Source organism: Streptomyces sp. NBC_00554 (genome assembly GCF_041431135.1).
Lineage (GTDB): Bacteria > Actinomycetota > Actinomycetes > Streptomycetales > Streptomycetaceae > Streptomyces.
Genome location: NZ_CP107799.1, coordinates 8431242 through 8487939, shown reverse-complemented (window position 1 = coordinate 8487939; position 56698 = coordinate 8431242). Strand labels below are relative to the sequence as shown.

54 protein-coding genes and 1 riboswitch (2 of these 55 only partly in view) are annotated in these 56698 nt (G+C 70.4%); of the genes, 8 read left to right on the top strand and 46 right to left on the bottom strand.

The features are described from left to right. A protein-coding gene (locus tag OG266_RS37520; RefSeq protein ID WP_266467758.1) for an AAA family ATPase crosses the window boundary here: on the top strand, positions 1 to 27 show its final stretch. The gene continues 1836 nt to the left of window position 1, outside the view; 27 of the gene's 1863 nt are visible here — the last part of the coding sequence; its start codon lies beyond the left edge, outside the window; it ends in the stop codon at positions 25 to 27. A gap of 232 nt (positions 28 to 259) precedes the next feature. Here the strand turns inward: OG266_RS37520 and OG266_RS37515 are convergent, their stop codons facing one another. The 10 genes from OG266_RS37515 to OG266_RS37470 all read right to left on the bottom strand — a co-directional run bounded on the left by OG266_RS37515 (position 260) and on the right by OG266_RS37470 (position 9463). Beyond that, positions 260 to 1357: a hemolysin family protein gene (locus OG266_RS37515; RefSeq protein ID WP_266467755.1), complete on the bottom strand. Its 1098-nt coding sequence runs from the start codon at positions 1355 to 1357 to the stop codon at positions 260 to 262. Continuing rightward, a complete protein-coding gene (locus tag OG266_RS37510) occupies positions 1354 to 2679 on the bottom strand; it encodes a hemolysin family protein (RefSeq protein ID WP_371551159.1) in 1326 nt (441 codons plus the stop codon). Before OG266_RS37510 ends, OG266_RS37515 begins: the two co-directional genes overlap by 4 nt. Positions 2680 to 2878: 199 nt before the next feature. Next, positions 2879 to 3334, bottom strand: coding sequence for a PH domain-containing protein (locus tag OG266_RS37505; RefSeq protein WP_371551158.1), 456 nt, complete (start codon positions 3332 to 3334; stop codon positions 2879 to 2881). Positions 3335 to 3348: 14 nt separating this feature from the next. Continuing rightward, entirely contained in the window at positions 3349 to 4206 is an 858-nt protein-coding gene (gene hisG, locus OG266_RS37500) for an ATP phosphoribosyltransferase (RefSeq protein WP_266824669.1), read from the bottom strand. Positions 4207 to 4257: 51 nt separating this feature from the next. Further along, a complete protein-coding gene (locus OG266_RS37495) occupies positions 4258 to 4530 on the bottom strand; it encodes a phosphoribosyl-ATP diphosphatase (protein WP_018534786.1) in 273 nt (90 codons plus the stop codon). Between the two features lie 34 nt (positions 4531 to 4564). Next, positions 4565 to 5050 (bottom strand): 6,7-dimethyl-8-ribityllumazine synthase, encoded by a 486-nt coding sequence (gene ribH, locus OG266_RS37490; RefSeq protein ID WP_266467742.1) that lies wholly within the window; start codon positions 5048 to 5050, stop codon positions 4565 to 4567. A gap of 51 nt (positions 5051 to 5101) precedes the next feature. Continuing rightward, positions 5102 to 6400, bottom strand: coding sequence for a bifunctional 3,4-dihydroxy-2-butanone-4-phosphate synthase/GTP cyclohydrolase II (locus tag OG266_RS37485; RefSeq protein ID WP_266467735.1), 1299 nt, complete (start codon positions 6398 to 6400; stop codon positions 5102 to 5104). Further along, the gene (locus OG266_RS37480; protein WP_266467732.1) at positions 6397 to 7041 is read right to left on the bottom strand and encodes a nicotinamide mononucleotide transporter family protein; all 645 of its coding nucleotides are present in this window, start codon (positions 7039 to 7041) and stop codon (positions 6397 to 6399) included. The genes OG266_RS37485 and OG266_RS37480 overlap by 4 nt, the downstream gene beginning before the upstream one ends. Beyond that, the gene (locus OG266_RS37475) at positions 7038 to 7640 is read right to left on the bottom strand and encodes a riboflavin synthase (RefSeq protein WP_371551155.1); all 603 of its coding nucleotides are present in this window, start codon (positions 7638 to 7640) and stop codon (positions 7038 to 7040) included. Before OG266_RS37475 ends, OG266_RS37480 begins: the two co-directional genes overlap by 4 nt. Before the next feature lie 152 nt (positions 7641 to 7792). Then, a riboswitch (FMN riboswitch) is annotated at positions 7793 to 7923 on the bottom strand. Between the two features lie 349 nt (positions 7924 to 8272). Next, on the bottom strand, positions 8273 to 9463 hold the full coding sequence (locus tag OG266_RS37470; protein ID WP_371551153.1) for an ROK family transcriptional regulator: 1191 nt from the start codon (positions 9461 to 9463) through the stop codon (positions 8273 to 8275). A gap of 139 nt (positions 9464 to 9602) precedes the next feature. On the opposite strand from OG266_RS37470, the gene OG266_RS37465 reads away from it, so the two are divergent. Then, positions 9603 to 10817, top strand: a complete 1215-nt coding sequence (locus OG266_RS37465) for an MFS transporter (protein ID WP_266467723.1) — start codon at positions 9603 to 9605, stop codon at positions 10815 to 10817. Here the strand turns inward: OG266_RS37465 and OG266_RS37460 are convergent. Both OG266_RS37460 and OG266_RS37455 read right to left on the bottom strand, forming a co-directional pair. Continuing rightward, positions 10777 to 11238 carry a thioesterase family protein gene (locus OG266_RS37460; protein ID WP_266467720.1) on the bottom strand — a complete coding sequence of 154 codons (462 nt, stop codon included), beginning with the start codon at positions 11236 to 11238 and terminating at the stop codon, positions 10777 to 10779. The genes OG266_RS37465 and OG266_RS37460 overlap by 41 nt on opposite strands. Positions 11239 to 11355: 117 nt before the next feature. After that, positions 11356 to 12621, bottom strand: coding sequence for an alginate lyase family protein (locus OG266_RS37455; RefSeq protein ID WP_371551150.1), 1266 nt, complete (start codon positions 12619 to 12621; stop codon positions 11356 to 11358). 121 nt (positions 12622 to 12742) lie between these two features. On the opposite strand from OG266_RS37455, the gene OG266_RS37450 reads away from it, so the two are divergent. Further along, positions 12743 to 14170 carry a uracil-xanthine permease family protein gene (locus tag OG266_RS37450; protein WP_371551148.1) on the top strand — a complete coding sequence of 476 codons (1428 nt, stop codon included), beginning with the start codon at positions 12743 to 12745 and terminating at the stop codon, positions 14168 to 14170. On the opposite strand, the gene OG266_RS37445 is transcribed toward OG266_RS37450, so the two are convergent. Next, positions 14152 to 15276 carry a glycoside hydrolase family 6 protein gene (locus OG266_RS37445; RefSeq protein ID WP_371553095.1) on the bottom strand — a complete coding sequence of 375 codons (1125 nt, stop codon included), beginning with the start codon at positions 15274 to 15276 and terminating at the stop codon, positions 14152 to 14154. The two genes, OG266_RS37450 and OG266_RS37445, sit on opposite strands and share 19 nt — an antisense overlap. Positions 15277 to 15449: 173 nt before the next feature. Here OG266_RS37445 and OG266_RS37440 point away from each other — a divergent pair, with 173 nt between their 5' ends. Continuing rightward, positions 15450 to 16124 carry a DUF5995 family protein gene (locus OG266_RS37440; protein ID WP_266467713.1) on the top strand — a complete coding sequence of 225 codons (675 nt, stop codon included), beginning with the start codon at positions 15450 to 15452 and terminating at the stop codon, positions 16122 to 16124. 45 nt (positions 16125 to 16169) lie between these two features. Here OG266_RS37440 and OG266_RS37435 read toward each other — a convergent pair whose 3' ends face one another. The 7 genes from OG266_RS37435 to OG266_RS37405 all read right to left on the bottom strand — a co-directional run bounded on the left by OG266_RS37435 (position 16170) and on the right by OG266_RS37405 (position 24602). After that, positions 16170 to 17864 (bottom strand): flavin monoamine oxidase family protein, encoded by a 1695-nt coding sequence (locus OG266_RS37435; protein ID WP_371551146.1) that lies wholly within the window; start codon positions 17862 to 17864, stop codon positions 16170 to 16172. Positions 17865 to 17914: 50 nt separating this feature from the next. Continuing rightward, positions 17915 to 18703 (bottom strand): carbon-nitrogen hydrolase family protein, encoded by a 789-nt coding sequence (locus OG266_RS37430; protein ID WP_371551144.1) that lies wholly within the window; start codon positions 18701 to 18703, stop codon positions 17915 to 17917. Between the two features lie 416 nt (positions 18704 to 19119). Further along, entirely contained in the window at positions 19120 to 20595 is a 1476-nt protein-coding gene (locus tag OG266_RS37425) for an HAD-IA family hydrolase (protein WP_371551142.1), read from the bottom strand. 51 nt (positions 20596 to 20646) lie between these two features. After that, on the bottom strand, positions 20647 to 21738 hold the full coding sequence (locus OG266_RS37420; protein WP_266467701.1) for an ABC transporter ATP-binding protein: 1092 nt from the start codon (positions 21736 to 21738) through the stop codon (positions 20647 to 20649). A 4-nt stretch (positions 21739 to 21742) separates the two neighbouring features. Further along, the gene (locus tag OG266_RS37415) at positions 21743 to 22567 is read right to left on the bottom strand and encodes an ABC transporter permease (RefSeq protein ID WP_266467698.1); all 825 of its coding nucleotides are present in this window, start codon (positions 22565 to 22567) and stop codon (positions 21743 to 21745) included. Then, entirely contained in the window at positions 22555 to 23451 is an 897-nt protein-coding gene (locus tag OG266_RS37410; protein ID WP_371551139.1) for an ABC transporter permease, read from the bottom strand. Before OG266_RS37410 ends, OG266_RS37415 begins: the two co-directional genes overlap by 13 nt. Next, positions 23448 to 24602, bottom strand: coding sequence for an ABC transporter substrate-binding protein (locus tag OG266_RS37405; RefSeq protein WP_266467692.1), 1155 nt, complete (start codon positions 24600 to 24602; stop codon positions 23448 to 23450). The genes OG266_RS37410 and OG266_RS37405 overlap by 4 nt, the downstream gene beginning before the upstream one ends. Positions 24603 to 24813: 211 nt before the next feature. On the opposite strand from OG266_RS37405, the gene OG266_RS37400 reads away from it, so the two are divergent. Further along, complete coding sequence (locus OG266_RS37400; protein ID WP_371551137.1) at positions 24814 to 25554, top strand: GntR family transcriptional regulator; 741 nt, start codon at positions 24814 to 24816, stop codon at positions 25552 to 25554. Positions 25555 to 25620: 66 nt separating this feature from the next. Here the strand turns inward: OG266_RS37400 and OG266_RS37395 are convergent, their stop codons facing one another. From OG266_RS37395 to rpe, 8 genes are all read right to left on the bottom strand, one after another. Next, complete coding sequence (locus OG266_RS37395; RefSeq protein ID WP_266467686.1) at positions 25621 to 26073, bottom strand: Lrp/AsnC family transcriptional regulator; 453 nt, start codon at positions 26071 to 26073, stop codon at positions 25621 to 25623. Between the two features lie 10 nt (positions 26074 to 26083). Further along, positions 26084 to 27550, bottom strand: coding sequence for an amino acid permease (locus OG266_RS37390; protein ID WP_329548781.1), 1467 nt, complete (start codon positions 27548 to 27550; stop codon positions 26084 to 26086). Positions 27551 to 27868: 318 nt separating this feature from the next. After that, positions 27869 to 28264 carry a hypothetical protein gene (locus OG266_RS37385; RefSeq protein ID WP_371551134.1) on the bottom strand — a complete coding sequence of 132 codons (396 nt, stop codon included), beginning with the start codon at positions 28262 to 28264 and terminating at the stop codon, positions 27869 to 27871. Between the two features lie 120 nt (positions 28265 to 28384). Further along, positions 28385 to 29827, bottom strand: a complete 1443-nt coding sequence (locus OG266_RS37380; protein ID WP_266467672.1) for a GuaB1 family IMP dehydrogenase-related protein — start codon at positions 29825 to 29827, stop codon at positions 28385 to 28387. Positions 29828 to 29997: 170 nt separating this feature from the next. Then, positions 29998 to 30423 (bottom strand): barstar family protein, encoded by a 426-nt coding sequence (locus OG266_RS37375; protein ID WP_266467669.1) that lies wholly within the window; start codon positions 30421 to 30423, stop codon positions 29998 to 30000. Next, positions 30420 to 30848 (bottom strand): ribonuclease domain-containing protein, encoded by a 429-nt coding sequence (locus OG266_RS37370; RefSeq protein ID WP_371551132.1) that lies wholly within the window; start codon positions 30846 to 30848, stop codon positions 30420 to 30422. Before OG266_RS37370 ends, OG266_RS37375 begins: the two co-directional genes overlap by 4 nt. A gap of 83 nt (positions 30849 to 30931) precedes the next feature. Further along, positions 30932 to 31975 (bottom strand): sugar-binding transcriptional regulator, encoded by a 1044-nt coding sequence (locus OG266_RS37365; protein WP_266467664.1) that lies wholly within the window; start codon positions 31973 to 31975, stop codon positions 30932 to 30934. Positions 31976 to 32053: 78 nt separating this feature from the next. Continuing rightward, positions 32054 to 32740, bottom strand: coding sequence for a ribulose-phosphate 3-epimerase (gene rpe, locus OG266_RS37360; protein WP_266824719.1), 687 nt, complete (start codon positions 32738 to 32740; stop codon positions 32054 to 32056). 134 nt (positions 32741 to 32874) lie between these two features. On the opposite strand from rpe, the gene OG266_RS37355 reads away from it, so the two are divergent. After that, positions 32875 to 35046 (top strand): MMPL family transporter, encoded by a 2172-nt coding sequence (locus tag OG266_RS37355; RefSeq protein ID WP_371551129.1) that lies wholly within the window; start codon positions 32875 to 32877, stop codon positions 35044 to 35046. Between the two features lie 7 nt (positions 35047 to 35053). Here the strand turns inward: OG266_RS37355 and OG266_RS37350 are convergent, their stop codons facing one another. Continuing rightward, positions 35054 to 36478, bottom strand: a complete 1425-nt coding sequence (locus OG266_RS37350) for an RsmB/NOP family class I SAM-dependent RNA methyltransferase (RefSeq protein ID WP_266467656.1) — start codon at positions 36476 to 36478, stop codon at positions 35054 to 35056. Between the two features lie 158 nt (positions 36479 to 36636). Next, positions 36637 to 37569, bottom strand: coding sequence for a methionyl-tRNA formyltransferase (fmt, locus tag OG266_RS37345; protein WP_266467653.1), 933 nt, complete (start codon positions 37567 to 37569; stop codon positions 36637 to 36639). 315 nt (positions 37570 to 37884) lie between these two features. Here fmt and OG266_RS37340 point away from each other — a divergent pair, with 315 nt between their 5' ends. After that, positions 37885 to 38433, top strand: coding sequence for a hypothetical protein (locus tag OG266_RS37340; protein WP_266467650.1), 549 nt, complete (start codon positions 37885 to 37887; stop codon positions 38431 to 38433). A 70-nt stretch (positions 38434 to 38503) separates the two neighbouring features. On the opposite strand, the gene OG266_RS37335 is transcribed toward OG266_RS37340, so the two are convergent. The 14 genes from OG266_RS37335 to pyrR all read right to left on the bottom strand — a co-directional run bounded on the left by OG266_RS37335 (position 38504) and on the right by pyrR (position 55069). After that, complete coding sequence (locus tag OG266_RS37335; RefSeq protein WP_371551127.1) at positions 38504 to 40651, bottom strand: primosomal protein N'; 2148 nt, start codon at positions 40649 to 40651, stop codon at positions 38504 to 38506. A 110-nt stretch (positions 40652 to 40761) separates the two neighbouring features. Further along, positions 40762 to 41970: a methionine adenosyltransferase gene (gene metK, locus OG266_RS37330; protein ID WP_266467645.1), complete on the bottom strand. Its 1209-nt coding sequence runs from the start codon at positions 41968 to 41970 to the stop codon at positions 40762 to 40764. Between the two features lie 290 nt (positions 41971 to 42260). After that, positions 42261 to 43463, bottom strand: a complete 1203-nt coding sequence (gene coaBC / locus OG266_RS37325) for a bifunctional phosphopantothenoylcysteine decarboxylase/phosphopantothenate--cysteine ligase CoaBC (protein ID WP_371551124.1) — start codon at positions 43461 to 43463, stop codon at positions 42261 to 42263. Positions 43464 to 43556: 93 nt separating this feature from the next. Further along, positions 43557 to 43829, bottom strand: coding sequence for a DNA-directed RNA polymerase subunit omega (gene rpoZ, locus OG266_RS37320; protein WP_003982715.1), 273 nt, complete (start codon positions 43827 to 43829; stop codon positions 43557 to 43559). Between the two features lie 36 nt (positions 43830 to 43865). After that, complete coding sequence (gmk, locus tag OG266_RS37315) at positions 43866 to 44423, bottom strand: guanylate kinase (RefSeq protein WP_266467640.1); 558 nt, start codon at positions 44421 to 44423, stop codon at positions 43866 to 43868. Positions 44424 to 44460: 37 nt separating this feature from the next. Next, entirely contained in the window at positions 44461 to 44784 is a 324-nt protein-coding gene (locus OG266_RS37310; protein WP_266467637.1) for an integration host factor, read from the bottom strand. 322 nt (positions 44785 to 45106) lie between these two features. Then, positions 45107 to 45949, bottom strand: coding sequence for an orotidine-5'-phosphate decarboxylase (pyrF, locus tag OG266_RS37305; protein ID WP_371551117.1), 843 nt, complete (start codon positions 45947 to 45949; stop codon positions 45107 to 45109). Continuing rightward, positions 45946 to 47052 (bottom strand): quinone-dependent dihydroorotate dehydrogenase, encoded by a 1107-nt coding sequence (locus OG266_RS37300; protein WP_266467631.1) that lies wholly within the window; start codon positions 47050 to 47052, stop codon positions 45946 to 45948. Before OG266_RS37300 ends, pyrF begins: the two co-directional genes overlap by 4 nt. A gap of 67 nt (positions 47053 to 47119) precedes the next feature. Further along, the gene (gene carB / locus OG266_RS37295) at positions 47120 to 50428 is read right to left on the bottom strand and encodes a carbamoyl-phosphate synthase large subunit (protein ID WP_371551115.1); all 3309 of its coding nucleotides are present in this window, start codon (positions 50426 to 50428) and stop codon (positions 47120 to 47122) included. Continuing rightward, positions 50421 to 51563: a glutamine-hydrolyzing carbamoyl-phosphate synthase small subunit gene (carA, locus tag OG266_RS37290; RefSeq protein WP_329548770.1), complete on the bottom strand. Its 1143-nt coding sequence runs from the start codon at positions 51561 to 51563 to the stop codon at positions 50421 to 50423. The genes carB and carA overlap by 8 nt, the downstream gene beginning before the upstream one ends. Then, a complete protein-coding gene (locus OG266_RS37285; RefSeq protein WP_371553093.1) occupies positions 51560 to 52114 on the bottom strand; it encodes a hypothetical protein in 555 nt (184 codons plus the stop codon). Before OG266_RS37285 ends, carA begins: the two co-directional genes overlap by 4 nt. A gap of 8 nt (positions 52115 to 52122) precedes the next feature. Further along, a complete protein-coding gene (locus OG266_RS37280; protein WP_371551112.1) occupies positions 52123 to 53409 on the bottom strand; it encodes a dihydroorotase in 1287 nt (428 codons plus the stop codon). A 5-nt stretch (positions 53410 to 53414) separates the two neighbouring features. Then, a complete protein-coding gene (locus OG266_RS37275; protein ID WP_266467618.1) occupies positions 53415 to 54392 on the bottom strand; it encodes an aspartate carbamoyltransferase catalytic subunit in 978 nt (325 codons plus the stop codon). 86 nt (positions 54393 to 54478) lie between these two features. Continuing rightward, entirely contained in the window at positions 54479 to 55069 is a 591-nt protein-coding gene (pyrR, locus tag OG266_RS37270) for a bifunctional pyr operon transcriptional regulator/uracil phosphoribosyltransferase PyrR (RefSeq protein ID WP_266467615.1), read from the bottom strand. A gap of 245 nt (positions 55070 to 55314) precedes the next feature. Between pyrR and bldD the strand changes: the two genes are divergently transcribed. After that, positions 55315 to 55815: a transcriptional regulator BldD gene (gene bldD / locus OG266_RS37265; protein WP_067366005.1), complete on the top strand. Its 501-nt coding sequence runs from the start codon at positions 55315 to 55317 to the stop codon at positions 55813 to 55815. Positions 55816 to 56010: 195 nt separating this feature from the next. On the opposite strand, the gene nusB is transcribed toward bldD, so the two are convergent. Together nusB and efp are read right to left on the bottom strand one after the other, a co-directional pair. After that, positions 56011 to 56445 (bottom strand): transcription antitermination factor NusB, encoded by a 435-nt coding sequence (gene nusB / locus OG266_RS37260; RefSeq protein ID WP_266467610.1) that lies wholly within the window; start codon positions 56443 to 56445, stop codon positions 56011 to 56013. A gap of 2 nt (positions 56446 to 56447) precedes the next feature. After that, positions 56448 to 56698, bottom strand: the final stretch of a protein-coding gene (gene efp / locus OG266_RS37255; protein ID WP_266467608.1) for an elongation factor P. The gene runs 316 nt beyond the window's last position; only the last 251 of its 567 coding nucleotides appear in the window; its start codon lies beyond the right edge, outside the window; its stop codon occupies positions 56448 to 56450.

The window sequence follows — 56698 nt, the reverse complement described above, 5'->3', positions numbered from 1 at the left end:
GGACCACAGGATCCTTCGGCCCTGTGAGCGGGGACTGCAGTTTTTCGCCCCCGCCGCCCCTACCCGTCCCATCCTTCTGGGGCTGCGCCCCAGACCCCCCCTGGGTTGTAGGTTTGCTGCGGGGCCGTGGGGGCTTGTCGCGCAGTTCCCCGCGCCCCTTCAGGGGCGCGGGGAACTGCGCGATCTTTTAGGGGGTCTGGGGGCGGAGCCCCAGAAGGATGGGAAGGGTAGGGGCGGCGGGGGCGAAGAAACCCGGTGCTCAGCTCGCCAGTGCCTGTGCCTCCTCCGGGGCCTCGCTCGCTCGTGGTTCCGAGACACGTACCGGCGCTGCCGGAACCTCCCGGTGTGCCGGGTCGCGTACCTCGCCGACCAGGAGTTCCAGTACGTCCTCCAGCGCGACGAGGCCCACGACCTTGCCGGACGCGTCGGCGACCTGGGCGAGGTGCGTCGCGGCGCGGCGCATCACGGTGAGGGCGTCGTCCAGAGGGAGTTCGGCCCGCAGGGTCGTCATGGCGTGCCAGTTCTGCTGGGGTACCGCCCGGTCCGATTCCTCCAGGTCCAGTACGTCCTTCACGTGCAGATAGCCCATGAAGGCGCCGTTCTCGGCGACCACCGGGAAACGGGAGTACCCGGTGCGGGCGGTGAGCGCGACGACCTGGCCGGGGGTGACCGAGGGGCCCACGGTCACCAGGGAGCCGGAGTCGAGGAGGACGTCCGTGACCGGGCGGGAGCCCAGTTCCAGGGCGTCCTCGAGGCGCTCCTGCTCCTCGGGGTCGAGAAGGCCGGCCTGGCCGGAGTCCTCGACGAGGCGGTTGAGCTGCTCACTTGTGAAGACCGCCTCGACCTCGTCCCTGGGCTCCACGCGGAACAGCTTGAGGATCATCCGCGCGCAGGCCCCGAGGCCCACGGTGACCGGCCGGCACAGCCGCGCGAACGCGACCAGGCCCGGGCTGAGCCACAGCGCCGTCTTCTCGGGCGCGGCCATCGCCAGGTTCTTCGGCACCATCTCGCCGATGACCAGGTGGAAGAAGACGACCGAGGCGAGCGCGATGACGTACCCGAGGGGGTGGATCATCCCGTGCGGCATGTGGACCGCCTCGAAGAGCGGCTCAAGGAGCTGCGCGACGGTCGGCTCGGCGACCGCGCCGAGCGTCAACGAGCAGACGGTGATGCCGAACTGGGCCGCGGCCATCATCTGGGGCAGTCGCTCCAGGCCGTACAGCACCTGTCGCGCCCGCGCGGTCCCCAGCGGTTCGATCTGACTGCGCCGCACGGAGACGAGCGCGAACTCGGCGCCGACGAAGAAGCCGTTGGCGAGCACCAGCAGGGCGGCGAAGAGGAGTTGGAGCACGCTCATCGGACGGCCTCCGCGACAGGCGCGGTCCGCACGAGCCGTACGCGTTCGGCGCGGTAGTGCCCGACCTGGCGCACCAGCAGCCGCCAGCCCGGGAGTTCCGCCTTGTCACCGGCGGCCGGGATACGGCCGAGCAGATCGGCGACGAGGCCCGCCACGGTCTCGTACGGGCCCTCGGGCACGTCGAGGCCTATGCGCTTCAGGACGTCGACCCGGCAACTGCCGTCGGCCTCCCACGCGGGCTTCCCGTCCTCGGGCGGCGCCGCCGCGAGTTCGGGCAGATCCTGGCCGTCGTGCTCGTCGCGGACCTCGCCGACGAGCTCCTCGACGATGTCCTCCAGGGTGACGACGCCCGCCGTGCCGCCGTACTCGTCGACGACGACGGCGATCGGCTGATCGCTGCGCAGCTGCTCCAGAAGCGGCCGCACGGGCAGCGTCTCCGGAACGAGCAGCGGCGCCTGGGCGATCCGGCCGACGGGGGTACGCAGCCGGTCGCGTGAGGGCACCGCGAGGGCGTCCTTGAGGTGGACCATGCCGACGATCTCGTCGATCCGCTCCCGGTAGACGGGGAAGCGGGACAGGCCGGTGGCCCGGGTGAGGTTGACGACGTCCTCGGCGGTCGCCGAGGACTGCAGGGCGCTGACCTTCACGCGCGGCGTCATGACGTGCTGCGCGGTCAGATCGGCCAGCGACATGGTGCGTACGAAGAGATCCGCGGTGTCCTGCTCCAGGGCGCCGGCCTGCGCCGAGTGCCGGGCCAGGGAGATGAGTTCGCCGGGGGTGCGGGCGGAGGCCAGCTCCTCGGCGGGCTCGACGCCCAGGGCCCGGACGAGCCGGTTGGCCACCGCGTTGAGCGCGGCGATCACCGGCCGGAACGTGCGGGAGAACATGTGCTGCGGGCCCGCGACGAAGCGGGCGACCTGGAGGGGCTTGGACACGGCCCAGTTCTTGGGCACGAGTTCGCCGATGACCATCTGCACGGCCGCGGCCAGCAGCATGCCGACGACCACGGCGACGCCGGGCACGGCGCCCTCGGGCAGACCGGTCGCGGTGAACGGTCCGTGCAGCAGTTCGGCGAGCGCCGGTTCGGCGAGCATGCCGACGACGAGTGAGGTGATGGTGATGCCGAGCTGGGTGCCGGAGAGCTGGAAGGACAGCTCCTTGAGCGAGTTGACGACTGTCGCAGCCCGTCGGTCGCCCTCGGCGGCCGCCTTCTCGGCGTCGGGCTTCTCGACCGTGACCAGGCCGAACTCCGCCGCGACGAAGAATCCGTTGGCGAGAATGAGCAGGAATGCCGCCCCAAGGAGCAGCAAGGGGATGATCATGCCGCCGCCTCGATATGTCGGAAGGGGGCGGCGCAGGTACTACAGGACGATCCGTCCATCGCTGGAGGGAGTCACTCCTCGGGTAGCTGGGGGCCTCTGAATACCGGGTGGCACATCAGTGGCGGAGGCGCGATGAAAACGCCTCCGCCAACAGATTAATCAAGACATGGGCCCGAGCGGCAGGGTGGAAGGCTGAGAGTCAGGCCTGATGTTCCTCGGGGTGACCCGTGGAGCGGGCTTCGGCGAGGGCTCGAAGGGCGCGGGCGTCCTCGATCGCGCGCTGTTTGGCGATGCCCGGCTGGATGCCGAGCGCGGGCAGGCTGGTGCCGTCACTGAGGTTGAGGAACACCCAGGGGTCGCCCGGGCGCAGGTTGACCTGGAGGATCTCCGCCCAGGCCAGGCGCCTGCTGCTGGCGATGTTGACGACGGTGACGCCACTCTCGTCGGCGACGACCTTGGGCCGGGCCAGCATCAGGAGCACCCCGAAGATCAGGGCCCCCGTGAGGATGAAGCTGAGTCTCTCGCCCGGGCCGAGCTGCTCCAGGAGCATCACGACCGTGGTGAGAACCACAAGGATCGCCACACCGGTACTGACCAGGACGGCCCGGGTTCGGGACGGCCGGAAAGTAACGGGCAGGGCGGGAAGTTCGGACATGGTCTCGAGGTCCCTCAGAGCCGGCAGGCGTGGATGGCCGTGGTCAGGATGGCCCGCGCGCCGAGCTCGTACAGATCGTCCATGATCCGCTGCGCCTCCTTGGACGGGACCATCGCGCGGACGGCGACCCAGCCCTCGTTGTGCAGCGGCGAGATGGTCGGCGACTCCAGGCCGGGGGTGAGCGCGACGGCCTTCTCCAGGTGCTCGGCGCGGCAGTCGTAGTCCATCATCACGTACGTCCGTGCCACCAGGACGCCTTGGAGTCGGCGCAGGAACTGCTGCACCTTGGGCTCGGCGTCCTCGGTGGCGTCGGCTCCGACGCGGCGGATGACGACGGCCTCGGACTTCATGATCGGGTCGCCGAACACCTCGAGCCCCGCGTTGCGCAGCGAGGTGCCGGTCTCGACGACGTCCGCGATGACCTCGGCGACACCCAGCTCGATGGCGGTCTCGACGGCGCCGTCGAGGTGCACGACGGAGGCGTCGACGCCGTGGTCGGCGAGGTGCTTGGCGACGATGCCCTCGTAGGAGGTGGCCACGGTCTTGCCGGCCAGGTCCGCGATACCGGCCGCCGTGCCGGGCTTGCCGGCGAAGCGGAAGGTGGAGCGGGCGAAGCCGAGCGGGAGGATCGGCTCGGCGTTGGCGCCCGAGTCGATCAGCAGGTCGCGGCCGGTGATGCCGATGTCGAGGCGGCCGGAGGAGACGTAGATCGCGATGTCGCGGGGGCGGAGGTAGAAGAACTCGACCTCGTTCTCCGGGTCGACGATCCGCAACTCCTTGGACTCCCGGCGCTGCTGGTAGCCGGCCTCATGCAGCATCTCCGCCGCAGGTCCTGACAGGGAACCCTTGTTGGGGACGGCGATGCGCAGCATGAGGTCGGCTTCCTTTGTTAGTTCGTACGTGCGGGGGTGCGGGGCTACGGCTCAGAGGTGGGCGTACACGTCGTCGAGGGAGATCCCACGCGCGACCATCATCACCTGAACGTGGTAGAGCAGCTGCGAGATCTCCTCGGCGGCGGCTTCCTTGCCCTCGTACTCGGCGGCCATCCATACTTCGGCGGCCTCTTCGACGACCTTCTTGCCGATGGCATGGACGCCCTTGCCGACCAGCTCGGCGGTGCGCGAAGTGGCGGGATCGCCGGTGGCGGCCTTCTGCTGGAGCTCGGTGAAGAGCTCCTCGAACGTCTTATTGGACATGGTGGTCCTCACCCTACGCGCTTACCCACATCCCTCAGCGCCAGGGTTCAGATACTGAGCGGAGGGTGGCCGCGGTCGCCACGGCGGCCGTCACCGCCTCGTGTCCCTTGTCCTCGTTGGAGCCCTCGATGCCCGCGCGGTCGAGGGCCTGCTCCTCGGTGTCGCAGGTCAGCACGCCGAAGCCGATGGGGACACCGGTGTCGATGGAGACCTGGGTGAGGCCCTGGGTGACGCCCTGGCACACGTACTCGAAGTGGGGTGTGCCGCCGCGGATGACGACGCCGAGCGCGACGATGGCGTCGTATCCGCGGCCCGCGAGGACCTTCGCGACGACCGGGAGCTCGAAGCTGCCGGGCACCCGAAGGAGGGTCGGCTCGTCGATTCCCAGCTCGTGCAGGGCGCGCAGCGCGCCGTCGACGAGGCCGTCCATCACCTTTTCGTGCCACTGTGCCGCGATGACCGCGACGCGCAGGTCGCCGCAGTTGCGTACGGACAGTTCAGGTGCACCCTTGCCGCTCACGTCTCTCCTCATTGCTGCTGTGCTGTGCTGTGCTGTGCGAAATTACGGTTGTTACTGGTTGCCGCAGGCCGACACGGTGGTCGTGTCGAGCCAGGGCAGGTCGTGTCCCATCCGGTCCCGCTTGGTGCGCAGGTAGCGGAGGTTGTGCTCGCCCGCCTGTACGGGCATCGGCTCCCGGCTCGTGACCTTGAGGCCGTGCCGGACGAGCGCGTCGGTCTTGTCGGGGTTGTTGGTCATCAGGCGGACGCTCGCCACCCCGAGATCGTCGAGGATCTGCGCGCTCGCGCCGTAGTCCCGGGCATCCGCGGGCAGGCCCAGCTCCAGGTTGGCGTCGAGGGTGTCCCGGCCGCGCTCCTGAAGCTCGTACGCGCGCAGCTTGGACAGCAGACCGATGCCGCGCCCCTCATGACCGCGGAGGTAGACCACGATGCCCCGGCCCTCGGCCTGGATGCGCTCCATGGAGGTCTGGAGCTGGGGGCCGCAGTCGCAGCGCAGCGAGTGGAAGACGTCGCCGGTGAGGCACTCGGAGTGGACGCGGACGAGGACGTCCTCGCCGTCGCCGATCTCGCCGTGGACCAGGGCGACGTGCTCGACTCCGTCGGCGGTGGAGCGGTAGCCGTACGCCGTGAACTCGCCGAAGGAGGTGGGCAGTTGTGTCTTGGCCTCGCGGCGGACCGTGGGCTCGGCGGTGCGGCGGTAGGCGATCAGGTCCTCGATGGAGATGATCGTCAGGCCGTGCTTGCGGGCGAAGGGGATCAGCTCGGGGAGGCGGAGCATGCGGCCGTCCTCCCCCGCGATCTCGACGATCGCGCCGGCCGGGCGGAGGCCGGCGAGGCGGGCCAGGTCGACTGCGGCCTCGGTGTGGCCGTTGCGGACCAGGACGCCGCCGGGCCTGGCCCGCAGCGGGAAGATGTGGCCGGGGCGGACGAAGTCGTCCGCCCGGGCGCTGCCGTCCGCGAGGAGCTGCAGCGTGGTGGCACGGTCGGATGCCGAGATGCCGGTGGTCACACCGTGAGCGGCCGACGCGTCCACGGACACGGTGAACGCGGTCTTCATCGACTCGGTGTTGTCGTCGACCATCTGCGGGAGCCGGAGCCGATCCAGTTCCTCGCCCTCCATGGGGGCGCAGATCAGTCCGCGGCACTCGCTCATCATGAAGGCGACGATCTCGGGGGTCGCCTTCTCGGCGGCGATGACGAGGTCGCCCTCGTTCTCCCGGTCCTCGTCGTCGACGACCACGACCGGGCGGCCCGCGGCGATGTCCGCGATGGCCTTCTCGACCGGATCGAGCGCGAAATCCGAGGCGTCTTGATCGTGGCCCGTGCTGTACCAAACCGGCGCTGTAGTCATGCCGGGGCTCCTTCCAGGACGGGCTGCCCGGCCTTGCGGGAGCGCAGCCACCAGTCGCGCATGCCCCACAGGACGAGCGCGCCGTAGACGACGTAGACGAAACCGGAGAAGGCGAAGCCGTTGGCGAAGTTGAGCGGGACGCCCACCAGGTCGACCAGCAGCCAGGCGAACCAGAACTCGACCATGCCGCGCGCCTGCGCGTACATGGCGACGATGGTGCCGACGAAGATGTAGGCGTCCGGCCAAGGGTCCCAGGAGAGGGTCGGGTATGCCTTGAACAGGAGGCCGACCGCGAGGGTGCCCACTGCGGCCGCGCCGAGCAGCGCGCCGCGTTCGCGCCAGGTGGCGAACCGTACGGCGATGGAGCCGTCCTGCGCCTGCCCCTTGCCGCGGTTCCACTGCCACCAGCCCCACGCGGCGACGACCATGACGACGACCTGCTTGCCGGCGCTGCCGGACAGGTGGGCCGTGGCGAAGGCCGCGAGGAGGATGACACCGGACAGGAACTGGACGGGCCAGGTCCAGATCGAGCGCCGCCAGCCGAGCGCGAGGGCGACCAGCCCGATGGTGTTGCCGATCATGTCCGACCACTTGATGTGCTGGTCGAAGAGCGTGAAGGCCTCGGAGTTGAGCCAGTTCACCGCGCCGCCTCCTTGGTGCCGAGGAGGCGCTCGACGTACTTGGCGATGATGTCGACCTCGAGGTTGACCGGGTCGCCGGGCTGCTTGAGGCCGAGCGTGGTCAGCGCGAGGGTGGTGGGGATGAGGCTGACGGTGAAGTAGTCGGAGCCCGCCTCGACGACGGTCAGGCTGATGCCGTCGACGGTGATGGAGCCCTTCTCGACCACGTACCGGGAGAGGTCCGCCGGGAGGGAGACCTTCACGATCTCCCAGTTCTCGGACGGGGTGCGCGAGATGACCGCGCCCGTGCCGTCGACATGACCCTGCACGATGTGCCCGCCGAGACGTGCGCCCACCGCGGTGGGGCGCTCCAGGTTGACGCGGGAGCCAACGGCCAGGGCGCCGAGGCTGGAGCGGTCGAGGGTTTCCGCCATGACGTCGGCGGTGAACTCGTCGCCCTCGTGCTCGACGACCGTGAGACAGACTCCGTTCACGGCAATGGAGTCGCCGTGCTGCGCACCTTCGGTGACTACAGGGCCACGAAGTCGGAAGCGTGAGGCGTCGCCGAGGTTCTCGACGGCGGTGATCTCACCCAGCTCTTCGACGATTCCGGTGAACACTTCCCGGGTCCTCCTGCCTCATAGGGCACGGACTCCGGGGCCTGTCGATGACGACAGAATGAAACGGACTACGACACCGGGACGATGCCGAATGAGACTCGTCCCGTCAGGACAAGTCGAAACAAACGGCAGCGCGCACGAATGCCCGCCCGCCGCGCACTGCCTCCCATCCGGACTTTAACCGTCGGTCCAGGAATTTCACCTGGTCAACCGGCCGCTGGAAGCGACCGGGTCGCGGACTGTAACCGCCGGTTCGGACTTTCACCGACCCCGGAGTGCGCTGCTTCTGGTACATGGCCAGTGTGCCACGCCTGATCGACGCCCATGCGGGCGAATGTCTGTGGGCTGGCTCACAGGCCGGATGAGTGGACTTCTGCGGGGTCGCACCCCCGGTCAACTCCGGCGTCAGGGCGCCCGCTTGGGCCTCCGCGCCATCATCCGCGACCGATATTGGTCCATACCTATTGACCGCACTGGTCTAGTCCTCCTAGGGTCGCGATCATGGCTCCGCGAGCATCGGCGGGGCTGTCACGAATTGCCGCACCCGCCCCCCGATCGGCCCGGCGGCGGTGACGGAGGCCCTTGCCCCGCCGCCGGGCCTCCAGCCCGACCTCCGCGGGGCCTCCACGGGGTTACCGGACGGGCGGCGCGAACAGTTCGTCCTGTGCGCCGTCGCGCGCCGTGAGCAGCGCGCCGCGCAGCACCGCGCCCCCGCCCAGCACGCTCGCGCGCACCTCCACGGGCAACGGAGACATCCATACGAGCCGCTCCGCGACCAGCGCGGCGAGTACGTCCCCACCGGCCTGCCCGACCTCACCGCCCAGGACCACGCAGCCGGGGTCCAGCACGGCGACGACGGAGGCGGCACCGATGGCGAGGCGGTCGGCGAGGGCATCGAGGAAACGCCCGGCGGGCTCCTCCGCGTGCGCACCGACCGCCTTCCTCACCAGCGCCGCCGCGTAGGGCTCGTGCGGCACCTCCTCCGCCACGAGGTCGTACTGCGCAGCGAGTCCCGCGATCGCCGCCGCCCCGGCGAGCGAGTGGAAGCCGCCCTCGCAGTCCGTCGCCGACGGCAGGGTCGCGGTACCCGGCACCGGCAGGAAGCCGATCTCGCCGGTGCCACCGGAGGCACCGCGGCGCAGGGCGCCGTCGAGGACGACGGCCGCGCCGGTGCCGTGGCCGAGCCACAGCAGCACGAAGGTGTCGCGGTCGCCGGCGGCGCCGTCGCGCTGTTCGGCGAGGGCGGCGAGGTTCGTCTCGTTCTCGACCAGGACGCGGGCGGCGGGAAGGCGTTCCTGGAGAGCGGCGACCAGGCGGCGGTGCCACTCGGGGAGGCCGGAGGAGTCGCGGAGTTCGCCGGTGGAGGGGTCGATGAGGCCGGGGGCGCCGATGCCGACCGTGTGCAGCCGCTCGGCTCCGGCCTCCTTGGCCACGCGCTCCACCAGCGCCACCGCCTGCTCGACGGCCGGCCCGGTGCCCGCGTCGTCCGTGATGGGCACCGAAGCCCGCGCGAGTTCGGTGCCGAGCAGGTCGGAGACGACCACGGAGACGCCCTCGGTGCGGACGTCGAGGGCGGCCAGATGCGCCCGGTCGGCGACGATCCCGTACAACCGCGCGTTCGGACCGCGCCGCTGCGACCCCGACTCCCCCACCACCGCGATCAGCCCGGCGGCGGCGAGGCGCTCGACGAGGTCGGCGACGCTGGGCCGGGACAGTCCGGTGAGCTGCTTCAACTGCCCTGCCGTCAAAGGGCCCTCCTGCTGCATGAGGCGCAGGGCGAGGCGGTCGTTGATGGCCCGGGCGGTGCTCGGAGATGCGGGCATGCCGGGATCCTTCCAGATCAGTGGGGGCACGGAGCCCTCGGTCCGGTTCCCCGGCCGTAAATTCTCTATTTATCAGGCAGGGTGCCTGATAGTTTACGACGGCAGTGCGGGGAGGACGTCCAGGAGGGGCAGCGGCACGATGAGTGAAGTGGTCTACGACATGCGCGAGTTGAAGCGCGCACGGTACGCCGTGGCCGCCGTGTTCGCGGTGCACGGCGCGGTCACCGGGTCCTTCGCGACCCGCGTGCCGTGGATCCAGGACCATGCGGGGCTCAGCACCGGCCAGCTGGGGTTCGCGCTCGCCTTCACGGCGCTCGGCGCGTCCGTCTCGATGCCGCTGGCCGGCCGGATCAGCCACCGCTTCGGTTCCCGCGCTGCCCTGCGCGGCCTGATGGCACTGTGGACGCTTGCCCTGATTCTCCCGTCGCAGGCGCCGAACCTGCTCGGTCTGTGCCTGGCGATGTTCACCTTCGGCGCCACGGCCGGCATGGCCGATGTCGCCATGAACGCGCTGGGCGTCGAAATCGAGCGCGGGCTCGACAAGTCGATCATGTCCAGCCTGCACGGCATGTGGAGCGCGGGCGCCCTGATCGGCTCGGCGGGCGGCACACTCGCCGCCCACCTGGGCTCGGACGCGCGCGTGCACCACGCGCTGGCGGCGGCGACCCTCACCGTCCTCGGAGTGGTGGCCTGCCGCTGGGTGCTCGACCTGCAGCCCACCGAGGACGAGGAGGCACCGCCCCGGTTCGCGCTGCCGCCGCGGTCGGCGCTGCTGATCGGCGCGGTCGGGTTCTGCGCGGTCTTCGCCGAGGGCGCGAGCCTGGACTGGTCGGCGGTCTATCTGCAGGACGAACTGGGCAGCTCGGCCGGTCTGGCGGCGGCGTCGACGACCGGCTTCATGCTGACCATGGCGGTGGCCCGGCTCGTGGGAGACGCGGTGGTGAACCGCTTCGGCGCGGTACGCACCGTACGGGCGGGCGGCGTCCTGGCCGTACTGGGCGGGCTGCTGATCGTCGTCGCGGATCACCCGGCGGTCGCGATGAGCGGGTTCGCGCTCCTCGGCCTCGGCATCGCGGTCGTGGTCCCGCTCTGCTTCGCGGCGGCGGGCCGCAGCGGCCCCAACCCCAGCCAGGCCATCGCGGGCGTCGCCACCATCACGTACACCTCGGGTCTGGTCGCGCCGAGCGTGATCGGCTCGCTGGCGCAGGCGACGAGCCTGATGGTGTCGTTCGGTCTGGTGACGGTACTGGCCGCCGGGCTCGCCGCCTTCGCGGGTGTGCTGCGCGCCGGCGACCGGGACCGGCCGAAGGTGGTCAGCCCGCCGAGCGCAGCAGTTCCCGACCCACGGCCCTGAACGGGTCGCTCCAGGGCGCCGGGCGCAGCGTCCCGGCGTCCAGCCGGACAAGCACCCGCGTGCCGTGCGCGTACGTCAGCGCGCCATCGTCCGAGCAGAAGCGGAAGCCGTACGTCAGTCCGGTCGTCCCGAGCCGCTCCAGCCAGAGGTGGACAGCGTACGCGCCGGGACGGTTCACCGGGGCCTCGTAGCTGATCCGCAGCTCCTTGACCGCGTTGCAGAAGTCGCCCGCGGCCTCCCAGTCGCCCTCGTAGCCGCCGAAGCCCCGCTCGTTCCACAGCGCCGTCCAGGCGCGCTCGACCAGCACCGGGTAGCGGGCGTTGTGGAGCAGTCCGAGCGCGTCGAGGTCGTCGAAGTGGACGGTGACGGGTATGAGCCGCCCGTACGCAATGGCAGGGGCGATCGGGGCTTCGGCGGTCACGGGCGGGGCTCCTGAGGCGTACGGGACGGGAACGCATGGCTGAAAACAACATCCCCATCCTAAGCAAACGCTCAGAAGCCCCCGGAGCTGAGTGACCAGTTCCCCGGAGCCGAGTACTCAGCCCGCTATCGAGTCCAACTGCTCCGCGGCCGGCCGCAGCGCCCACAGGTCGCCGCCGGGGGGCGTTTCCAGCTTCGGAACAGCGGCCCGCGCCGCCTTGTCACCGGCGTCGGCCGCCGCGTGCACGACATCGCTGGCCGCGAGCCGGTAGAACTCCAGCTCCGGATACGGCCACGACTGGGCCCCGGTCGCGGCGGGCAGCAGATAGTCGACCGCCTTGAACAGGCTCTGGCCTTCCGGACCTTCGTAGGACCACAGATTCACACCGACGTGCCGTCCGATGGCCGCGAGCCGGGTGTAGGCGACCAGGTCGAAGGTCGAGTAGTGCCAGCTGCGGGTGCGCGCCAGCTCCTGGGGCTGACTGCCGTCGGCGGCGATCTGCGGGTCGATCCGCTTGGCGCGCGCGTCGAGGACGGTCCGCCGTGCGAGATCCCTGTCACCGGTCGCGTACGCCAGGCCGGCGAGCAGCATGTCGTAGAAGGTGCCGTGGTTGTTCTTGGCGGCGCCCTCCTCCTTGCCGAAGGCGCCGTCGGCCAGCCAGTCGCGGAAGTCGGTGTTCCAGGCGAGCATTTCGGAGCGGTCGGTCCTCGACCAGCCGGGGGCGCCCGTGTTCAGAATCGCTATGGCGTCCAGGACGCTCGTATAGGACTGCGAGAAGTCGATGATGCCGATGGCCCGGCCGTCGTACTTGCAGGGGATGAACTGCCCGTGGTTCAGGTTGGGGTTCATCCGGGTGCCGGGGTCGAGGAACCAGGTGCGCAGGACGGACGCGGCCTTCTCGGCGTACTTCTTCTTGCCCGTGTAGTACCAGGCGAGCGAGAGGTCGTACGTGGAGTCGAAGACCTTCTCGACGTCCTGGCGGTCGGTGCCGGTGTCGACCTCGGGATTGCGCTGGCCGTCGCGCTGGACATAGGGGCAACCCCAGGGATTGTCGGCGGTCTTGGGCTGGGAGGGCCACCAGTAGGGGGCCTGGCTGAGGTAGTCGTGGACGTCGCCACTGGGGGCGGGTCTCGGCTTGTCGACGACCGTCCAGGGGCCCTGGTCCAGCCACTTGTCGGCGCGGGCCGTCAAGTACCCGAGCGTGCGCTTGAGTTGCGGATCGCCGCGGTCGAGACGGACCTTGGTCTGCTGCAGCCGGGCGCCGTCGAGGACCGCGGTCTTCGGGACCTTCGGCGCGGCATGAGCCGCGGCGGAGGGGACGACGACGGCCGCCAGGGTGACCACGGCCGCGAGCACCACGCCCAGTCGAGGTCTTGCACTCATCAGACACTCCGATCATACATATGAACGTAGTTCACGAGTAGGACCGTGCGAGCGTAGGGCCGCTGGTTACCCCTGACAATGGTCCGGACCGATTCACGTACAGAGAAAGCGATCCCTCACCATGGACCTCGGCGTGCGTTGGAAACTGCACGGCGACGGGCGAACGCCCGCCCCCGGAGCGGTCGTCCGCCCCGATGAACGCCTCTCCTGGCCGCGCACCTTCGGGCTCGGCGCCCAGCATGTGGTGGCCATGTTCGGGGCGTCCTTCGTCGCACCCGTCCTGATGGGCCTGGACCCGAACCTCGCGATCATGATGTCCGGCGTCGCGACGGTCATCTTCCTGCTGGCCACCCGCGGCCGCGTGCCCAGTTACCTCGGCTGCTCGCTCTCCTTCGTCGGCGTCGCCGCGGTGATCCGCGCGCAGGGCGGCACCAGCGCGACGGTGACGGGCGCGGTCTTCGTCGTGGGCGTGGCGCTGTTCCTGGTGGGTCTCGCGGTGCAGCGGTTCGGGGCGCGCATCATCCACGCCGCGATGCCCCCGATCGTGACCGGCGCGGTCGTCATGCTGATCGGCTTCAACCTGGCGCCGGTGACCGCGTCCACGTACTGGCCGCAGGACCAGTGGACGGCGCTGCTCGTGATGGCGTTCACCGGTCTGGCCGTCGTCTGCCTGCGTGGTTTCTGGTCACGGATCGCGATCTTCCTGGGCCTGATCTTCGGGTACGGGATCTCCTGGGCCTTCGACCGGATCTTCGGCCGGATCCACTCGGTGGACGCGAGCGGCAAGCTCACCGACCACTGGCGCCTGGACCTCTCGGGCGTGGGCAAGGCGGACTGGATCGGCCTGCCCTCCTTCCACGGCCCGTCCTTCCAGTGGTCGGCGATCCTCGTCGCGCTGCCCGTCGTCATCGCCCTTGTCGCCGAGAACGCGGGCCATGTGAAGGCCGTCGGCGAGATGACCGGCGACCCGCTGGACGACAAGCTGGGCACCGCGATCTCCGCGGACGGCGTCGCATCGATGCTCTCCACGGCGGTCGGCGGCCCGCCCAACACCACGTACTCCGAGAACATCGGCGTGATGGCCGCGACCCGCGTCTACTCGACGGCCGCCTACTGGGCAGCCGCGGGCTTCGCCCTCCTCTTCGGCCTCTGCCCCAAGTTCGGCGCGATCGTCGCGGCGATCCCGGGCGGTGTCCTCGGCGGCATCACCGTCATCCTGTACGGCATGATCGGCCTGCTCGGTGCCCAGATCTGGCTCAACGCCCGGGTGGACCTGCGCAATCCGCTGAACCTGGTGCCGGCCGCCGCGGGCATCATCATCGGCGTCGGCAACGTGACCATGACGTTCACGGACACCTTCTCGCTGAGCGGGATCGCGCTCGGCACGGTCGTCGTGATCACCGGGTACCACGCGCTGCGGGCGATGGCTCCGGCCCACCTCAAGACGCAGGAGCCGCTGCTCGACGAGGGCACCTCGTCCTACGACAAGGACTCGGACAAGGATTCCAGCCAGGGCTCCGGCCAGGGTTCTCAGGTCGCCAAGTCGTAGGCGTACGAGGGCGAGAAGGTCCCCGGCGTGCCCTTGCAGCCGTCCGACTCGCCCGGCAACTTCACCCACAGGTAGGCGTCGATCCGGGCCTCTCCGGTGTTCAGGGTCGGCGCCTGTCCGATCCTCCGGCCCGACGGATCGCACCATTCTCCGTCGGCCGGGGCGCCGTTGCCGTTCCGGCTGGTGTCGATGACGGCGCCCAGACTCGCCGGGCCGCCGAGAGCGGACAACACCTCCCGGGCGTACGCGATCTCCGCGCTCGTACGGTGGAAATTGGAGACGTTGGTGAAGATGCCGTCGGAGGAGGCGGCCGAGGCGGCGCCCGCCTTTTTGAGGAGCGCGGCCTGGGTGGCGGCCGGGTTCCAGTCGGAGTGGCCGGCGTCGTAGTAGACGCGGGCCCGGGGGTTCGCGGCCTTGAGGACGCGGCCGGCGCGGGCCAAGGAGGCGGAGCGGTCGGCGCGTTGGCCGGCGGAGAGGCAGCTCGCCTGGGCGAGTGAGTCGGGCTCCAGGATGACGATGACCTCGCTGGAGCCGAGCCCCGCAGCGAACTTGTCGATCCAGCCGTCGTACGCGTCGAGGTCGGGGGCCCCGCCCTCCGACGCGCCGCCGCAGTCGCGCCCCGGGATCGCGTACGCCACGACGACCGGGACCCGGCCCTGCGCGGCGCCGCCCGAGGTGACCGCCCTGACCCGCGCGGTGATGGTGGACGGCGTGAAGTCGGCGAACCAGACCGCGGCCGGGCGGTCGGCTATCCGGGACTCGATGACCGAGCGCCGGGAGTCGCCGGGATGGTCCGCGACCCAGTCGAGGACCTGGGACTCAGGGTGGCGGTAGAGCCCGGCGGAGGCGGCCAGGGTCTCCGTCCTCTTCTTGGTTGCGGACGGCTTCGGGCTCGGTTTCGGTTTCGCCGAGGCGGCGGACTTCGACGGGGCCGGTGAGGCCGAGGTTGGGGTGGGTGACGGAGTCGGTACGGCGGGCAGCGGCAGGAGACTGGGAGCGCGGGTCACCAGGGGTTTGGCGTCGTCGGAGGGGCGCCCGTCGCCGAGCGCGGACATCATCCCTGTGACGCTGCCGACCGCGACCACGACCGAGGCCGCCGCCACCATGGCACCGCGCCGGGCGGCACGCCTGCGCTCGGCCCTTCGTACGGCCGCGCGCTGGGCACGTAAGCCTGACACGTACTGCTCCCCCCACTCCCGCCACGGACGTGTTCCCCCGTTCTGGGGAAGCGTCCGGCCCGGCGGCACTGCGGTCAGCCTAGGACTGGGACGCTGCCTCCATGGCGCTGTTGGAACACTTCACCACTCCCGTAGACGCGGTCGTCTCCCGTATGCGCACCCTGGACGCGACCCTCCCGGAGCGGGACGGGGTCGCGGTGTTCAACCGCGTCTACCTCGCCGTCACCGAGGAGCTCGACCGGCGTCTGGACGCCGGGGAGTTCCCGGATCCGGAGGCCGCGATCACGCTGGACGTCCGGTTCGCGGAGCGCTACCTGAGGGTGGCCGAGGAGGGGCGGGCGCCCGCGTGCTGGCGGCCGTTGCTGCAGTTCCGCCGGCATCCCGGGGTACGCCCGCTGCAGTTCGCGCTCGCGGGCATCAATGCGCACGTCGGGCACGATCTGGCGCTCGCGGTCGTGGACGCCTGTCGTACGCTCGGCTGCGAACCGGCCGAGCTGGAGGACGAGTTCGACCGCGTGGGCGATCTCCTCGTCTCGCTGGAGGAGCGCATCCGCGAAGAACTGATGCCGGGGCCCGATCTCCTTCAGATCGCCGATCCGCTGACCCACCTGCTCGGCTCGTGGAGCCTGGACCGGGCGCGCGACGCCACCTGGTCGGCCGCCCGGGCCCTGTGGGCGCTGCGCGGACTCCCCGAGCTCGCCGAGGAGTTCGGCGACCGCCTCGACGCCGCGGTGGGCTTCGCCGGGCGGATGCTGCTCACACCGATGCCGGACTGATCGCCCGGCGCCGGGCGCCCGACCTCTGGCATCAGTCCTCCGGCATCAGTCCTCCGGAAGCTCCACCGGCGCGATCTCGTCGTAGACGTCGCCAGGACCGGGGTTGGTCGGGTCGGTCCCGCCGCCCAGCTGGTGCATGACGCCCCAAACGGCGTTCAGGGCGGTCTGCACGGCACCCTCGGCCCAGCCGGCGGTCCAGGAGATGTCGTCACCGGCGAGGAAGATGCTCCGCTTGTCCTCGGGCAGCGAGTCCTGCATGAAGTGCGTGAACAGGCGCCGCTGGTAGCGGTAGTGGCCGGGCAGGTTCGCCTTGAACGCGCCCATGAAGTAGGGCTCGTTCTCCCAGGACACGGTCACCGGGTTGCCGATGACGTGCTTCCTGATGTCGACCTTCGGGTAGATCTCGCCGAGCGACTTCAGCATGACCTCCATCCGCTCGTTCGCGGACAGCGGCAGCCACTTCAGGCTGTCGTCGCACCAGGTGTACGAGAGGCAGATGACCGCGGGCTTGTCCGGACCGTCGTCCAGGAGGTAAGTCCCGCGCGTCATACGGTCGGTGAGGGTCATCGACATCACGTCGCGCCCGGTCTCCTCGTCCTTGTCCAGCCAGAACGGCCGGTCGACCGGCACGAAGAGCTTGCTCGACTCCATGTAGTGCGTGCGCTCCATCGCCGTCCAGTGGTCGATCGGGAAGAGCGAGTCGTCGCAGGCGATCTTCGAGAGCAGCAGCCAGGACTGGGCGGTGAAGATCGCCGCCCGGTAGGTGCGGATGTCGCCGTTCGCGTCCGTCACGGTGATCCGGTTGCCGGACGTGCGGTTCAGCCGGGTCACGGCCGGACGCGGGGCGCCGTCGTGCAGCGTGGCCAGCGACGTGCCGTACGCCCAGTGCACGATCTTCTCCGGCTCGCGCTCCCACAGCCGCAGCGGCAGCTGCTGGGAGCCGCCGACGATGCCGCGGTGGTGGTCGTCGGCCTCGGTGTAGACGACGCGCAGGATTTCGAGGATCGAGTTCGGGAAGTCGGTGTCCCAGCCGCCCGTGCCGAAGCCGACCTGGCCGAAGATCTCGCGGTGCCGGAAGGACTTGAAGGCGTCCGAGTCGCAGAGGAAGCCGTAGAAGGTCTGGTTGTCGAGCTTCTCGACCAGCTGGGACCAGATCTCGCGGATGCGCGGGACATCGCGCTCGCGCATGGCCTGGTTCATGTCGGAGAAGTCGGCGCCCTCTTCGAGGCAGGCGTTCCAGGCGGTCGCGACATCGCGGTAGACCTGCGGCAGGTCGTCCACCGTCTCGGCGTAGTGCGACTCGCCCTTGAGGTCGACGACCGTCGAAGGCGTGCACTCCGCGAGGGGGTTGGGGAACGGCCGGGTCTCCAGGCCCACCAGGTCGATGTAGTGCTGCAGGGCCGTGGAGGAGGGCGGGAAGCGCATGGCGCCCATCTCGGCGGTGAGCGAGGGGTCGCAGCCGTCGAAGCCAACCGTGCGCAGCCGTCCGCCGATCTGGTCGGCCTCGTAGACGACGGGCTTGAGCCCCATCTTCATCAGCTCATAGGCCGCCACGATGCCGGAGAGGCCGCCGCCGATGACCGCGACCTCGGTGCCGTGCTCGGTCGCGGGTATCTGGCCGAGGCCCGCGGGGTGCGCGAGGAAGTCGTCGTACGCGTACGGGAAGTCCGGGCCGAACATGGTGATCGGCGGCTGCTGCACGTCGGCGTGCTGGACGGCGGTGGGCACGGTGGACGTCATGGGGTACGGACTCCTTGCAGAAAAGCTTGGGGGAAGGCGAGCGGCAGACTTCAGACGAGGGACCCGTAGAGGCCGGGGCGGCGGTCCTTCAGATACGGGTTCGCCTCGCGCGAGGCCGCCAGGAAGGTGGGGTCGGCGTCCGCGAGGACCAGCTGCTCGCCACGGCCCGCCCGGGCTCGGGCGACCCCGTCGGGCCCGGCCAGTGTCGAGAGCCCGACGAAGTCGAACTCCCCTTCCTGGCCGGTGCGGTTGACGTACGCGACGTACATCTGGTTCTCGAAGGCGCGCACCGGCACGACCGACTCGGCGACGAACTGGAACGGGTGCATCTGCGCGGTCGGCACGAGCAGGAGGTCGGTGCCGGCGAGGGCGTGCGCCCGGACGTTCTCCGGGAACTCCACGTCGTAGCAGATCATGATCCCGACGCGCAGCCCGCCGAGCTCGGCCTGCACCACCGGCTGCTCGCCCGGGGTGAAGTGGTCCTGCTCGAAGCAGCCGAAAAGGTGGGTCTTGCGGTAGTTCGCGAGACGGGTGCCGTCGGCGGAGATCAACTGCGCGGAGTTGAAGACCGCGTCTCCGGCGCGCTCGGGGTAGCCGTAGGCCACGGCCACTCCGTGGCGGGTGGCGATCTCCGCGATCGCGTCCGCGGAGTCGCCGTCCGCGGGCTCCGCGAGGTGCGCGATGTCGTCGCCGATCGCGTACCCGGTCAGGAACATCTCCGGCGCCACCAGCAGCCCGGCACCCGCCGCCGCGGCACGGCCCGCGGCCTCATCGAGAACCCTGAGGTTCTCGACGACCGAGCCGGGGCGGCCGGAGCTCTGGAGCAGGGCTGTGCGCATGCGTGTTCCTTGCCGGTACGGAGGGGTTTGGGGGGCCTGTTAGACGGTACGGGCGCGGGGGGCGGGGGGACAAGGAGGAGCCGTTGCGCGTGCGCGGACGAATCGTTGCGTGGGGGGTGGGGGTGACGGCGATTCGTTGCGCGGGTCGGGTGAGAGGTGTTTTCGCCCCCTCCGCCCCTACCCGTCCCTTGTTCCTGGGGCTCCGCCCCAGACCCCGCTCCTCAAACGCCGGAGGGGCTGAATCTTCCCCCGGCCGGAGCTGCAATCTTTCGCACCGGCGGCAGATCTTTCTCCCCGGCCGGGGAGATCTTTCAGCCCGTCCGGCGTTTGAGGACGAGCGCGTCAGCGCGATGCGGGGGTCTGGGGGCGGCAGCCCCCAGGAACGGGACGGGCAGGGGCGGAGGGGGCGAAAACCCCTACCCCAGCCCGAACGTCGTGATCACCGCCGCATGGTCCGAAGGCCAGTCGTTGCCCGCGACGTCGGGCCACGCACTCGGGCTGCCGCAGACGAAGACACGGGAGTCGAGCACCCGCAGCCCCCGGTACAACACATAGTCGATCCGGTCCTGGGGCTCGGCCCGCCCACTGCCGTCCTCATGCTCGGCATGGACCGGAGACCACGTGTGACCAGGCTCACGCACCGGATCCGGGTGAACCTCGCGATACGAGTCCCGCAGCCCCGCCTCCTCCGCAGCCTTCGTGACGGGCCACTCGACATCGGGCCAGTCCAGGTGCGAGGGAGCGTTGAAGTCCCCCAGCAGCAGAACAGGCGTACCGGCATCCGAAGAGTCCGCAATCCCGCGCAGGATCTCCCGCATTTGGGCAAGCCGCACACCCTCATGAGCGATCAGATCCGCCGCCGGGAGCCCGTCGAAGCACGCCTCGTACGGCCCGTACGGCGTGTAGTCGAGATGGGCGCTCCAGACGGCAACCTGCTGCCCGCCGTCGAGCTGGATCCGCACCCCGGTCCCCCCGTAGAAGCCGACGTCCGGGTCCCCGAGACGAGAAATGATCGGGTACCGGCTGATGATGCCGAGGTTGTCGCCGCCCCGGTGGTGGTGCCAGCCGAGCGCACCGGCGAGTTCCTGCGCCGCCGTGCCGTACGTCTCCTGGAGTGCGACCACGTCCACCCCCGTCTCGGCGATGACCTTGAGCTGCTTCTCCCGGTGGTCGTCGACCTTCGTACCGCCGTACCAGAGGTTCCAGCTCATCACCCGCAGCTCACGGGGCGCGACCATGGCCCGCAGCCGCGCCGGGGTCACCTCCTCCAGGCTGGCGAGGACGGTGCGTCCGCGGGCGGGGGCGATCGGTGCGAGCGAGGGCACGGCGAGCACGGCGCAGCCCGCCGCCTCGGCTGAGCTGACGCCCGTCTGGGTGTCCTCGACGGCCACACACGCGGCGGGGTCGACACCGAGGGCTCGGCAGGCGGCGAGGTAGGGGTCGGGGTCGGGCTTCGTGCGCTCGGTGTCGTCGGCGGTGACGGAGACGGTGAGGCGTCCGGCGCCGAGGGCTTGAAGGACGGTGTCGGCGACGGCGCGCGGCGACGCGGTCACCAGGGCGGTGGGTACGCCCGCACGGGCCAGCGAGTCGAGCAGTTCGAGCGCGCCGGGCCGGGGCACGATGCCGGTGCGGACGCGGTCGGCGAACTCCCGGTGCAGTTCGGCGGCGATCCCCTCGACAGGGGCCCCCGTGATGCCGCCCAGCCACGCCGCGGTGTACTCGACCGGGCGCCCGAGGACCTCCGGCTGATCGGCCTTCGTCAGCCGGCGCCCGAGCCCGTCCGCCACCTGCTCCACCGCCTCCCACCACAGCCGCTCGGTGTCCACGAGCGTGCCGTCCATGTCGAACAGGACGGCCTGGAGGATGGGTTGGGGGGTGGTGCGGTGGGTCACGGAACTCTCTTTCACTCAACAGGGGCCCGAGTGGGCCCGACCGGGGGTGGTTCAGTTGGTGCGCGCGGCGACCAGTACCGGCCGCTCCGGCAGACTCACCGTCACCGCGGCACCCGATCCGAGCGACGCGGCTTCGTGCGTCGGCAGATCGGCCTTGACCTCGGTGGCGTCGGCGAGCCGCACGGTGACCCGGATGGCCGCCCCGAGGAAGGCGGTGGCGACAACCCGGGCGTCACCCGTGTCGTCGGCCCGTACCCGTACCGCCTCGGGCCGTACGAGCACATCCACCACATCCCCCTCCGCCACGGCAGGTGCCTCCCCGTCGACGGGCAGCCGCTGCCCGAGCACGTGGACCGCGCCTGCGTCCAGCCGTCCCGGAAGGCGGCTCATCGTGCCGACGAACTCGGCGACGAACGCGGTGGCGGGCCGACCGTACAACTCGGCAGGTGCGGCGCACTGTTCGAGCTGCCCGGCCCGCATCACGGCGACGCGGTCCGCCATGGACAACGCCTCTTCCTGATCGTGCGTCACGAACAGTGTGGTGATGCCGAGTTCCTGCTGAAGCCGGCGGATCTCGTCACGAAGGCTGAGCCGCACCTTGGCGTCGAGGGCGGAGAGCGGCTCGTCGAGCAGCAGTACGCGCGGGCGCAGGGCGAGTGCGCGGGCCAGTGCGATGCGCTGCTGCTGGCCTCCGGAGAGCTGGTGCGGGAAGCTCTCCCCCTTGTCGGCGAGTCCGACGAGGTCGAGCAACTCGGCGGCGCGGGCCCGCCGTTCGGCCGTACGGACCTTGCGCATCCGCAGTCCGAAGGCCACGTTGTCCAGGGCACTCAGGTGCGGGAAGAGGCTGTACGACTGGAAGACCATCCCGGCGTCGCGGCGATGCGCGGGGACGCGGGTGACGTCCTCGCCGTCGACCAGCACCTCGCCGGAGTCGGGGTGTTCGAACCCGGCGAGCATGCGCAGCGCGGTGGTCTTGCCGCAGCCGGACGGGCCGAGCAGGGCGAGGAGTTCACCGGGCTGCACGGTGAGGTCGAGCCCGTCGAGGGCCACGGTCGAGCCGAACTCGCGGCGCAGGCCCCGGAATTCGACGGTGGCGGCCTTCTCGGACTTCTCGGACGTTTTCTGAAGCGTGGTGACAGTCATGGGTTCATCCCCGGGAGGCCGAAGCGGATGCTTTGGAGGAGCGGCCGCCGAACACGGCGAGCGAGAGGAGCAGCGCCCACGTGACGAGCAGGCTGAGTACGGACACGGCGACGGACAGCTGCGCCTGCGAGCCGCCCACGCTGTAGATCCACACGGCGAAGGGCTGGAAGCCGAGCAGCTGCGCGACCGTGAACTCGCCGAGGACCAGCGCCAGTGTGAGGAAGGAGGCGTTGAGCAGCGCCCCGCGCAGATTGGGCAGCACGACCCGGACCAGCGCCTGCGGCCAGGGCGCGCCGCAGCTGCGGGCGGCCTCGACGAGGGTGCGTACGTCGACGGCGCGCAGCCCCGCGTCCAGCGCCCGGTACACGAACGGCAGCGCCATCACGACGTACGCGAGGACGAGCACGAACGGGAAACTCGGGTTCTGGATCGCCACGAAGGTCTGGAACAGCGGCGTACGGGAGAGGTGTTCGGGACCCCACTTGAGGACGGTGGAGATCCCGGCGACGAACGCGATCGGCGGGACGACCAGCGGCAGCGAGCACACCACCTCGACGACCGGCCGCAGCCGGGGCGCGCCGAGCCGCAGCGCGACCATCGCGGGCACCATCAGGAGCAGCACCACGGCGATGGTGGCGAGGGCCAGTTCCAGCGAGAGCAGCAGGCTGGAGGTGAAGCCCTCGGTGGAGACGATCTCGCTGTACGCGTCGAAGGTGATTCCCTGCCCAGGCACGTCCACGGTGAAGATCACGGACGCGCCCAGCGGCACCAGGAAGTACAGCGCGGCGAGGGCCAGGACGGCCCACCGCCAGAGGTTCAGGCGAGCCATCGCGCGCTCCGTCGTTGCAGGGGCAGGTACACGGCCATCACCACGCCCGCGATCAGGACCATGTCGAGGCTGAGCGCGAGCGCCACGTTCTCCTGGCCGACCAGGACGTTGCCGGAGATGGCGTCGGCGATCTGCAGGGTGACCAGCGGAACCGCGCTGCCCACCATCGCGGCGGCGGTGGCGTACGCGGCGAACGCGCTGCCGAAGAGGAGCACGAAGCCGCCGAGCAGCGAGGGCGCGAGGACGGGAAGGGCCACGTGCCGCCAGTACTGCGTGGAAGTGGCGCCGTTGTTCTGCGCGGCCTCGCGCCACTGGGAGCGCAGTCCGTCGAGGGCGGGCGTGATGGTGAGGACCATCAGCGGGATCAGGAAGTACAGGTAGACGATGACCAGACCCCAGAAGCTGTAGAGGTTCCAGCCCTTGTCGGTCAGGCCGAACTGCCGCGTCAGGACACCCGCGTTGCCGAGTGTGGCGACGAACGCGAAGGCCAGCGGGACGCCGCCGAAGTTGGCGAGGACGCCGGACGCGGTGAGCACGGCCTCGCGCAGCGCGCGGAAGCGGGAGGTCACCACGGCCTGGGCGAGCGGCAGTCCGAGGACGGTCGCGATGCCCGCGGAGACGGCGGACAGCTTGACGCTGCCGACCAGGGCGGTGAAGTAGGCGCCCTGCAGCGAGTCGGTCAGATTGGCCGTGCTGTACGAAGTGGCGCCGGTCGTCTGGTCCTTGACGGTGAAGGCGCCGTTCAGCATGGCGAGAGCGGGGATCCCGAAGGCGATCGCCACGACGACGAGCAGCGGGACGACGGGGAGCCAGCCGGCGACGCGGCGCCCGCGCTTTTGGGAAGCGGCGGGCACCACGTCGGCCTTGGCGAGAGTCGCGGTCATCCGGAGACGGCCTTGCCCCAGCCCTGGGCCAGGACTTCCTTGGCCTTGCTCTGCTGGTCCTCGGTCGGGAAGCTCGGCGTGCCGGAGACCTCGGGAAGCTTGGCGGCGGCGGTCTTGTCGAGCGTGCCGGCCTTCTCCATGGCGGTCATCAGGGCCGGGCGGGCGAACCCGGCGAGCCAGAGGTTCTGGCCCTCGGCGCTGTAGAGGTACTCCTGCCACAGCCGGGCGGCCGCCGGATGCGGGGCGTCCTTGTTGATGGCCTGGGAGTAGTACTGGGAGAACTTGCCGTCCTCCGGGACCGTGACCTTCCAGTCGACGCCCTTGGACGTGAACTCCTCGGCGTACCCGGCGTTCAGGTAGTCCCAGTCGATGCTGATCGGCGTCTCGCCCTTCTCGACGGTGGCCGGGGTCGACTCGACCGGCGTGTAGTTGCCGTTCTTCTTCAGCTCGGCGAAGAAGTCGAGGCCGGGCTGGATGTCGTCGAAGGAGCCGCCGTTGGCGAGGGCCGCCGCGTAGACGCCGCCGAAGGCCGAGCCGGACTTGGTGGGGTTGCCGTTGAGGGCGACCTGCCCCTTGTACTCCGGCTTCAGCAGGTCCTTGAAGGTGGTCGGGCAGGTCTTGACGCGCTTGGCGTCGCAGCCGATGGAGATGTAGCCGCCGTAGTCGTTGGTCCAGCGGCCCTGCGCGTCCTTCTGCCCCTCGGGGATGTCGGCGAAGGTCGCCACCTTGTAGGGCGCGAGCAGCCCCTGCTGGGCGGCGCTCAGCGCGAAGGAGCTGCCGAGGTCGAGGACGTCGGGGGCGCGGTCCTGGCCCTTGCGGGAGGTGACGGCGTTGATCTCGTCCTGGCTGGAGCCGTCGGGGTTCTCGACCTTGATCTTGATGCCGTACTTCTTCTCGAAGCCGTCTATCAGGGCACCGTAGTTGGCCCAGTCGCGGGGCAGGGCGATCGCCTGCAGCGTGCCCTCCTTCTTCGCCGCCGTCACCAGGGCGTCGAGACCGCCGAAGTCCGCGGCCGAGGTCGCGGTGGCCGCGCTCTTGCCGTCGGCGGTGGTGGACTCTTCGGGGGCCGCGCCACAGGCGCTCAGGGCCAGCGCGGCGGCGACGGCGAGGCCGCCGGTGAGGACGGCGGTCCTCGGCAGGAACACGGTCACGGTCTCTCCAGGAGTACGCACGAGGGTGTGATGGAGCCGGAAACTTGTCTGAACAAGTTGGCCTCAGTAGGCCCGCCCTCGATGTCGTGTTCGTAAACACTGGCGAAACCCTGACCCCTGATTCCCCGGACAATCCCTGCCCACACGTGTCACCTCCACGCCTCGACTAAGGTGATCACTCTGTGCACAGTCACCGAATCAGAGGGGAAGCATGCCGGCGCGACACGAGGAGATCGCCGAGGAGCTGCGGCGGGCGATCGACCGCGAGGAGTACACCGTCGGCAGCCTGCTCCCGGCGGAGACAGAACTCGCGGCGCAGTACGCCGTCTCGCGCGGCACGGTCCGCCAGGCCGTCGCGTCCCTGACCGCCGAGGGACTCATCGGCTCACGCCAGGGCGCCCGCCGCGTGGTCCTGGCCGGCCGCCGCAGCCAGAGCTTCGCCGAGCTGCGCAGCTTCGCCCAGTGGGCGCGCGCGATGGGGCGGGAGGCCACCGGCCATGTAGTGACACAGGAGCGCCGCCCGGCGACGGCGGAGGACGCTGTGCGACTCCAACTGCGCGAGAACACCACGGTGTTGCACGTGCTGCGCGTCCGCGGCCTGGACGGCGAGCCGGTCCTCCTGGAGCGCACCGTGTACGCCGACTGGATCTCGCCCGCCGTCGAGGCCATCGAGCCCGACTGCCCCTCCGTCACCCAACGCCTCTTCGAGGACACGGGCCTGGTCTTCGCCTACGGAGAGCACGTCATCGACGCGGTGGCGGCAGGTGCCCAGGACGCCGACCTCCTCGACGTCCGCCGCACCAGCCCTCTCCTACGAGTCCGCCGAGTCACCACAACCCGCGAAGGACGCCCGGTGGAATGGTCGGACGACCGCTACCGCTCGGACGCGGTGAGCTTCAGCGTCCACAACTCGATAGGAAACAACGCGCTGGCCCGCAAAACAGCAGAGTGAACAGGAGCGACCCAAAGGGGCGCGGGGAACTGCGCGACCAGCCCCCACCCGCCCGCAGCAGAGCGACTACGTGGGCGACCCCGAAGAAAACCGTCGCAGCAACGGCGAAAGCACCAGCACGGACTTCGTCCGCTCCACGAACGACTCCCCCGCAATCCGCTCCAGCACCCGCTCGAAGTGCCGCATGTCGGAGGCGAAAACCTGCACAACCGCATCCGCGTCCCCGGTGACGGTGGACGCGGCCACCACCTCCTGATACCGCTCCAGCCCCCGCTGAATGGTCTCCGGCGAGGTGTTCCGTCGGCAGTAGATCTCGACGAACCCCTCGGTCTCCCACCCGAGCGCCGCCGGATCCACCCGCACGGTGAACCCGGTGATGGCCCCACTGGACCGCAGCCGGTCCACGCGCCGCTTCACGGCGGGCGCGGACAGACCGACCTCTTGCCCGATGTCGGCATAGGAGCGCCGCGCATCCTCGGCGAGGGCGTGCACGATGCGTTCGTCGAGATCGTTCAGCACTGCGGGTGGTTCACTTCTCTACGGTGGCGATACGGGACCGGCGGTAGCCGTAACTGAAGTAGAACACGAGCCCCACGGCCATCCAGACCCCGAAGACCACCCAGGTGACGGTGTCGAGGCTGCCCATCATCCAGACGCAGAAGGCGAAGCCGAGGGCGGGCAGCACCGGCGACAGCGGCACCCGGAACGTTCGGGGCATCTCGGGACGGGTCCGGCGCAGCACCACGACCGCGATGTTGACCAGCGCGAAGGCGAAGAGCGTGCCGATGCTGGTGGCGTCGGCGAGCTGGCCGAGCGGGATCGCGGCGGCGAGCACTCCGCAGAAAACCGACACGATGAGGGTGTTGGCACGGGGCACACCGCTCTTCGGGTGAACGCGCGAGAACACCTTGGGCACGAGCCCGTCGCGGGACATGGCGAAGAGGATGCGGGTCTGGCCGTAGAGCACGGTCAGGACGACGCTGGCGATGGCGATGACGGCACCGGCGGCGAGCAGCGTGCCCCAGAAGGCGTCGCCCGTGACGTCCTCCATGATCCCGGAGAGCGCCGCCTCCGAGTCGGTGAACCGCTGCCAGGGCATCGCGCCGACAGCGACGGCCGCGACGAGGACGTACAGCGCCGTGACGATGATCAGCGAGAGCATGATGGCGCGCGGCAGGTCGCGCTGCGCGTTCGTCGCCTCCTCGCCGGCCGTGGAGGCGGCGTCGAAGCCGATGTACGAGAAGAAGAGCGTGGCCCCGGCGGCGCTGACGCCCGCCATGCCGAGCGGCATGAAGTTCTCGTAGTTGCCGGAGCGGAAGCCCTGGATGCCGATCGCGCAGAACAGCAGCAGCGCGGCGATCTTCACCACGACCATGATCGTGTTGGCGCGGGCCGACTCACGGGCGCCGCCGAGCAGGAACGCCATCGCGAGCAGGACCACGATCAGCGCGGGCAGGTTGAAGATGCCCCCGTCGCCGGGCGGCGCGGAGAGCGCGTCGGGGATGGTGACGCCGATGGTCCCGTCGAGCAGCTCGTTGAGGTACTCGCCCCAGCCGACGGCCACGGCGGCGACCGAGACGCCGTACTCCAGAACCAGACACCAGCCGCAGATCCAGGCGATCAGCTCGCCCATCGTTGCGTACGCGTACGAGTACGAGGACCCGGCGACCGGGATGGTGCCCGCCAGCTCGGCGTACGAGAGGGCGGAGAACAGCGCCGTGAGGCCGGCGATCACGAAGGAGAGGGTGACTGCGGGGCCGGCCTTCGGGACGGCCTCGCCGAGGACGACGAAGATGCCGGTGCCCAGGGTGGCGCCGATGCTGATCATCGTCAGCTGCCACAGTCCGAGGGAGCGCCGGAGCGAGCCTCCCTCGCCCTGGCCACCCTCGGCGACCAGGCGTTCCACGGGCTTGCGGCGCATGAGGCGCGCGCCGATGCCCGGGGACGGCGGGGCGGGCGAGGTGCGGGACTGCGGGGGTGCGCCTTGGTCGAGCACGCGGGTTGGCTCCTTCATCGCTGCCGGTCGGAAAAGGCGGAGACCGGCGGCACCCCTGACAGCAGGGACCCGCCGAGCGGAGTCCCCGCCACACTAAGTACAGCGATTGACCCTATGAGTCCGGGCTTCGCGGGCGTAATGCAGCAACCTTGCGCGCCTCCGCAAGATCGTTGCGTTCATCGCGGCTCGGCGCATGATCGTTGCGCGGGGCCTTTCGATGGTTGCGCGGGGCCTCTTTCAGGAGCCGTAGGCGGCCCCGCGAGCCGGTGGGCGAGAGCCGGGTCAGCCGTCCTCCGGCCCTCCTCCGACGCCTCGCGGTCAGCCCTCCTCCGGAGCCCCCGCGACGGCCCGCGCCCGCGCCACGTCGTCCTCGTCGAAGCCCATCTGCCCGGGCCGCCCGAACGCCTCCGCCTGCGCGTCGATCCAGCGGGTGTGCGCCTCCCAGGCGGCCTGCTTGCTGGTGCCGAGCGCCGCGCCGATCTGGGACCAGGAGGCGCCCGCCTCGCGGGCCGCACGGACGGTGAGCTGACGCCCGTATGCCGCCTTGCGGGCCACCACCTCGCTCAGCGCGAGGGCTTCGAGAAGCCCGGCCCGGTCGAGCGCCTCGGCGTCGCTCCCGGCCCCGGCGAGCGACTCCCGCACGCGCAGCTCGTCGAGGCGGGCCACGGCGGTCAGCAGGGTGTGCTGCGGCTCGATGCTCTGTGGTGTCGTCATGCCCTCAGCGTTGCGTCAAGCGAGCTTGACGTCAAGATGGCCTGACGAGCAGGGCAGCCGCACGCCGACGGCCCCCGTGGTCACACCACGGGGGCCGTACGAGAACGGGGAAAGCCGCCGTCAGCTCCAGCTGGCGTGCAGCGGCTTGCCCTCGGCGTAGCCGGCCGCGCTCTGGATGCCCACGATCGCCTTCTCGGCGAACTCCTCGAGCGAGTTGGCACCCGCGTAGGTGCAGGAGGAACGGACGCCCGCGATGATCGAGTCGATCAGGTCCTCGACGCCCGGACGGGACGGGTCGAGGAACATCCGCGAGGTGGAGATGCCCTCCTCGAACAGGGCCTTGCGGGCACGGTCGTACGCCGACTCCTCGCTCGTGCGGTTCTTGACCGCGCGGGCGGACGCCATACCGAACGACTCCTTGTACAGGCGCCCGTTCGCGTCCTGCTGAAGGTCGCCCGGGGACTCGTACGTACCCGCGAACCACGAGCCGATCATGACGTTGGACGCGCCCGCGGCCAGCGCCATCGCGACGTCGCGCGGGTGCCGTACACCACCGTCGGCCCACACGTGCTTGCCGTACTTCTTCGCCTCGGCGGCGCACTCCTTCACCGCCGAGAACTGCGGCCGGCCGACGCCGGTCATCATGCGGGTGGTGCACATGGCGCCGGGGCCGACACCGACCTTGATGATGTCCGCGCCCGCCTCGATCAGGTCGCGGACGCCTTCCGCGGCGACGATGTTGCCCGCCGCGATCGGCACCTGCGGGTCGAGCGCGCGCACCGTCCTGATGGCGCTGATCATCGACTCCTGGTGGCCGTGCGCCGTGTCGATGACCAGCGTGTCGACGCCCGCGTCGAGGAGCTGCTTGGCCTTGCCCGCGACATCGCCGTTGATGCCGACGGCGGCGGCGATGCGCAGCCGGCCGTTCGCGTCGGTGGCTGGCGTGTACAGGGTGGCGCGCAGGGCGCCCTTGCGGGTCAGGATGCCCGCGAGCCTGCCGTCCTTGTCGACGGCGGGGGCGTAGCGACGGTTGGCGTGGTCCAGCTTGTTGAAGGCCTCGCGCGGCTCGATGTCCGCGTCGAGGAGCAGCAGGTCCTTGGACATGACCTCGGACAGCTGCGTGAAGCGGTCTACGCCGGTGAGGTCGGCGTCGGTGACCACGCCGACGGGGCGGCCGTCCTCGTCCACGACGACGCCCGCGTTGTGCGCGCGCTTGGGCAGCAGCGCCAGCGCGTCGGCGACCGTCTGGTGGGGGGCGAGGATGATCGGGGTGTCGAGCACCAGGTGGCGCCCCTTGACCCAGGAGACGACCTCGGTGATGACCTCGATCGGGATGTCCTGCGGGATGACCACGAGCCCGCCGCGGCGGGCGACGGTCTCGGCCATCCGGCGGCCCGCGATCGCCGTCATGTTGGCGACGACCAGCGGGATCGTGGTGCCCGAGCCGTCGGGGGAAGCGAGGTCCACACCCTGACGCGAGCCGACCGCGGAGCGGCTGGGCACCATGAAGACGTCGTCGTACGTCAGGTCGTACGGGGGCTGGATGTCATTGAGGAAACGCACGTGCTGCACATCCCGGTCGATCAGAGGTGGCCCCCGGACAGGTCAGCCAGGGGGAAGAGCACGTACTTCATTGTCCCATGTCGCCGTGTATGCACTGCCCGGGCCGATCCTCCAGACAGGCGTGCTCACGGCTTGTGGCATCCTCCGACACCGCGCCTGATGACCGCCCGCTAGCGGGACTCGGCCAGTACCATCACCACGGCCAGCGGGGTGCCCGTGCCCCGCCAGTGCGCCGCCGCGTCGGCGAAGATCTCCTGAAGGAGGCGCCAGTCCGCGGGCGAGAGGGCCGCGTACTCCTGCCAGCCCTGTACGAGGATCAGCCGGCCTTGTTGGGCTGGCCACCACTCGAGGTCGCCGAGGCAGTCGGCGAGGGCGTCCCAGTTGGCGCCGAACCAGTCCGGCAGGCGCAGCGCGGTGGCGCACGCCGTCATGAGCCCGGCCTTGTCCGTGACGCCCGCGAGGTCCAGGACCGCGGTCTCCCAGCCCGCCTTGCGCGCGGCTTCGAGCGCGGACTCCACGGGCAGCTGGGCGGGCCAGGAGAGGACACCGGCGGACGCGCTTCCTTCGAGCACCGGCGCGAGCGGGTCGTGCGTCATCTCAGCACCGCCCTGAACGACTTGTAGTGATCATCGGTGTAGTAGATCTCGCCGCCCTGCCCGGTGACAATGCGACGGGCTCCCCGATCACTCTCGCCGGGGGTTTTGACCGTGTATTCGTGGTAGTAGCCGCGCTGGTGCTGCGGCAGCTCCCGCTCGAAGTTGCCGAAGACGGCGCCGTCCTTGGCGTACGGGAAGGGGCCGCCCGCGTCGATGAGCGCGAGGGTGGCGCGGGCCTCGGCGGGAAGCCGGGACGCGGCCACCGTGGGCAGGTCCCCGGCCCAGGACGGGGTCGGCACATCCGCGAGGACGGTACTGGTGACGGTGGGCGACGTACCGCTGTCGGTGGACGCGCAGCCCGTGAGCAGCACACCGAGGCAGAGAACCAGCCCGGCAAGCAGACGGGGGACGAACCGCGGCAACATGACGTCGATGCTGCCACGGCCGCCCCCACGCGGCGCGTCGTACGAACTCTCAGCAATCGTCGGGATCCGCCCGACTCGACCCCTCAGGGCCCGTCCGGATCCGCCCGGTTCAGCGCCGGACGCGGTGTCGTGCCCGCCGTCATCAGATAGTCCGCGGCGGAGGTGTCCGTCACCAGGCTGGTGACGAGCCCGGACCGCAGCACCGCGTCGATGGCGGCGCCCTTGCGCTGACCGCCCGCGATCGCGACGACCTCGGGGATGCGGCGCAGCCGGTCCGCCTCGACGGTGATGCAGCGCTCGCCCAGGTCACGTCCGACCCGGCGGCCCTCGGTGTCGAAGAGGTGCGCGGACATCTCCGCGGCGACACCGAGGGTGGCGTAGTGGGCGCGCTCCTCCTCGGTGAGCATGTCGTGCACCGTCGAGATGCCCGCTTCCCAGGAGCCGATGGACACGCAGGCGACCGTCACCTTGTCGAAGTACTCGAAGGCGCGGGCGATCCCGGTCTGGTTGCGCAGCGCGGCCGCGGTGGCCGCGTCGGGCAGCAGCATCGGCGCGTAGATCGGGTGGGCGTCGCCACCCGACACCTGGGCCGCACGCCGTACGGCCTCCACCGAACCGCGTTCGGCGGTCCCGGCGTCGTACACCCCCGTCAGCTGCACCACCGTGCACGGCGGGAGCCGGTCGAGCGCCGCCGCCATGTGGATGGTGGAGCGGCCCCAGGCGAGGCCGAGCACATCGCCCTCGTTGACCAGCTCACCGAGCAGGTCCGCGGCGACCTCGCCGAGGTTCTCGGGGTCCGGCGACTCCTGGGCCTCGGCCGGGGACTCCACCACGACCGCGTGCCTCAGTCCGTACCGGGCGCGCAGCGCGTCCGAGCGCTCCGCGTCCAGTTCTGCGGGGACGCGGATCTCGATCCTTACGAGATCCCGTTCGAGAGCGGTTTCCAGGACCCGGGCCACCTTGAAGCGGCTGACGCCGAACTCCTCGGCGATCTGGATCTTGGATTTGCCCTCGAGGTAGAAGCGGCGGGCCATGGCCGCCGCCTGCACCAGCTCTGCGGGTCCCATCCGCATGGCTGACCGGCCCGCCGACATACCCGACACGGCGATCTCCTCACTGCTGTTCACACTCTGGATTCGCCGTTCATCCTCGCAGATTCGGCGTACTTGATCAGCCCAGATGGGCGGCGTTCACGTTCCCTTCGGTCAGTGGTCGCACGCCCATGACGCCTGGGCCGTCGCGTCCTGAGCCTGCGTGCGCAATGCACGTACCGCCTGGGCCGGGTCGGATGCCCCGTACACCGCCGATCCGGCGACGAAAACGTCGGCTCCCGCCTCCGCGCACCGCTCGATCGTCGACGCCGAAACTCCGCCGTCGACCTGAAGCCAGAGTTCAAGACCGTGCTTGCTGATCAACTCGCGAGTGCGCCGGATCTTCGGGAGCATGATGTCGAGGAAGGCCTGGCCGCCGAATCCGGGCTCGACCGTCATGATCAGCAGCATGTCGAGCTCGGGAAGCAGATCCTCGTACGGCTCGATCGGGGTCGCGGGCTTGAGCGCCATGGAGGCACGGGCACCCTTGGCCCGGATTTCGCGGGCGAGCCGCACCGGCGCGGCGGCCGCCTCCACATGGAAGGTGACGGAACCAGCACCCGCTTCTACGTACTGGGGCGCCCACCGATCGGCGTCCTCGATCATCAGGTGGCAGTCCAGCGGCGTGTCCGTCGCACGGGCCAGGGACTCTACGACCGGCACACCAAGCGTGAGGTTCGGTACGAAATGGTTGTCCATGACGTCGACGTGGAGCCAGTCGGCCCCTTCCACCGCCTTTGCCTCCTCGGCAAGACGGGCGAAGTCGGCGGACAGGATGCTGGGGTTGATCTGCACGGCCATGCCCCAAGACTGCCATGCCCCAGGCCGGTTGCGATCCTCGGTCCAGACCTAGGCCGTTCTGCGGATGTTGTGCCACGGCGCAACATGCCATGCTGGGCGGCCCACCGGCTCCAAGAACGGCTACGGGGGTGGCCATGACGGACCCACAGGGGAAGCAACGGCGCGGTATCGCCTGGCTTGTCTGCGGTAAGCGCAGCAAGTGGGCGGTGGTGGGACTGTGGCTCGTGCTGCTGGTTCTCACGGCACCGTTCGCCCAGAAACTCACCGACGCCCAGGACAACGACGCGGCCTCCTGGCTGCCCGGCTCCGCCGAATCCACCCAAGTTCTCCAGATCTCCGAGGACTTCAGGCCGGAACAGATCCCCGCGGTCGTCGTGTACGCCCGCGACGGGGGCCTCACGGCACAGGACCGTAGTCAGATCACCGAGGATGCGGCCCAGATCAAGCAGCTGACCGCGCACGGCATCCGCGGTTCGGAGACCCGGGGACCGGTCTACGACCGGGCCACCGACCCGCGCGCCGCCCAGATCCTCGTCCCCATCACGATGGACGAGAAGGGCTGGGAGGAGATCTCGCCCGCCGTCGACTCGATCCGTGAGGTGACCGGCAAGGGCGGCGAGGGGCTCGCCGTGCACATCACGGGCCCGGGCGGTACGTCCGCGGACTTCTCCAAGGCCTTCGAGGGCATCGACTCCACACTGCTGCTCTCGGCGCTGGGCGTCGTCATCATCATGCTGCTGGTCACCTATCGCAGCCCCACCCTGATCATCGTCCCCCTGATCGGTGTGATCGCCGCGCTGCTCACCGCGCAGGCGCTGATCTACTTCCTCGCCGAGCACGCGGGCCTGACGGTCAACGGCCAGAGCGCGGGCATCCTCACAGTGCTCGTCTTCGGCGCGGGGACCGACTATGCCCTGCTCCTGGTCGCCCGCTACCGGGAGGAACTGCGCCGCCACGAGGACCGCCACGAGGCCATGGCGCTGGCCCTGCACCGCGCGGGCCCGGCGGTACTGGCCTCCGGCGCCACCGTCGTCCTGAGCATGCTGGTGCTGCTGGCCGCCGAGATGAACTCGACGCGCGGCCTCGGCCCGGTCGCGGCCATCGGCGTCGCGGTCGCGCTGGCCGCGATGATCACGCTGTTCCCGGCCCTCCTGGTGATCTTCGGCCGCTGGATCTTCTGGCCGGTGATCCCGCACTTCGGTTCCGCCGACCCGACCGAGCGCGGCCTCTGGGCACGCATGGGCGGCCGTATCGCCCGCCGCCCGCGGATGATCTGGGGCGTCACGGCGGCGGCGCTCGCGCTGCTCTCGCTGGGCCTGATCCAGCTGCGCGCCGAGGGCATCAGCAACGCCGACGCCTTCACCGGCAAACCCGACTCGATCGTCGGCCAGGAGGTGTCCGCGCGCTACTTCCCCGCGGGCAGCGGCGATCCGCTCGTCATCGTCAGCAACCGTGCCCAGGCCGAGGAGGTCGGCCAGGCGGTCGCGGCCACCTCCGGTGTCGTACCGGACTCGCTCGGCCTGCCACCCGGGACGAAACCCGAGTTCGAGGGCAAGGTCCTGTTCGAGGCGACCATGACGGCCCCCGCGGACAGCGAGGCCGCGAAACAGACGGTGGAGCGGGTCCGGGACGCCGTCCACGCGGTCCCCGACGCCGACGCCCAGGTGGGCGGCGGCACCGCGTCCCTGCTCGACATGGACAAGGCGACGACCCACGACAACATCCTGATCATCCCGCTGGTGCTGGTCGTGGTCCTGCTGATCCTGGGCGGGCTGCTGCGCGCCCTGATCGCGCCGCTGATACTCATCGGGACGGTGGTGCTGTCCTTCGCGGCAGCGCTCGGCATCAGCGCCCTGGCGTTCAGGTACGCCTTCGACTACGCGGGCGAGTCGACGGACTTCCCACTCTTCGTCTTCGTCTTCCTGGTCGCCCTGGGCATCGACTACAACATCTTCCTGACCACGCGCATCCGCGAGGAGGCGGGCCACCAGGGCACCCGCAAGGGCGTGGTGACAGGCCTGACCGCGACCGGCGCGGTCATCACCTCGGCCGGCCTGGTCCTCGCGGGCACCTTCGCCGCGCTGGCCACACTGCCGATGGTGGCCTTCGCGGAGCTCGGCTTCACGGTGGCGCTCGGCGTCCTGCTCGACACGTTCATCGTGCGTTCGGTGCTGGTCACAGCCCTGTTCCTGGATGTGGGACCGAAGATCTGGTGGCCGCACCGACTGGCACACGAGGACGGCGGAGAGCCGCCGCCCGCAGTGGCTCCGTCACAGGCTCCGGAACCGGCCTCGCGGCCGGACTAGCCCGAGGTCATCCGGTCCTGCGGATGAGCGCCAGATACATGGCGTCCGTCCCGTGCAGATGCGGCCACAGCTGTACGTCGGGGCCGTCGCCCAGGGCCGGTACGCCGGGCAGGAGGGGGCGGGCGTCGATGAGCTCGGCGGCGTGCTGCTTGACCACGTCGTCGACCACGGCGCGGGTCTCGGCGAGGTGCGGAGAGCAGGTCGCGTAGCCGACGACGCCGCCGACGCGCACGGAGTCGAGCGCCGTGCGCAGCAGCCCGCGCTGGAGCGGCGCGAAGCCCTCCAGGTCCTGGGGACGGCGCCGCCAGCGGGCCTCGGGACGGCGGCGCAGGGCGCCGAGCCCGGTGCAGGGCACGTCCATGAGCACACGGTCGAAGGTGCCGGACCGCCACGGCGGACGGGTCCCGTCGGCGGCGATGACCTGGTACGGCCCGGGGTTCCCGGCGAGCGCCTTCGCCACAAGACCGGCCCGGTGCGGCAGCTTCTCGGAGGCGAGCAGCAGAGCACCGCGCTCGGCGGCGAGCCCGGCCAGCATGGCGGCCTTGCCACCGGGACCGGCGCACCCGTCCAGCCATGCCTTGTCGGGCCCGTCGAGCGGCGCGTTCGCCAGAGCGATCGCGACAAGCTGGCTGCCCTCGTCCTGAACGCCGGCACGGCCTTCCCGTACGGCGTCGATGGCACCCGGTTCGCCGCCCTCGCTGAGCCGCACGGCGTACGGCGACCAGCGGCCCGGCAGCGCGGACTCCTCGCCGAGCACGTCGAGGAGTTCACCGGCGGTGGACCGGCCGGGCCGGGCTACGAGGGTCACCTCGGGCCGCTCGTTGTCGGCTTCGAGCAGATCCTCGATCCCTGCGCGGCCGCCGCCCAGCGCGTCCCAGAGCGCCGAGACGACCCAGCGCGGGTGCGAGTGCACGACGGCGAGATTCTCCTCGGGGTCGTCGTCGTACGGGGGCGCGACCTTCTCGATCCATGCCTCGAGATCGTGCTGCGAGACCTTCCGCAGTACGGCGTTGACGAACTTGGCCCGCCCGTCGCCGAGCACCACACGGGCGAGTTCGACGGATGCGGAGACCGCGGCGTGCGTCGGGATGCGGGTGCCGAGCAGCTGATGGACACCCAGGCTCAGCACATCGAGCACCGGCGGGTCGACCTCGCGCAGCGGCCGGTCGACACACGCGGCGATGACCGCGTCGTACGTCCCCTGCCTGCGCAGCGTCCCGTACACCAGCTCGGTCGCAAGGGCCGCGTCCCGTCCGTCGAAGTCGCCCTTCTCGCGCGCCTTCCGCAGCAGCGGGGGCAGCACGAGGTTCGCGTACGCGTCCCGCTCGTCCACGGCCCGCAGCGCCTCGAAGGCGAGCATGCGGACGGGGTCCTTCTGGGGGCGGCGGTAGGGCTTGCCGGGCTTGCTCGGCCGACGGGACTGCTCACTCACGAAAAAGGTGCTCCGGATCCGGGAAAAGGTGCGTCTATCAGCGTACGCCGCGGGGCCGACCTCGGGCTCGACAGTGGCGCGGGCCGTGTCCAGCCCGACTCGATGGTGCGGTCCGCCTCAATGGTGGGGCCAGACTCAATGGTGCGGCCCGAGCCGGGTCAGGCCCCGAGCCGCTCCCCGGAGGTGATGCGCACGCCGCGCGCCCAGTCCGCGGCGCGCATCGGCTTCTTGCCCTGGGCCTGGACCCACAGCAGCTCGACGGCGTGCGAACCGGTCCCCACGTGCACGTTGTTCTTGCCCACGCCCAGCTCGCCCGGGGTGAGGTCGGTGCGGTCGGTCGCCGGGGCGACGTGGATGAGCTTGAGCCGCTCGCCCCTGAAGACGGTCCAGGAACCGGGCGCCGGGGTGCACCCGCGCACCACCCGGTCGACGCGCAGCGCCGGGGCGGACCAGTCGACGTGGGCGTCCTCGACGGTGATCTTCGGGGCCAGGGTGACACCGTCGGCGGGCTGCGGCACGGCCTTCAGGCTGCCGTCCTCGATCCCGTCCATGGTCGCGGAGAGCAGCCCGGAACCGGCGAAGGCGAGCCGGGTGAGCAGGTCCCCACTGGTGTCGGTGGGGCGGATCTCCTCGGTGACGGTCCCGTAGACGGGTCCGGAGTCGAGCCCCTCCTCGATGAGGAAGGTGGAGGCGCCCGTGATCTCGTCCCCCGCCATGATCGAGTGCTGCACGGGCGCCGCTCCGCGCCAGGCGGGCAGCAGCGAGAAGTGCAGGTTGACCCACCCGTGGGCGGGGATGTCCAGCGCGACCCGGGGCAGCAGCGCGCCGTACGCGACCACAGGACAGCAGTCGGGCGCGATCTCCCGCAGCCGCGCCAGGAACTCCTCGTCCCGCGGCTTCACCGGCTTCAGCACCTCGATCCCGGCCTCCTCCGCCCGCTGCGCGACCGGGCTCGCGACGAGGTGTCGCCCCCGCCCGGCTGGCGCGTCGGGCCGCGTGACGACCGCGGCCACCTCGTGTCGCCCGGAGGCGATCAGGGCGTCCAGAGCGGGAACGGCGACCTCGGGGGTACCTGCGAAGACGAGCTTCATGGGTGGCGGTTGACCTCTCGGACGGGAGCGCTTCAGACCCCGCGCGCACGCCGGGAGCGGCGGGGTGCGGGGCAGCGCACCAGTCTATGCGGGGCGGGGGGTTGGGGGCGCGGGGGCGCCCCACGACGCAAAAACCCCCGCCTCGCGTCAACACTCCACCGGGGGCGTACGCCCCACGACGCGCCCCGTGCATATGCCCTTACGCCCCCGCAGCGTGACCACTCACCCTTAAACGCGTTGGTCAAGAAAGAGTTGACCACAACGGGCCGCAATCGCGGCCCGATCCTTTTCAACGCCGGTTCGAGAGGCTTGTTCATGGCCGACCACGCAACCCACGACGCCCAGGCTCGGGCCAGCCTGCACTTGCTGGTGCGGGACATCGAGCGGGTCCGCCGGCAGGTGGACGCACTGCGCACGCTCACCGCCCAGCTGGGCAACGTCTACCGCCCGCGCCGCTCGGGCCCCTCCGCGGGCTTCGTCGTCTACGGACGCGCCCCCGCCCCGACCGTCCGCCTCGCCCAGGAGCTGCGGGACAGCGTCGAGACCCTGGTCACGGCCGCCGTGGACTTCGACCGCTCACTGGGTTTCTCGTGGGACGCGGTGGGCTCCGCCCTCGGGGTCACCAAGCAGGCGGTGCACCGTCGTTACGGCGCCCGCCGCGCCACCGCCCAGGCCGCCGCGGAGGCGGAGCGCGCCACGGAGCCGGTGGGCAGCCAGACCGTCGCCGTCAACACCGGCATCCCCACGGTGCCGGTACCGACGGTCCCCGCCGCACGCTCCATGCCCACCCAGCCGACGGCGGGCAGCCCCACCCTCCGCGACGAGGTGAGGCCCACCGCATTCCCGGGGCCGCGCAACGGCTGACCTGACCCACCTCTGCCTCCCGGCGCCGCCAGTCCCGGGAGGCAGCTCCATGCTCACGCCCCAGCACGTCTCACCCGATGTCCGGCGGATCGATCCGAATCCGTACGGGCTCGCTGCCCCCACGAGCCATCCGCGCCGCCTGCGCGGCCTTCAACGCCGCCGCAAGGGCTGCCCCGCTCCCGGGAGGCACCCGGACGAGGGCCCGCTCCCAGTGCTCACCGGGAGGCGGCCCTCCGGTCCGTCGAGGACGCCCGGCCTCCGTGACATGCATCGGCACGGGCCCCAACACCTCGGCATCACGGGGCAGTTCGGCCGCGGCGAGGAACCCCGCCAGCGCCTCCGGCGTACCGGACACGGCCGCCATCCGCGACACCGGCGGAAACCCGAGCTCGGCGCGCTCGGTGAGTTCGCGTACGGCATGCCCGACGGGATCCCACCGTACGAGCGCCTGCACGGGCCGCAACGTCGGCTCGGCGACGACGACCACGGTCCCTCCGGCACCCTGCGGACGCACCAGCGAGGCCGCGCCGATCCAGCGCCGCAGCGCCTCCTCACCGGCCCGCAGATCGGGCCGGCCGAGCATGGCCCAGCCGTCGAGCAGCAGCGCGGCCGCGTACCCGCCGTCGGCGACGGGCTCGGCCCCCGGCGTGCTCACGACGAGCGCGGGCGCCCCCGGCACCGTGTCGAGCACCTGCTCCCGCCCCGACGTCCGCACGGGCACGGCGGGAAACGCCCGCCCCAGCTCCTCCGCGGTCCGCCGGGCCCCCACGATCTGTGCCCGCAGCCGGAACCCACCGCACTCGGGGCAGTGCCAGGCGGCCTCGTCCCGCCCGCACCACGTACACCGCAGCGCCCCCGCGTCCTGCGCCTCCAACGGCCCCGCACAGTGCCGACACCGCGCGGCCGCCCGGCACTGCGCACAGGCCATCCGCGGCACGTACCCCCGCCGAGGCACCTGCACCAGCACAGGACCGTGCCGCAACCCCTCCCTCACCACCTGCCAGGCAAGCGTCGGCAACCGCGCGGCCCGGGCAGCCTCGTCCCGCGCGAGGTCCCCGTCCCCCACGGTCCGCACCAAGGGCGCGACCCCCCGCACCTGCTCCCGCTCCGCGACCAACGGCAACGCCCAACCACTCTCGACGAGCTGCGCCGCCTCCACCGTGCAACCCCAACTCCCCAGCAGGAAGGCGCACTTGTCATGCGCGGCCCGCAGCAGGAGCACCTCCCGCGCATGCGGCTGAGGCGCGTGCGGCTCACTGTGGCTGCCGTCCCCGTCGTCCCAGATGACGACGAGCCCCAGATCCCGCACGGGTGCGAACATGGCGGCCCTGGTCCCCACGACGGCCCGTACGGACCCACGCCGCACGGCAAGCCACTCCCGATACCGCTTCTCCGGCCCGGCCTCCGCGGTGAGCACGGCATGCCGCCCCGCCCCCAGCAGCGAGGTCAGCGCGGCGTCCACGCGTGAGACGGCCCGCCCGTCGGGTACGACCACGAGCGCACCCCGCCCGGAGGCGAGCGTCGCCGCCACCGCCCGCGCCAACTCCTCGGCCCAGCCCGGCCCCGGCAAGGCGTTCCACACAGCTCTCGGCGCCCCACCCGCCGCGAGCGACTCCAGAAAGGCCGCCCCCCGCCCGTACCGCGCCCAGGACCCCACCTCAGGCACCGCAGGAACCGGAAGCGGCGCGGGCGAATCCTTGCCCTCCGCCCGGGCATTGCGCGGCGGAACGGCCAACTGCAGCACATCGGCGAGGCTGCCCGCGTACCGGTCGGCGACAGCGCGCGTGAGCCCCAGCAACTCCTCACTCAACACCGGCTCGGGCGAGACGACTTGAGCCAGCGCGGCCAACGGCCCGGAGTAGTCCGACTCGGGAAGCCGCTCGATGAGAAACCCGTCGATCAGCCCCCCGCCCTCACGGCGCCCCTCACGCACCCGATGCCGCCCGGCCCCGAACCTCACCCGCACCCGCACACCGGGCTGCGCCTGCGCATCGAGCTCCTCGGGCACGGCGTAGTCGAAGTACCGGTCGAGATGCAGCACACCCTTGTCGACCAGCACCCGCGCGACCGGCAACTCCTTCGCCAGCGCGGCCCCCCGCCATGTCCGTGGCTTCGCCTTGGGCGCCGCGGCCTTCCGCACACTCTCCCGAATCAGCGCAAGCTGCTCGGGCGGCGCACCCTCCGCACCACCCTCGCCGTCCCCATTCGCGCTGCTCACACCAACATTCCTACCAGACCCCACTGACAGCGCCGGGCGCCCGGGACCGGCGGTGAAACACCGAGGCCCGGCACCCCCAAAGGGCACCGGGCCTCGCCGTACAACCAGCTCTACAGGCCAACAGCCTTGCGCAGCGCCTCCACGCGGTCCGTCCGCTCCCACGTGAAGTCGGGCAGCTCGCGCCCGAAGTGACCGTACGCGGCGGTCTGGGAGTAGATCGGGCGGAGCAGGTCGAGGTCGCGGATGATGGCCGCCGGGCGGAGGTCGAAGACCTCGGTGATGGCGGTCTCGATCTTCTCGGCGTCGACCTTGGCGGTGCCGAAGGTCTCGACGAAGAGGCCGACGGGCTCGGCCTTGCCGATGGCGTAGGCGACCTGGACCTCGCAGCGGGTGGCGAGGCCCGCGGCGACGACGTTCTTCGCGACCCAGCGCATGGCGTACGCGGCGGAGCGGTCGACCTTGGACGGGTCCTTGCCCGAGAAGGCGCCGCCGCCGTGGCGGGCCATGCCGCCGTACGTGTCGATGATGATCTTGCGGCCGGTCAGGCCGGCGTCGCCCATCGGGCCGCCGATCTCGAAGCGGCCGGTCGGGTTCACCAGGAGGCGGTAGCCCTCGGTCTCCAGCTTGATGCCGTCGTCGAGGAGGGCCTTCAGCTCGGGCTCCACCACGAACTCGCGGATGTCGGGGGCCAGGAGCGAGTCCAGGTCGATGTCCGAGGCGTGCTGCGAGGAGACGACGACGGTGTCCAGGCGGACCGCCTTGTCGCCGTCGTACTCGATGGTGACCTGGGTCTTGCCGTCGGGGCGCAGGTACGGGATGGTCCCGTTCTTGCGGACCTCGGAGAGGCGGCGCGCGAGGCGGTGCGCGAGGTGGATCGGGAGCGGCATCAGCGCCGGCGTCTCGTCCGTGGCGTAGCCGAACATCAGGCCCTGGTCGCCCGCGCCCTGCTTGTCGAGCTCGTCCTCGTCGCCCTCGACACGCTTCTCGTACGCCGTGTCGACGCCCTGCGCGATGTCGGGCGACTGCGAGCCGATGGACACCGAAACGCCACAGGACGCGCCGTCGAAGCCCTTCTTCGAGGAGTCGTAACCGATCTCGAGGATCTTGTCACGCACAAGCTGCGCGATCGGCGCGTACGCCTTGGTGGTGACCTCTCCGGCCACGTGCACCAGGCCGGTCGTGATCAGCGTCTCCACGGCGACCCGGGAATGCGGGTCCTCGCGCAGAAGCGCGTCGAGAATGGTGTCGCTGATCTGGTCAGCGATCTTGTCGGGGTGACCCTCGGTCACAGACTCCGAGGTGAACAGACGACGGGACACAACGCTCCCTGAGGTTGCAGCGGCTGCTGGCTGATCATTGGCGGACGGTCGGGGGCTGCGCCCGGCATCGTCCGAGAACAGTTTATCGGTCGCACTCGCCTACAGGCCCACCTGTCTCGCTTCTCGGAAGCGCTGTGACCTGCGGCACGGGCATTCTCCGCTATGACGCTCGGTCTCCGCCAGGGTCGCCACGCCCGTTTTTGCGCGTCATGAGGGGCCTGTTGAGGCAATTGGGACGTTCCCCATTGGCTGAGATTTCACGTGACTGAGACTTTCAGCGGATACGACTTTCACCGGAGACGGGGCACCACCAGATCCCACACGGTGTCCGCCAGCGCCTCCTTCGGCCCGTAGGGCACCGGGGTCTCGCTGCCGTCGGCCCCGAGCACCACGGCCTCGTTCTCCTCGGCGCCGAAGGTCTTGCGCTCCCCCACCTCGTTCACCACGAGGAGGTCGCAGCCCTTGCGCTCGAGTTTCGTACGTCCGTTGGCCAGTACGTCGTCCGTCTCGGCGGCGAAACCGACCACCACCTGGCCGGGACGGGACCGCTCCGCCGAGATCTCGGCGAGGATGTCCGGGTTCCGGACGAGCACGATCGGCTCCGGCTCCTGGCCGTCCTTCTTCTTGATCTTTCCTGAGGCGTACGCCGCCGGGCGGAAGTCCGCCACGGCCGCCGCCATGACGACCGCGTCGGCGTCCGGGGCCGCCTTCAGTACCGCCTCGCGCAGCTGAAGTGCGGTTCCGACCTGTACGACGTCCACACCGGCCGGGTCCGGCAGTCCGGTGTTGGCGGCGATCAGCGTGACCCGGGCGCCCCGCGCGGCCGCCGTACGGGCAAGGGCGTACCCCTGCTTGCCGGAGGAGCGGTTGCCGAGGAAGCGGACGGGGTCGAGCGGCTCGCGCGTGCCGCCCGCGCTGACGACGACATGACGGCCGGCGAGATCCGGCTCGGCCACGCCACGCGCGAGCACCCGGCGGCACACCTCGTAGATCTCCGAGGGCTCGGGCAGCCGCCCCTTGCCGGTGTCGACGCCGGTCAGCCGCCCGACGGCGGGCTCGATGACGACGGCACCCCTGCGGCGCAGCGTCGCCACGTTCTCCTGCGTGGCCGGGTGCTCCCACATCTCGGTGTGCATGGCGGGCGCGAAGACGACCGGACAGCGGGCGGTGAGCAGGGTGTTCGTGAGGAGGTCGTCGGCGATGCCGTGGGCCGCCTTGGCGAGCATGTCGGCCGTCGCCGGGGCCACGACGACGAGGTCGGCGTGCTGCCCGATGCGGACGTGGGGCACCTCGTGGACGTCCGACCAGACCTCGGTGGAGACGGGGTGGCCGGAGAGCGCGGACCAGGTGGCGGCGCCGACGAAGTGCAGGGCCGACTCGGTCGGTACGACGCGTACGTCATGACCGGACTCGGTCAGCCGACGCAGCAGCTCACAGGCCTTGTACGCGGCGATGCCGCCACTGACCCCCAGTACGACCTTGGGCTTGTCCACCCGGCCTCCCCACTCTCGAAAACGTTCAACCCCATGACACACCACAGGCCCGACAGTCGCGCTGCCGGGCCTGTGGATGAAGAGAATCAGTGACTACTGAGCGGGGCCCTCAACGGCCTCGGACGTCAGCAGGCCCGCGTTGATCTCGCGCAGGGCGATAGAAAGCGGCTTCTCGTGGACGTGGGTGTCCACCAGGGGACCGACGTACTCAAGGAGACCCTCACCGAGCTGCGAGTAGTACGCGTTGATCTGACGGGCACGCTTGGCCGCGTAGATCACCAGGCTGTACTTCGAGTCGGTGGCCTCGAGGAGCTCGTCGATCGGAGGGTTGATGATGCCCTCGGGAGCGGTGATGGAAGAGGACACGCTCTGCCTTCCGAAAAGGGAAAAAGACCTGAAAGATCAAACAACTTCCATCAAGGCTAGCAGCTCACGTGCTACATCCTCGACGGAGGTGTTGACAAGGGTGACATCGAACTCGGTCTCGGCCGCCAGTTCGATCTTGGCGGCCTCCAGACGGCGCTCGATCACCTCGGGCGGCTCGGTGCCCCGGCCGGTGAGCCTGCGCACCAGCTCCTCCCAGGAGGGAGGGGCCAGGAACACGAGCAGGGCCTCCGGCATGGACTCGCGGACCTGCCGGGCGCCCTGGAGGTCGATCTCCAGGAGGACCGGCACACCTGCCTCCAGGTGCTCCAGGACGGCCGTACGCGGCGTCCCGTAGCGGTTGCCGGCGAATTCGGCCCACTCGAGCAGCTCGCCGTTGGCGATCAGCTTGTCCATCTCCTCGTCACTGACGAAGAAGTAGTGGACTCCATGCTTCTCACCGGGGCGCGGCCTGCGGGTCGTCGCCGACACCGAGAGCCAGACCTCGGGGTGTTCCTTGCGCATATGAGCGACGACCGTGCTCTTGCCGACCCCTGAGGGGCCGGAGAGCACGGTCAGCCGCGGACGTTCACTCATGCAGCGATTATTCCAGCAATCCCGGTATGCCCAGGACTCAGGCGCCGGAGCCGCCGAACTCACGCTCCAAGGAGGCGATCTGGTTCGAGCCGAGGCCGCGTACACGACGGCTCTCGGAGATCCCGAGTCGCTCCATGATCTGCTTGGCGCGGACCTTGCCCACGCCCGGCAGGGACTCCAGGAGAGCGGAGACCTTCATCTTGCCGATGACGTCGTTCTCCTGGCCCTGCTTGATGACCTCGTGAAGGGAGGCGCCGGAGTGCTTGAGTCGATTCTTGACCTCGGCCCGCTCCCGGCGAGCCGCGGCGGCCTTTTCGAGCGCGGCTGAGCGCTGTTCAGGGGTAAGGGGCGGAAGAGCCACGCCTACGTCACCTCGGATGTCGAACTGTCGGATACGGACCGGTGAGGAACCTAGTCGCCCCACACCTGGGTAGCTACGAGCAACACGCTTGCCCGTTCTCCCCCACTGCCTTAAAAAGCGTGGGAGGTGCCCCCACTCGACGGAGACTAGCGGGCAAGTGCGCCAGAGTCAGCGAGAACAGCGGAAAAGTCCTGGTCAGCCTCCCTGGACCTAGACATTTCCGACATATTGCCCCGGATTTGAGGATGTATTCAGACTCGGAGTGTCCTCGGAGCCCTCCGAGGACGCTCGTCGGAGGACTGCCAAAGGCCCGTCGGCGGACTCAGGCAGCCGTCACAGCGGCCCTGATCTCCTCCGCGAAGCCCTCCGCGACCTCCCGCAGCGCGACGACATCGGGACCGTGACGCAGAACACCCCGGCTGACGTTCGGGACGACATTGCGCACCGCCGCTCCGAAGACGCCGGCGAGATCGGCCGCGGTGGCCCCCTGTGCGCCGATTCCGGGCGCGAGGATCGGTCCGTTGATGTCCAGGTCGTACGAGGAGAGATCGCCCAGCGTGGCGCCCACCACCGCCCCGAAGGAGCCCAGGGGCGTCTCCCCCGCGTTCTCGGCGGCGAGATGGGCCAGCATGGTCGCTCCGACGTTCCGGCCGTCCGCACGGACCGCGTGCTGTACCTCGCCGCCCTCCGGGTTGGAGGTGAGCGCGAGGACGAAGAGTCCGGCGCCGCTCTCGCGGGCCAGCTCGACCGCGGGCTTCAGTGAGCCGTAGCCCAGGTACGGCGACACGGTCAGCGCGTCCGAGAACAGCGGCGCGTCCTTGCGCAGGAAGGTCTCCGCGTACGCGGCCATGGTCGAACCGATGTCGCCGCGCTTGGCGTCCATCACGACCAGCGCACCGGCCGCCCGCGCCTCCTCGACCGACTTCTCCAGGACGGCGATGCCGCGCGACCCGAAGCGCTCGAAGAACGCGCTCTGCGGCTTCAGGACGGCGACCCGGTCGGCCAGTGCCTCGACGACGGTGCGGCTGAAGCGCTCCAGGCCCGCGATGTCGTCCTCGAGCCCCCAGTCGGCGAGCAGCGAGGCGTGCGGGTCGATGCCGACGCACAGCGGGCCGCGGTCGTCCATGGCGCGGCGAAGACGTGCGCCGAAGGGTTCCAGGCTCATGCGGACTTCCTCACGTCGGCGCCGACCGCGTCGGCGAGGGTGGCGTACGGGCTCATGCGGAGGCGGGCGGCGAGCCCCTTGTGGATGGCGCGGCCCCAGAAGGGGCCCTCGTAGATGAAGGCGCTGTAGCCCTGGACCAGGGTGGCGCCGGCCAGGATGCGCTGCCAGGCGTCCTCGGCGTTCTCGATGCCGCCGACGCCCACGAGGGTGATCCGGTCGCCCACGCGCGCGTAGAGGCGGCGCAGCACCTCCAGGGAGCGCGCTTTCAGCGGCGCTCCGGAGAGTCCGCCGGTCTCCTTGACCAGGGAGGGTTGGGACTTCAAACCGAGTCCCTCGCGCGCGATGGTGGTGTTCGTGGCGATGATCCCGTCCAGGCCGAGTTCGACGGCGAGGTCGGCGACCGCGTCGATGTCGTCGTCGGCGAGGTCGGGCGCGATCTTGACGAGGAGCGGGACGCGCCGGTCGGTGACCGCGCGGTCGGCGGCCTCGCGGACGGCGCTCAGGAGCGGTCGCAGCGCCTCCGTGGCTTGGAGGTTGCGCAGTCCTGGGGTGTTCGGCGAGCTCACGTTGACGACGAGGTAGTCGGCGTGGCGGGCCAGCCGCTCGGTGGACTTCACGTAGTCGCCGACGGCCTCCGCCTCCGGGACGACCTTGGTCTTGCCGATGTTGACGCCGACGACGGTCCTGAAGACCGGCGTACGGGCCGCCAGGCGCTCGGAGACGGCCGCGGAGCCCTCGTTGTTGAACCCCATGCGGTTGATCAGCGCGCGGTCCGGCACAAGGCGGAACAGTCGCTTCTTGGGGTTGCCCGGCTGAGGCTCCCCGGTGACCGTGCCGATCTCGATGTGGTCGAAGCCGAGCATCGACATCCCGTCGATCGCGACGGCGTTCTTGTCGAATCCTGCGGCGAGCCCGAAGGGGCCGTGCATCCGCAGTCCGAACGCCTCCGTGCGCAGTTCCTCGTGGCGGGGCGCGAGCGCGGCCGCGACGAAGGTGCGGAGCACGGGGATGCGGGCGGCGAGACGGATCCAGCGGAAGGCCAGGTGGTGGGCCTGCTCGGGGTCCATGCGCTGAAAGACGAGCCGGAAGAAAATCTTGTACATGATCAGTGTCCTCATCAAGAGCCTCATGAAGAGGGGGACACCGTTTCCGGTGTCCCCCTCAGGGCTGCTAGTCGCGGGCCGCGGTCAGATGCTCGGCGTGTTCCTGCAGTGAACGCACGCCCACGTCACCGCGGTTGAGCGCGTCGATGCCCTGGACGGCGGCGGCGAGCGCCTGGACCGTCGTCAGACACGGAACGGACCGTGCCACGGCCGCCGTACGGATCTCGTAGCCGTCGAGGCGGCCGCCGGTGCCGTACGGGGTGTTGACGATGAGGTCGACCTGGCCGTCGTGGATGAGCTGGACGATGGTCTTCTCGCCGTTCGGGCCCTCGCCCTCGCTCTGCTTGCGCACGACGGTGGCGTTGAGGCCGTTGCGCTTGAGCACCTCGGCCGTGCCAGACGTGGCGAGCAACTCGAAGCCGTGGGCGACGAGTTCGCGCGCCGGGAAGATCATCGAGCGCTTGTCGCGGTTGGCGACGGAGATGAAGGCGCGCCCCTTGGTCGGCAGCGGACCGTACGCGCCCGCCTGCGACTTGGCGTACGCCGTGCCGAACACCGAGTCGATGCCCATCACTTCACCGGTGGAGCGCATCTCCGGGCCGAGGACGGTGTCGACGCCGCGCCCGTGGATGTCGCGGAAGCGCGACCACGGCATGACGGCCTCCTTGACGGAGATCGGCGCGTCGAGCGGCAGCGTGCCGCCGTCGCCGTTGGCGGGGAGCAGCCCCTCCGCCCGCAGTTCGGCGACGGTCGCGCCGAGCGAGATGCGGGCGGCGGCCTTGGCGAGGGGTACCGCGGTCGCCTTCGAGGTGAAGGGGACGGTGCGCGAGGCACGCGGGTTGGCTTCGAGGACGTACAGGATGTCCCCGGCCATCGCGAACTGGATGTTGATGAGTCCGCGTACGCCAACGCCCTTGGCAATGGCCTCAGTTGACGCCCGCAGCCGCTTGATGTCGAACCCGCCGAGCGTGATCGGCGGCAGCGCGCACGCCGAGTCGCCGGAGTGGATACCGGCCTCCTCGATGTGCTCCATGACACCGCCGAGGTAGAGCTCCTCGCCGTCGTACAGGGCGTCGACGTCGATCTCGATCGCGTCGTCGAGGAACCGGTCGACCAGGACCGGACGCGAGGGCGAGATCTCGGTCGACTCGGCGATGTACGAGGACAGCCGCGTCTCGTCGTACACGATCTCCATACCGCGTCCGCCAAGCACGTACGACGGCCGTACGAGGACGGGGTAGCCGATCTCGTCGGCGATGGCCTTGGCCTCCGCGAAGGTGGTGGCCGTGCCGTGCTTGGGAGCCGGGAGGCCGGCCTCCGCGAGGACCCGCCCGAAGGCGCCGCGGTCCTCGGCGGCGTGGATCGCCTCGGGCGAAGTGCCCACGATCGGCACGCCGTTGTCCTTGAGTGCCTGTGAGAGGCCCAGCGGGGTCTGGCCGCCGAGCTGCACGATGACACCCGCGACCGGACCGGCCAGCGTCTCCGCATGGACGATCTCCAGCACGTCTTCGAGCGTCAGCGGCTCGAAGTACAGGCGGTCGGAGGTGTCGTAGTCGGTCGAGACCGTCTCCGGGTTGCAGTTGACCATCACGGTCTCGTAGCCCGCGTCGCTCAGCGCGAAGGAGGCGTGGACGCACGAGTAGTCGAACTCGATGCCCTGGCCGATGCGGTTGGGTCCTGAGCCCAGGATGATGACCGCGGGCTTCTCGCGCGGGGCGACCTCGGTCTCCTCGTCGTACGAGGAGTAGAAGTACGGCGTGTTGGCCGCGAACTCGGCGGCGCAGGTGTCGACCGTCTTGTAGACCGGGCGGATGCCGAGCGCGTGCCGCACCTCGCGGACGACATCCTCGCGCAGCCCGCGGATCTCACCGATCTGGACGTCGGAGAAGCCGTGCCGCTTGGCCTCGGCCAGCAGCGAGGGATCCAACTTGTCGGCGGCGGCCAGGTCGTCCGCGGTCTCCTTGATCAGGAAGAGCTGGTCCACGAACCACGGGTCGATCTTCGTGGACTCGAAGACCTCCTCGGGAGTGGCGCCCGCGCGGATGGCCTGCATGACGGAGTTGATGCGCCCGTCGGTCGGCCGTACGGCCTCCGCCAGCAGCTCGGCCTTGTCGCCGGGCTCGCCCACGAAGGTGAACTGGCTGCCCTTCTTCTCCAGCGACCGCAGCGCCTTCTGCAGCGCCTCGGTGAAGTTGCGGCCGATCGCCATCGCCTCCCCGACCGACTTCATGGTCGTGGTGAGCGTCGAGTCGGCGGACGGGAACTTCTCGAAGGCGAAGCGCGGGGCCTTCACGACCACGTAGTCGAGCGTCGGCTCGAAGGACGCCGGGGTCTTCTCCGTGATGTCGTTCGGGATCTCGTCGAGCGTGTAGCCGACGGCGAGCTTGGCCGCGATCTTGGCGATCGGGAAGCCGGTCGCCTTGGAGGCGAGGGCGGAGGAACGCGACACACGCGGGTTCATCTCGATGACGATGATCCGGCCGTCTTCGGGGTTCACCGCGAACTGGATGTTGCAGCCGCCGGTGTCGACGCCGACCTCGCGGATGATCGCGATGCCGATGTCGCGCAGGCGCTGGTACTCGCGGTCGGTCAGCGTCATCGACGGCGCGACGGTGATCGAGTCGCCGGTGTGCACGCCCATCGGGTCGAAGTTCTCGATGGAGCAGACCACCACGACGTTGTCGTTCTTGTCGCGCATCAGCTCGAGCTCGTACTCCTTCCAGCCGAGGATGGACTCCTCCAGGAGCACCTCGGTGGTCGGGGAGAGCGTGAGGCCCTGGCCGGCGATGCGGCGCAGTTCGTCCTCGTCGTGGGCGAAGCCGGAGCCGGCGCCGCCCATGGTGAAGGAGGGCCGGACGACGACGGGGTAGCCGCCGAGGGTCTCGACGCCCTTGATGACGTCGTCCATGGTGTGGCAGATCACGGACCGGGCGGATTCACCGTGCCCGATCTTCTCGCGGACGGCCTCGACGACACCCTTGAAGAGGTCGCGGTCCTCGCCCTTGTTGATCGCCTCGACATTGGCGCCGATCAGCTCGACACCGTACTTCTCCAGGACACCCTGCTCGTGCATGGAGATGGCGGTGTTCAGGGCCGTCTGGCCACCGAGGGTGGGCAGCAGGGCGTCCGGCCGCTCCTTGGCGATGATCTTCTCGACGAACTCCGGGGTGATCGGCTCGACGTACGTGGCGTCGGCGATCTCCGGGTCGGTCATGATCGTCGCCGGGTTGGAGTTGACCAGGATGACTCGCAGGCCCTCGGCGCGCAGGATGCGGCATGCCTGGGTGCCGGAGTAGTCGAACTCGGCGGCCTGGCCGATGACGATCGGGCCGGAGCCGATGACCAGGACGGACTGGATATCGGTGCGCTTAGGCACGCTGGCCCTCCATGAGCTCTACGAAGCGGTCGAACAGGTAGGCCGCGTCGTGCGGGCCCGCCGCCGCCTCGGGGTGGTACTGGACGCTGAAGGCCGGCTGGTCGAGCAGCTGAAGCCCCTCGACGACCTGGTCGTTCAGGCAGACGTGGGAGACCTCGGCGCGGCCGTAGGGGGTGTCGGACACCTTGTCGAGCGGGGCGTCGACGGCGAAGCCGTGGTTGTGCGCGGTGACCTCGACCTTGCCGGTCGTACGGTCCTGTACCGGCTGGTTGATGCCGCGGTGGCCGTACTTCAGCTTGTACGTGCCGAAGCCGAGCGCGCGGCCGAGGATCTGGTTGCCGAAGCAGATGCCGAAGAGCGGCGTCTTTCGCGCGAGCACTTCCTGCATGACGGCGACCGGGCCGTCGGCGGTGGCCGGGTCACCGGGACCGTTCGAGAAGAACACCCCGTCCGGGTTCACCGCGTACACGTCCTCGGCCGTGGCCGTCGCGGGCAGCACATGCACCTCGATGCCACGCTCGGCCATGCGGTGCGGGGTCATGCCCTTGATGCCCAGGTCGACGGCGGCGACGGTGTACTTCTTCGCGCCGATCGCGGGGACGACGTACGACTCCTTGGTGGCGACCTCGGCGGCGAGGTTCGCGCCCTTCATCTCGGGCGCCTGGCGCACCTCGGCGAGCATGGTGCCCTCGTCGGGCAGCGCGTTGCCGGAGAAGATGCCGACGCGCATCGCGCCGCGCTCGCGCAGGTGCCGGGTCAGGGCACGGGTGTCGATGCCGCTGATGCCGACGACACCCTGGTTGCGCAGTTCCTCGTCCAGCGAGCGCCGGGAGCGCCAGTTGGAGGGCACGCGCGCGGGATCCCGTACGACATAACCGGCGACCCAGATCCGCTTCGACTCGGGGTCCTCGTCGTTCACGCCGGTGTTGCCGACGTGCGGGGAGGTCATCACGACGACCTGGCGGTGGTACGACGGGTCGGTGAGGGTCTCCTGGTAGCCGGTCATGCCGGTGGAGAACACCGCTTCGCCGAAGGTCTCCCCCACGGCCCCGTAGGCACGGCCGCGGAAGATCCGGCCGTCCTCCAGGACGAGTACGGCGGGAACCTTCGCGGTTCCCCGGGTGGAGGTCGTCATCGTGCGCCTTCCGTTTCCGTCGTTTTGATCATGTCGTTCAGGGTCTGGACCCATTCGCCGTGCTCGGCCGCGCGGTCGGAGCGGAAGCCCGAGTCGATCAGCCTTTCGCCGTGCGCCCAGGTGACGACGAGCAGTCCGCCCTCGGTGAGGACCTTGCCCGCGATGCCCTTGTCGAGCCGGGCTTCGCGGAGCTGCGCGGCCGGGACGAAGAAGTCGGCCGCTCCGGGGCGTACGACGTCGAGGCCCGCGTCCGTCAGCGTCAGCTCGACCCTGCTGCGGGTGCCCAGGCCGTGCGCCACGATGCGGTCCAGCCACTGCCCGGCGGTGGTGGAGCCGTGGTAGCGACCGGTCAGCTCAAGTCTCACCGGCCCCAGCTCTTCCGGCGCGGTGGGCAGCTCCGGCAGGTCGCCCTGGAGGGTGCCGCGCCACTTCCAGCCCTCGCGCATCAGCCAGTAGAGAAGCGCGACGAAGAGGGCGAGGCCGACGAGCCAGCCGATACGCGCGGCCCAGTCGGTCACTTCCGCCGACTTCTGTTCGGCGGCGATCATCATCTGAGGTGTCACGCGAGCTTCCCGTCCACGAGGGTGGCCTTGCCCCGGAGCCAGGTGTGCGTGACACGGCCCGGCAGCTCACGGCCCTCGTAGGGGGTGTTGCGGCTGCGCGAGGCGAAGCCCGCGGGGTCCACGGCCCCACGGTATTCGGTGTCGACCAGCGTGAGGTTGGCGGGCTCACCTGCCGAGACGGGACGGCCGTGGCCCGTGGCCCGGCCGATCTCGGCGGGCTTGGCCGACATGCGGTCCGCGACGCCGGCCCAGTCGAGCAGGCCGGTCTCGACCATCGTCTGCTGGACGACGGACAGCGCGGTCTCGAGCCCCACCATGCCCATGGCGGCCGCGGCCCACTCGCAGTCCTTGTCCTCGTGCGGGTGCGGGGCGTGGTCGGTGGCGACGATGTCGATCGTGCCGTCGGCGAGCGCCTCGCGCAGGGCCAGCACGTCACGCTCGGTGCGCAGCGGCGGGTTGACCTTGTAGACCGGGTTGTACGTGCGCGCCAGTTCGTCGGTGAGGAGCAGGTGGTGCGGGGTCACCTCGGCGGTGACGTCGATGCCGCGGGACTTGGCCCAGCGGACGATCTCGACGGAGCCGGCGGTCGAGAGGTGGCAGATGTGGACGCGGGACCCGACGTGCTCGGCGAGCAGGACGTCCCGGGCGATGATCGACTCCTCGGCCACCGCAGGCCATCCCCCGAGCCCCAGCTCGGCGGAGACGACACCCTCGTTCATCTGGGCGCCCTCGGTCAGCCGCGGCTCCTGCGCGTGCTGGGCGACGACCCCGCCGAAGGCCTTCACGTACTCCAGCGCCCGGCGCATGATCACCGCGTCGTCCACGCACTTGCCGTCGTCCGAGAAGACCGTGACGCCGGCCGCGGACTCGTACATGGCGCCCAGCTCGGCGAGCTTCTTGCCCTCCAGGCCGACGGTGACGGCGCCGATGGGCTGCACATCGCAGTAGCCGTGCTCCTGGCCGAGCCGGTAGACCTGCTCGACGACACCGGCGGTGTCGGCCACGGGGAAGGTGTTGGCCATGGCGAACACAGAGGTGTAGCCGCCGCTCGCCGCCGCCCGCGTGCCGGTCAGGACGGTCTCGGAGTCCTCACGGCCCGGCTCACGCAGATGGGTGTGCAGGTCGACCAGCCCGGGCAGCAGCACCTTGCCCTCGGCCTCGACGACCTCCGCGCCTTCGTCCGAAAGCCCCGTACCGACCGCCTCGATGACCGGGCCGTCGATGAGTACGTCCTGCGGCTCGCCGCCGAGCACCCGCGCACCACGGATAAGGATCTTGCTCATGGTTCTTACTTCTCCTCGGTACGGGTGTGGGTGACGGCGGGCTCGTTCCCGCCAAGGAGCAGATAGAGGACGGCCATCCGGATCGAGACGCCGTTGGTGACCTGCTCAAGGACGGTGCAGCGGTCGGAGTCGGCGACCTCGGCGGTGATCTCCATGCCGCGGACCATGGGGCCGGGGTGCATCACGATGGCGTGCTCGGGCATCCGCGCCATGCGGGCACCGTCCAGGCCGTAGCGCCGCGAGTACTCGCGCTCGGTCGGGAAGAACGCCGCGTTCATCCGCTCGCGCTGCACGCGCAGCAGCATCACGGCGTCGGACTTGGAGAGCGTGCTGTCGAGGTCGTACGAGACCTCGCAGGGCCAGGCCTCGACGCCGACCGGCACCAGGGTGGGCGGGGCGACGAGGGTGACCTCGGCGCCGAGCGTGTGCAGCAGGTCGACATTGGAGCGGGCGACGCGGCTGTGCAGGATGTCGCCGACGAGCGTGATCCGCTTGCCGGCCAGGTCCTGCCCTATCCCCGCGTCCCGGCCGACGAGCCGGCGCCGCATGGTGAAGGCGTCGAGCAGGGCCTGGGTGGGGTGCTGGTGGGTGCCGTCACCGGCGTTGATGACGGCCGCGTCGATCCAGCCGGAGGTCGCGAGCCGGTAGGGGGCTCCGGAGGCGCCGTGCCGGATGACGACGGCGTCGACGCCCATGGCTTCGAGGGTCTGGGCGGTGTCCTTCAGGGACTCGCCCTTGGACACGCTCGATCCCTTGGCGGTGAAGTTGATGACGTCCGCGGAGAGGCGCTTCTCGGCTGCCTCGAAGGAGATCCGGGTACGCGTCGAGTCCTCGAAGAAGAGGTTGACCACGGTGCGGCCGCGCAGGGTCGGCAGCTTTTTGATCGGCCGGTCGGCGACCCGGGCCATCTCCTCGGCGGTGTCGAGGATCAGGACGGCGTCGTCGCGGGTGAGGTCGGCGGCCGAGATGAGATGACGCTGCATCTTTCAGGCTCCGTAAGGCAGTTCAGGTCGGGAGAATTCGGGCACGCGAGCGCGCAGGCGCGCACTCAGGGGCGTACGGCTGAGTGCTACTGCTGCTCGCCCGTGGAGGTCCGCTTCGCGCCGAGCAGCACGGTGTCGCGACCGTCCTCCTCGGCGAGCTGGACCTTGACCGTCTCCCGCAACGACGTGGGGAGGTTCTTGCCGACGTAGTCGGCGCGGATGGGCAGTTCGCGGTGACCGCGGTCGACGAGGACCGCGAGCTGCACGGCGCGCGGGCGGCCGATGTCGTTCAGCGCGTCGAGCGCCGCGCGGATGGTTCGGCCGGAGAAGAGCACGTCGTCGACGAGGACGACCAGGCGGCCGTCGATGCCGTCACCGGGAATCTCGGTGCGGGCCAGCGCACGCGGTGGGTGCATGCGCAGGTCGTCGCGGTACATGGTGATGTCGAGGGAGCCGACCGGGATCTTGCGGCCGGTGATCTCCGCCAGCTTCACGGCGAGCCGCCGGGCGAGGAAGACGCCCCGGGTCGGGATGCCGAGAAGCACCACGTCGTCGGCGCCCTTGGCGCGCTCGACGATCTCGTGGGCGATGCGGGTCAACACCCGCGCGATGTCGGGGCCTTCGAGAACCGGCCGCGCATCGGCTTCGTACTGCTGCTTGTCGTGCTCGGTGTCCATATGAAAACGGACCTCCTTCTCCGCCTCACGGGACGGATCATTAAAGGACGTCGGAATTGCGCCATCCACGCTACCAGCCCGGCAACGCGCCTGATCACCCCCCTTCAAGCGACCGCCGACGACTCCCACCAAAGGGTCGGTCCGGACCATTCGGCTTGACGGGGGAGAGTAACGCTGCGTAACCTCACAGTGAGTCACCAGCCGCGCGGCCGAGCCGCACGTTGATACAGCGTCCGGGGAGCTATATGTCCAGCGAATACGCCAAACAGCTCGGGGCCAAGCTCCGGGCCATCCGCACCCAGCAGGGCCTTTCCCTCCACGGCGTCGAGGAGAAGTCCCAGGGACGCTGGAAGGCGGTCGTGGTCGGTTCGTACGAGCGCGGCGACCGCGCCGTCACCGTGCAGCGCCTTGCCGAGCTCGCGGACTTCTACGGGGTTCCGGTGCAGGAGCTGCTGCCGGGCACCACTCCGGGCGGGGCCGCCGAGCCGCCGCCGAAGCTGGTCCTGGACCTTGAGCGGCTGGCCCACGTGCCGGCCGAGAAGGCGGGCCCCCTGCAGCGCTACGCGGCGACGATCCAGTCGCAGCGCGGTGACTACAACGGCAAGGTGCTGTCGATCCGCCAGGACGACCTGCGCACCCTCGCCGTCATCTACGACCAGTCGCCCTCGGTCCTCACCGAGCAGCTGATCAGCTGGGGCGTCCTGGACGCCGACGCGCGCCGTGCGGTCTCCCACGACGAGGGCTGATCCCAACCAGCACTTCAGCAGAAACGTGCCGCCGGGGTGGCCGGAACACATCGTTCCGGCCACCCCGGCGGCTTTCTGCGGCCCTCCGGGGCCTCCCGGGTACCGGAACGCCGGAGGGCCCGCAGCAGACATGCTGCGGGCCCTCCGGCGTTTTCGTGGCTTTCGGTCGCCGTTGTGTACGTCCGGGGGCTCGTCCTAGGACTCGTCCCGGCGGAGCGACGGCTTCAGGTCCTTGAACCGGCCGAGGAGGCCGTTCACGAACGCGGGCGAGTCGTCCGTGGAGAACTCCTTCGCCAACTGCACCGCCTCGTCGAGCACCACGGCATCAGGGGTCTCGTCGACCCAGATCAGCTCGTAGGCACCGAGGCGCAGGATGTTGCGGTCCACGACCGGCATCCTGTCCAGCGTCCAGCCGACGGCGTACTGCGCGATCAGGTCGTCGATCCGGCGCACCTTGGTGGCGTACCCCTCGACCAACTGCATCGTGTATTCGCTCACCGGCGGCTGCCGGGTGTCGGTCCGGGAATGCCGGATCCAGTCCGCGAGGACCGTCAGGACGTCCACATCGCGCTGGTCGCCCTCGAAGAGGATCTGGAAGGCGCGCTTGCGGGCCGTGTTGCGGGCAGCCACGGTTAGCTGTTCACCCGGCCGAGGTAGTCGCTCGTGCGGGTGTCGACCTTGATCTTCTCACCGGTGGTGATGAAGAGCGGGACGTTGATCTGGTGGCCGGTCTCCAGGATGGCGGGCTTGGTGCCACCGGTGGAGCGGTCGCCCTGAACGCCGGGCTCGGTCTCCTGGATCACGAGCTCGACGGCGGCCGGCAGCTCGACGAACAGCACCGAGCCCTCGTGCTGCGCGACGGTGGCCGTGAAGCCCTCGATCA

Excerpts from the sequence above, each read along its gene's own strand:
- OG266_RS37515 (WP_266467755.1), bottom strand. The coding sequence starts at position 1,357 with ATGAGCGTGCTCCAACTCCTCTTCGCCGCCCTGCTGGTGCTCGCCAAC.
- OG266_RS37510 (WP_371551159.1), bottom strand. The coding sequence starts at position 2,679 with ATGATCATCCCCTTGCTGCTCCTTGGGGCGGCATTCCTGCTCATTCTC.
- OG266_RS37505 (WP_371551158.1), bottom strand. The coding sequence starts at position 3,334 with ATGTCCGAACTTCCCGCCCTGCCCGTTACTTTCCGGCCGTCCCGAACC.
- hisG (WP_266824669.1), bottom strand. The coding sequence starts at position 4,206 with ATGCTGCGCATCGCCGTCCCCAACAAGGGTTCCCTGTCAGGACCTGCG.
- OG266_RS37495 (WP_018534786.1), bottom strand. The coding sequence starts at position 4,530 with ATGTCCAATAAGACGTTCGAGGAGCTCTTCACCGAGCTCCAGCAGAAG.
- OG266_RS37485 (WP_266467735.1), bottom strand. The coding sequence starts at position 6,400 with ATGACTACAGCGCCGGTTTGGTACAGCACGGGCCACGATCAAGACGCC.
- OG266_RS37470 (WP_371551153.1), bottom strand. The coding sequence starts at position 9,463 with ATGCCCGCATCTCCGAGCACCGCCCGGGCCATCAACGACCGCCTCGCC.
- OG266_RS37465 (WP_266467723.1), top strand. The coding sequence starts at position 9,603 with ATGAGTGAAGTGGTCTACGACATGCGCGAGTTGAAGCGCGCACGGTAC.
- OG266_RS37455 (WP_371551150.1), bottom strand. The coding sequence starts at position 12,621 with ATGAGTGCAAGACCTCGACTGGGCGTGGTGCTCGCGGCCGTGGTCACC.
- OG266_RS37450 (WP_371551148.1), top strand. The coding sequence starts at position 12,743 with ATGGACCTCGGCGTGCGTTGGAAACTGCACGGCGACGGGCGAACGCCC.
- OG266_RS37445 (WP_371553095.1), bottom strand. The coding sequence starts at position 15,276 with ATGGTGGCGGCGGCCTCGGTCGTGGTCGCGGTCGGCAGCGTCACAGGG.
- OG266_RS37440 (WP_266467713.1), top strand. The coding sequence starts at position 15,450 with ATGGCGCTGTTGGAACACTTCACCACTCCCGTAGACGCGGTCGTCTCC.
- OG266_RS37435 (WP_371551146.1), bottom strand. The coding sequence starts at position 17,864 with ATGACGTCCACCGTGCCCACCGCCGTCCAGCACGCCGACGTGCAGCAG.
- OG266_RS37430 (WP_371551144.1), bottom strand. The coding sequence starts at position 18,703 with ATGCGCACAGCCCTGCTCCAGAGCTCCGGCCGCCCCGGCTCGGTCGTC.
- OG266_RS37420 (WP_266467701.1), bottom strand. The coding sequence starts at position 21,738 with ATGACTGTCACCACGCTTCAGAAAACGTCCGAGAAGTCCGAGAAGGCC.
- OG266_RS37415 (WP_266467698.1), bottom strand. The coding sequence starts at position 22,567 with ATGGCTCGCCTGAACCTCTGGCGGTGGGCCGTCCTGGCCCTCGCCGCG.
- OG266_RS37410 (WP_371551139.1), bottom strand. The coding sequence starts at position 23,451 with ATGACCGCGACTCTCGCCAAGGCCGACGTGGTGCCCGCCGCTTCCCAA.
- OG266_RS37400 (WP_371551137.1), top strand. The coding sequence starts at position 24,814 with ATGCCGGCGCGACACGAGGAGATCGCCGAGGAGCTGCGGCGGGCGATC.
- OG266_RS37385 (WP_371551134.1), bottom strand. The coding sequence starts at position 28,264 with ATGACGACACCACAGAGCATCGAGCCGCAGCACACCCTGCTGACCGCC.
- OG266_RS37375 (WP_266467669.1), bottom strand. The coding sequence starts at position 30,423 with ATGACGCACGACCCGCTCGCGCCGGTGCTCGAAGGAAGCGCGTCCGCC.
- OG266_RS37370 (WP_371551132.1), bottom strand. The coding sequence starts at position 30,848 with ATGTTGCCGCGGTTCGTCCCCCGTCTGCTTGCCGGGCTGGTTCTCTGC.
- rpe (WP_266824719.1), bottom strand. The coding sequence starts at position 32,740 with ATGGCCGTGCAGATCAACCCCAGCATCCTGTCCGCCGACTTCGCCCGT.
- OG266_RS37355 (WP_371551129.1), top strand. The coding sequence starts at position 32,875 with ATGACGGACCCACAGGGGAAGCAACGGCGCGGTATCGCCTGGCTTGTC.
- fmt (WP_266467653.1), bottom strand. The coding sequence starts at position 37,569 with ATGAAGCTCGTCTTCGCAGGTACCCCCGAGGTCGCCGTTCCCGCTCTG.
- OG266_RS37340 (WP_266467650.1), top strand. The coding sequence starts at position 37,885 with ATGGCCGACCACGCAACCCACGACGCCCAGGCTCGGGCCAGCCTGCAC.
- gmk (WP_266467640.1), bottom strand. The coding sequence starts at position 44,423 with ATGAGTGAACGTCCGCGGCTGACCGTGCTCTCCGGCCCCTCAGGGGTC.
- pyrF (WP_371551117.1), bottom strand. The coding sequence starts at position 45,949 with ATGAGCCTGGAACCCTTCGGCGCACGTCTTCGCCGCGCCATGGACGAC.
- OG266_RS37300 (WP_266467631.1), bottom strand. The coding sequence starts at position 47,052 with ATGTACAAGATTTTCTTCCGGCTCGTCTTTCAGCGCATGGACCCCGAG.
- carA (WP_329548770.1), bottom strand. The coding sequence starts at position 51,563 with ATGACGACCTCCACCCGGGGAACCGCGAAGGTTCCCGCCGTACTCGTC.
- OG266_RS37285 (WP_371553093.1), bottom strand. The coding sequence starts at position 52,114 with ATGATGATCGCCGCCGAACAGAAGTCGGCGGAAGTGACCGACTGGGCC.
- OG266_RS37280 (WP_371551112.1), bottom strand. The coding sequence starts at position 53,409 with ATGAGCAAGATCCTTATCCGTGGTGCGCGGGTGCTCGGCGGCGAGCCG.
- OG266_RS37275 (WP_266467618.1), bottom strand. The coding sequence starts at position 54,392 with ATGCAGCGTCATCTCATCTCGGCCGCCGACCTCACCCGCGACGACGCC.
- pyrR (WP_266467615.1), bottom strand. The coding sequence starts at position 55,069 with ATGGACACCGAGCACGACAAGCAGCAGTACGAAGCCGATGCGCGGCCG.
- bldD (WP_067366005.1), top strand. The coding sequence starts at position 55,315 with ATGTCCAGCGAATACGCCAAACAGCTCGGGGCCAAGCTCCGGGCCATC.